Here is a 57,671-nt window from a genome sequence, read left to right on the forward strand (position 1 = left end):
TCCCCGTGCTCTGTAGTATATCTGCTTATCCGAGTACATTATATCATCAAACGGTAGGGTTGATGGTGCAACTTTCATTGTATTTTTGTGCCTTGAGCACAGCGAAAGGAATGAGACTTAACATGAACATACGGGATATGATCGAGGGCAAGAAAGAATGGCGAGCTCACGTAGCGCGTGTCAAGGCGCTGCCGCAGGATTACCAGATCGTTTATAAGGAAATTCAGAAATATCTTTATAAGGTCGGTCCGGTTGAACTGTCTGATGGGATTGGTATACTTGCGGGAATTGTTGATCTGTTCGAAGAAGGCGCCGCTTCGGGGAAAGGTGTGCTCGAAGTGACAGGCCAAGATGTCGCGGCTTTCTGCGACGATCTAATCAAGGATTCGAAAACGTATATGGACATTTATCAAGAATCTGTTAGGAGGAAAAAGGATGGAAACAGCGATTAACGTGCAAGGGTTGCGAAAAGCTTTTAAGAACACGGAAGTACTCAAGGGTGTCGATTTTGAAGTGAAGCGAGGGGAAATTTTTGCCCTGCTCGGCTCCAACGGCGCAGGCAAAACAACGACTGTCAGAATCCTTGCCACACTGCTCAAGCAAGATGGCGGAGCCGCAACCGTCAATGGCTTCGATGTTGCAACGCAATCCGATTATGTGCGGCAAGCGATCAGTCTGACTGGACAATTTGCCGCCGTGGATGAAATGCTGACTGGGCGGGAAAACTTAATTATGCTAGCCAAGCTGCGTCATCTTAAAAATCCGCGTCAAGTTGCAGACGACATGATTAAACGCTTCGGCCTGACAAAAGCCGCCGACCGCAGAGCATCTACGTATTCAGGCGGGATGCGACGCAGGCTCGACATCGCTTTAAGCCTGGTAGGAAATCCGAAGATCATTTTTCTCGACGAGCCAACTACCGGACTTGATCCCGAGGCTCGCATCGAGGTGTGGAAAATCGTCAAGGAGCTTGCTGAAGGTGGCACAACGATACTTCTGACCACACAGTACTTGGAGGAAGCCGAGCAGTTGGCCGATCGAATCGCCATTTTGCACGAGGGCAAAATTATCGCGTGCGGCACGCTTGCGGAACTGAAAAAGCTATTCCCATCTGCCAAGGTGGAGTACGTTGAAAAACAGCCGTCGTTAGAGGAAATCTTCCTCGCGATCATCAGTAAGAAGGAGGCGGTATAAATGGAAATGATGAAGAAGCACTTTTTTAGCGATATGGGCGTTATGCTTGGACGTTCGATGCGGCATATTACCCGCAGCATGGACACGATTATTACAGTTTGCATCACTCCGATTGCGATGATGCTGCTATTCGTCTACGTATTTGGCGGAGCAATCCAAAGCGGAACGGATAATTATGTGAATTACTTGCTGCCCGGCATATTGTTGATGGCAATCGCAAGCGGAATTTCTTACACGGCTTACCGTCTGTTTTTAGATAAGCAGCGAGGCATCATTGAGCGGTTCCACTCTATGCCGATTTCGCGTTCCGCTGTACTATGGGGACATGTGCTAACCTCGTTAGTATCCAATGCGATTACAGTTGTCGTCATTATACTGGTTGCCTTGCTTATGGGCTTCCGCTCCTCGGCAGGAGTATTGCCATGGCTTGCAGTAGCCGGCATTCTCATGCTGTTCACACTGGCCTTGACCTGGGTAGCGGCAATTGCCGGATTATCCGCCAAATCAGTGGAAGGTGCAAGCGCGTTTTCCTATCCGTTGATCTTTCTGCCGTTTATTAGTTCAGCATTTGTGCCAACCGAATCGATGCCGCGGGTCGTTCGCGCCTTTGCTGAAAATCAGCCCGTAACCTCGATTGTGGAATCTATCCGTGCGCTGCTGTCAGGCCAACCGGTAGGCCATGATCTATGGATCGCTCTTGCATGGTGCTTGGCAATACTGATTGTCGCATATCTTTTTGCAATGCGTGCATATAAACGAAAAGCTGCTTAATGTTAGCAGCCACATTATAACGATCATGGCAGCAGTGACAGCAAAGCATCATATAAGCGATCAGTCTATCTCTACCATCAAATTCTCCCCTCAGGGCAAACATCGTAAAAAGGACATCTGCTAAGGTGAACTTAAACGTTGTTGACCAGAGGGGATTTTTTATGCCAATCTACGCAGCTCGAATTAAAAGTGTAAAGAAATAGAGCTTGCTAAAGAAATAATGCGCGCGGCCAAGATCGAAATGACTGTAAGCGATATTTCGTGGTCATGTTGTGCAAAAATCGCGCAATGCATCCTTCCTGGTTTGTTTACAGTCCGCTTATCGAGGAGTAAGATTTATCAATGTAAGGCTCACAAATATATAATCCTTTATCGCTTAATTCTGCAAAGCAGAAACGGGGGAACCATCGGAATGGCGCGTCATTCCAGGGGTGAATCGCCTGATTGTCTCAATCGGCGTAAGGTTACTTTCAGACCTGAATCCGTCAGCTAACCTCGTAAGCGTATCGAAAGAGGAACTCATCGCGCCTATTTTAAAGAAGCCGCGGGAAGGTCCAGCTTTCCTGCGGCTTCTTTTTGCTGTCCGATGAAAAATTAACATGCTTTCAGTAGCAAGTATGCAATTATTTTCAATCCTGAATGGAGTGTAAACAACTATGGCGGCTTTTAAACGACTTCTCATTGGCAGACCGTTGAAGTCAACAGAATTAGGCGAGCAAAAACTGAATAAAAAGAAGGCACTCGCGATTCTCTCTTCTGATGCCCTATCATCTGTTGCATATGGCCCGGAACAAATCTTGCTTGTCTTAATCACAGTAAGTGCAGCAGCATTTTGGTACTCGATCCCTATTGGCATCGGCGTGTTAATTCTATTGTGCGCACTCATTCTTTCTTATCGGCAAATTATTTTCGCATATCCTCATGGCGGCGGGGCTTATGTCGTCTCCAAAAACAATCTTGGTGTATATCCCGGTCTTGTTGCAGGTGGTTCGCTGCTGGTCGATTACATTTTGACGGTAGCTGTCAGCGTATCGGCCGGTACGGATGCTATTACGTCCGCCTTTCCTGAGCTTCATGAATATACAGTGCCTATAGCGGTTGTATTCGTGCTTCTGCTTACGCTGTTAAATTTAAGAGGCGTAACCGAATCCGCCTCGATTCTGGCTTACCCGGTCTATTTGTTCGTACTGTCACTATTGATTTTGATCGGGGCCGGATTATATCGCATTATGAGTGGTGAAGTCGCTCCGGAGCTGCATACTCCGCTCGGCACACCTGTCGCCGGGATCAGCTTGTTTCTGCTGCTTAAGGCATTTGCATCAGGAAGCTCGGCGCTTACTGGAGTCGAGGCGATTTCAAATGCGATCCCGAACTTCAAGAGCCCTGCACCGAACAATGCTGCCAAAACCTTGTCAGCTATGGGCGTGTTGCTAGCTGTTTTGTTTTCTGGCATTGTCGTGCTCGCATACTTTTACGGCATCAAGCCGCTCGAAGAGGCTACCGTCGTTTCACAAATTGCTGAAGAAACGTTCGGGCGGAACTTTATGTACTTTTTCGTGCAAGGAACAACAGCACTTATTTTAATACTCGCTGCCAACACAGGATATTCGGCGTTCCCATTGCTTGCTGTTAACCTGGCAAACGATAAGTTCATTCCAAGAATGTTTACCGTTCGCGGTGATCGACTCGGCTATTCAAATGGCATCATTATACTGGGGCTGCTGTCAATTGTGCTTATCGTCGTTTTCCAAGGCAAGACGGAGCAGCTTATTCCGCTGTATGCTGTAGGAGTATTCATTCCGTTCACATTGTCACAGACAGGCATGATGTTGAAGTGGATCCGCGAGAAGCCTGCAGGCTGGGCAACCAAGCTGGCCATCAACACAACGGGAGCGGTTATTAGCTTCACAGTCACAATCATGTTTTTCATTACCAAATTTGCACAGGTGTGGTCAGTGCTCGTATTTCTGCCGCTTATCATCTATCTGTTCCATCGCATCAAAAAGCATTACGAGGCAGTTGGCGATCAATTGCGGCTTACAACTTGCGAACCAAGCGTGCCGATCGAAGGAAACGTCATTATCGTGCCAGTATCCGGCATCACCCATGTTGTGGAGCAGTCGCTGAATTATGCTCAGTCACTTGGGGCTAAACAAATTATCGCAGTATATATCCCGTTCGACCGCGAGGATGAAGCCAAGTTCGAAGAGAAATGGAGTAAATGGAAGCCGGACATTCGCCTTGTTACATTGCACTCCCCTTATCGAAGCATCATTCAGCCGCTCAGCAAGTTTATAGATATGGTGAAGCGCAAGGCAAACGAATCCAAATATCAGGTTACAGTCATCATCCCGCAGTTTATTCCAAAAAAGGGCTGGCACAACCTGCTTCATAACCAGAGCAGCCTTATGATTCGGGCGCACCTGCTTTACCGCAAAGATATCATTATTACAACTGTACCGTATCATTTGAAAAAATAAATTGATTCTATTAACAAAAAGGCTGTATCTCCATAAACGAGCAATGGAGATACAGCCCACACCTAGCAATCGCTTGCCAGATCATTTATTTGCAAATAAGCACGCATCATTCCCCGTTCATGCGAGGCAGCCTTGCAATCATCGCCATCTGTACATAGATCGCCCAGCTTACTGAGCAGCATCCAAATTGTGCTCCTCACTTGCCAGCTCACCTGCAGCGGCACGCGCGTCTTTCAGCTCAAATCGCACATTGTCGATATAGACGTGATGAGCCTCCCCCGCATCATCCGCTTGCTTGCCCAACAAAAATTTAAGCTGTGCCTGCTCATCGCTTGCCATTGTAAATTCGTAGCTGATCTGCTGCACCTCTTCTGTCAGCTTTGCTTGTTCGTTTAGCGAGCGGACATAGGCGCTGTTTTCCACGACTACATCGATCGTACGTGCAGTGCTGGCGCGAGCGGCAAAGGTAACGACATAGGTTTTGCCTTTTTGCAATGCTGCTGCATCCTGAAATAAAACAATATCCCACGGGTTGGCGCCTGCATGCTCAACCGAAGCATGCAAAGCTTTCGAATCTGCTGTGAAGCTCGCTTTCGAGTCTCCATCATACACGCCCTGCACATGTGTATGCCAGCCCTCCATGCCATAATCGAAGCTGCCGTTCACTGCAAGGAACGCCTTGCTGCGCGCATCCTTCACCTCTACTCGCACATTGTCGATCGACACGGTATGCTCGCCAATTTCAGCCGCCTGCTCCAGCTTGCCGAGCAGCAGCTTGAACGATAGTTGCGCGTCCTGATCCACTGGCAGCTCGTAGCTGAAGCTTTGCCACTCTGTCGTTAGCGCAACTCGCTCTGACACGAAGCGCTGATAGCTGGCGGTTTCCAGGACGATTTCCATTTCGCGCGCCTGCGAGGCTTTGGCATCAAGTGAAATGACGTAGGTTTGGTTTTTCTTAAGCGGCAAATCAGCTTGAGACAGCATTACATCCCAAGGGTTGTTGCCTGTGCTGGCGATCGTATATAACAATTCGCCATTTACATGCTCAATTCCGGTCTGCTGATCCCAGCCATCGTAGCGCCCTTGTACATGCTCGCTCCAGCCGTTCAAGCCATTGGAGAAATCTCCATTTTTCAGCGGAAATTGCAGCTCAAGCGGCAGCTCGCCCACACTGTTGTTCGTGGTACGAACAAGCTTGACATCATCCAAATAAATGCTGCCCTCCGCACCGCCGAGCCAAAACGCCAGCTGACCAGAATCTGCCGCAGCAGCATCAACCGTAAAGCTTACTGTATAGCCTTTCATCTGCTCGTTCAGCGTTACGCTTTGCGCTGATCCATACAGACTGCCATCACCGCCAAGCAGCGCCGCTTCTATTGTACGCGGCTGATCTGCTCTTGCCGCAAACGTCAGCTCATAGTCATTGCCGGCAACCAGACTGACGCCTTTTTGCAGCAGCGCCAGATCGCTAGCTTGCTTCCCGCCGTTAATAATGCTTGCATGCAGCTCGCGCTGCTGCGGATTTACCGACAGCTGAGCTATCGCATTGCCAGCTGTGTCCAGCTTCCAATACGTCAAGCGATGGATATATCCCAAATCAAAGCTTCCATTATAAATGTGGTTGCCATCCGCCAACGGCTCCTTGTCTGCCTCTTCATTGTACGGGTCCGGCGCCTCGATTTGCTCCAGCTTCACATTGCCAATCCATACTGCATGCTGATTGAGACCCATATTGAACTCAAGTCTTGCCTGCTTGTCGGTATCGGCGGTCATTTGGAAGATCATGTCGTAGCTTTGCACGGAATCGGTTAGCGGCACTTCATAGTTTTCCGAATAAACGGACCAGCCTCTGCTTTCCCCTCCGCCAATTTTTACAGTCATATTGCGGCTGGCCTGCGACTTGGCGTCAAAGCTCAGCTTATACCAGCGCCCCTTGCCAACCGTTACATGCTGAATCAACTGAAGCGAATGCACCTCACGCCCCATTTGCGCAATATCCGCCTTGGCAAAGCGTGTTCCATCTATCGTATCAATACTTAGCTTGCCCTCACCGCCAAACTGATCAAGATATACAAAGTTCCAGTAATCCTCATCGAATGGCTGTGCCGATTCTGTAATGGTCGTAATTGGCTGCTCATAGCCAGCATCATAGACATAGCTGCCGTTGATCGCCTGCTTATAAGGCTCGGCAATCGGCTCAACTTCAATGCTTGGCTCCTCTACCTGTCGGTACGGCCGTCCGACCAGATCATAGACGCGTACATAGTCGACCAGCATTTCTGCCGGCAGCTCGGATGCAGCCGGAGTTCGACCGCCATCATAATTGCCGCCAACAGCCAAATTCAAAATCATATAGAACGGCTTATCGAACGGTGCCGGAAATGCGTATTTAGCAGGCTGGCCATCGCCCCAGCTATCCCAATTATTAATCGTTTGGAACAGCTTGCCGTCTACATACCAGCGAATTTCGCCTGGCTCCCACTCAATGCCGTAGATATGGAAATCTGTAATGTCCTCGCCTTCAGGGAAATGATACGCTTTTGCCGCCGATTTATTGTTAGGCCAGCTTCTGCCATAGTGAAGCGCTCCGCCGATCTCATTCAGCAGGCGTCCTCTTGCTTCCATAATATCAATTTCGCCAGAGGCAGCCCATGTGCCATAATCGCTGTCCTGCGGCATCATCCAAAAAGCAGGCCATAAGCCTTCTCCTGCAGGCAGCTTAATTCTGGCTTCAAATTTACCATATGTTTGCGAGAAGGTCGGTTCGGTAAACAACCGTCCTGACGTGTATGGCTTGCCTTCATACTGCTCTTGCTTGGCGGTAATTTTCAGCAGTCCATCCTCTACTGCAATATTTTCAGCGCGATAATATTGCTGCTCATTGTTGCCCCAGCCATCAAGGCCATACTGAGCGCCTGTTCCCAACTGGTAGCCCCATTTATCAAGATCGACTCCGTTTTCATCCAAATTCGTCCCGCTGCCATCAAACTCATCGCTCCAAACAAGCTTCCATTCCTGTTGCGCTGGCGGACTTGTCGGCTGTGGCGGTGCAGTTGGAGCAGGTGTTGTACCCGAGCCACCACTGCTAGTGCCATCGCCGCCTCCCTGCTGGTCTGGCAGCTTAATGCCCGCTTCATTCACTAGCTGCTCAATTTTGCCCGTTGATTTCAGCTCGCTTCCTTCCGCACCACGCATGAATGCAAGCGTGCCGATTATTGATTCCTTGTCCAGCTCAATGCTGGCATCACTTTCAACGTTAAGCTGCTCAATATGCGATTGATCGCTTATCGCTACCCGCGCCTTGCCTGCAATCTTATTGACTGCGAGAGATTGCACACTCGCACGCTTAAGATCGATGCTTCCGCCGCCATTTATATGCAGCACTCCTGCGATTTCAGCATTGCTGAGCTGCAGCTCGCCTTCCCCCACGCCGGCTGTCACATACACATTGCCCGTTACCTTGACATGGTCGAGCGCGACGCCAGCCGTGTTGATCACGAGGTTGCCTTCAATCGTCAGTCCACGGTAAGTGCCTGCTTCTTGAATAATTTGACCGCTCAATCGATCAAGCAAAGTAACCGCCTCCGCTCTTGTTAACGCTTTCAAAGGTTTGATTGTGCCATCTGGAAATCCTGTTATCGCCCCCTGGTCGAGCAAGCTTTCCAGTGACTGTCGGGCGTAACCGCTAACGGTATGCCCATCCGAATATTGAGCCAGCAAGCCTGACTCCCGTTCGACTGCAGCGAGCTTATAGGCCGCTGCCAGCATTTTCGCAGCATCCTGGCGGTTGACCGAAGCATTAGGCTTGAAGCTGCCGTCCGGGTAGCCCTGCACTATGCCGGCCTTCAATACCGCAGCAACATCGTTGTAAAACCAATCACTGGCCTGCACATCTTGAAATGATACTGAACCTGTCTCTGCTGTACTGAACTGAAATACTGCATGCAATAACCGGGCGAATTGCGCGCGCGTGATCGGCTCATCCGGCCGCAGACTGCCATCCGGATAACCGCTAATCATCCCCTTAGCATGCCACTCGCTCATAATTGTGGCTCCCCAATGTTCGCGTTCTTTATCTGACTCAGCTCCGTATATCGTTGATGGCAGCAGTATCGTCAATATGAGCAGCCATATTATACTCTGTCGCTTCATTATTCCTAGCTCCCTTCCAAATCTGTAAGTAAGCGCTTTATTATTAGCGCATAGAAAACGACTTGCCTGATTCCTTAAAGCAAGTCGTTTTCTGCTGTAAGTGATAGTAAACGCTTAAATGATTAAACGCTCCGTACACGCTGCCAATGACTACTTGGCATTTTCATACCACTCATTAACTTCATTCGTAATTTGCTCGCCGCCAGATTTGAACCAGTTTTCGACCATCGTGTCGAAGCTGTCAAGTGGCTGCTGACCGTAAATGATTTTGCTGTACGTTTCATTAACAAGCTTATTAAGCAGCTCATTTTTATCCTGCATCGTCTCTGTCAAAGGTCCCATGTAGTAGTTTTTCATGCGAATATCCTTTTGCTCGACGACTACCTTCATCGCTTCAATGTTTTCCTTCGTACGAGAATTAAACTCTGTTTTCTCGTATGGCGTTACTGGCTCTTCTCCATTTGCCAGCTTCAGATGCGTTTCTCCATACAGGCTTGGAATACGCGCGCCTTCATACGTTAGCGTATAGTAAAGCGCTGGTGCGATTTGCCCCTTCAAGCCCGGGAACAGATCAGGATGAGCCGCTGCATCTGTCGTTACAGTGCCATCCGGCAATAGTGCATAGTCATAGCCTTCTGCAAAGCCGTTTTCAAATTCGCTGCCCGGCTGCGGATTGGCCAGATTATCAAAGAACCAGTTATAGTAGTGCAAAATCGCTTCCGGATTTTTGCTGTCCTTGTTGACGAAAATATAGCCGTTAACTGGAGGGTTGCCTCCCGCTGAGCCAATTTTGCCGTCTGGGCCAGCCGGAATTGGATATGCTTTATATTTTGCATCCGGCACATTCGCTAGCAGATCCGGGAATGGCCATGCCGGCAGCCAGTTGCGGCCGAAAATAATCCCCGCTTCGCCTTTCGTGAACAGCTCGGAGCCAGCGTTTTCATCATATAGCGCTGAGTCTTCGGAAATATAACCCTTTTCCATCCACTCCTTCAGTTTGGCTAGCGCAGTTTTCGCATTAGGATTAATCGAGCCATTTTCCAGCTTGCCATCTTCCGTCAGGTTCCATTGACCAGGCATCGTGCCATAAGCGCCGAACACAAAGCCGATATCAGTCATCCAAGTGTTGTAGCCATTTTTGAAGCCTGTTGCCAAGCCAATCGTATCCTTTTTGTTGTTGCCATCAGGATCCTGATTGACGAATGCATCCATTACCGCCTCAAGCTCCTCAATCGTTGTTGGTGCTTGCAGCTTCAATTTATCGAGCCAATCCTGGCGAATCCACATTACATGGTCGTCATTGTAGGCGTAGTCCAAAATTGGCAGCGCCATCTTTTGACCATCGCGTGTAATCGGCAGCCAGATCGCTGGATCAAGCGCCAAGCCTTCTTTATAAGTATCGTTCGCATATTTCTCAACCAATTCATCGACAGGCATAAACTGACCGGAATCAATCAGCATATTAACCGTTTCCAAATCGCCGCGATAGGTCACGACATCCGGCATTTTTTCACCGGAAGAAAGCATAAGACGCAGCTTTGTTTTGTAGGCATCATTTGTATTCGTCACAACCCAGTTATATTTGATGTCGATGCCAAGACGTTCCTTAATCAGACGAGTATGAACATTATCCTCGATGCTCTCGCCTTCCTTGAACACGGAGCCGTTCTCATTAATGCCCCATACCGTCGTAAGTGTAATCGGTTCCTGATACTTGCCGTCTACGAAGTTGGAGCTCTCTGCAGTGTTAGTGCTGCCTTCATTTTGCTTGTTGCCAGAGTTGCTTGTATTGCTGGAATTGCTGTTGCTTGTTGTACCGCCATTATTGCCGCCTGCGCAAGCAGCAAGTACTCCGGCCAGCGAAATAATGAGCAGTATGGAAAGCCATCTTTTCATATACATCCCCCTAAAAGCAAAATTTTGTTTCAATAGCAATAACTGCTATACTTTTATCTTACTGCGCCAACATTTTTGCGAAAGGCCACATTTTTTGGATTAATGCCACTTTCTTTGTTACTCCTTAACCGCTCCAAGAATAATCCCTTTAACGAAATAGCGCTGCAAAAACGGATAAACGAGCAAAATTGGCAGCGTCCCAATAAAAATTTGCGCTGATTTTACGGTGCGCTGCGAAATGTTTTTCAGCTCATTGATATCAGGGTTGATTTTGTTGAAGTCCTGCTGCACAATGACCGTTTGTAAAAATGTAGACAGCGGATATTTGCGATAGTCCGATATATACAGCAAGCCGTCGAACCAGGAATTCCAGTGCATCACCATCGTAAACAGCGAGATCGTGGCGATCGCCGGCATCGACACTGGCAAGTAAATGCTGATTAAGGTGCGGAAATGTCCAGCGCCATCAATAAGCGACGCTTCCTCCAGTTCCTTCGGCACAGCGCGGAAGAAGTTCATAAGCAGCACCATATTGAAAACATTGATCGCCACTGGCAAAACGAGCGCCCACATCGTATTCATCAAATGAAGCTCGCGAATGAGCATATAGCTCGGTACGATCCCGCCGCTGAACAGCATCGTAAACAGAAAATACCACATATAGATCGGGCGGCTTTTGAAATGGCCGCTATCCTTGGACAATGCATAGCCAGCCAGTGTAATCAGCAGCATGCCGATTATGGTTCCAAGCACTGTTCGCTGCAAGCCAACCAGCAGCGCATTGTGGAAGTTTGGATTATTCAATGTCTTCTCATACGCCTCGAAATTAAAGCCGATTGGCCACAGTCCAACCAGATTGGAATTCGCCGGCGCGCTTGCACTAAAGCTGACCGCCAGAATATGAATGAGCGGCAGCACGCAGGACAAGCAAATCAACGTCAGCAATGCGTAGTTGAATACGGTAAAGGTTTTATAGCCTTTTGTTTTATAGTACATGCGTTCTCATCCTTTTCTAGAAGATTCGGTAGCCGGCGAATTTGTATGCCATGCGATAGGAAATGACGATCAGCACCAAGCCAATCGCTGATTTGAACAAGCCAACCGCTGTACCGAAGCTGTACTGCCCGTTCAATATGGCGGTACGATAGACGAATGTATCGATGATGTCACCTTTATCATAAACAAGCGTATTGTACAGGTTGAAAATTTGATCGAAGCCGCCATTCAATATATTGCCGAGCGACAATGTGCCGACAACTACAGCAATCGGAATCATTGCCGGTACTGTAATATGCAGCGTCTGCTTCCAGCGATTCGCGCCATCGACCTCCGCCGCTTCATAAAGCGCTGGATTAACGCCAGCCAAGGAAGCGAGAAACACAATCGTATTAAAGCCGAAGTTTTGCCAAATATCGCTGACCACGACGGTAAAGCGGAACCAGTTGCCATCTGCCAGCCACGGGATCGACTGGATCCCAAGCGAGTTCAAGGTCGAGTTCACGATGCCCTTGCTGCTCAGCATATCAGTCAAAATCGCGCCCAGAATTACCCAAGATATAAAGTGCGGCAAATAAACGAGCGTTTGAATCGTACGTTTAAATGCCATTTTGCGAACCTCATTAAGCAGAATCGCAAACACGAACGGCACAATTAAGCCAAATACAATTTTCAAGCTGGAAATGACCAGCGTATTCCAGATAACCTCCTTGCTGTCCGGGTATTGAAACATAAATTCAAAATGCTTTAAGCCGACAAATTTGGAGCCAAAAATGCCATCATAGGGCTTAAAATCCTGAAACGCCATTACTAATCCGCCCATTGGCATGTAAGCAAAAATAAATGTTACAATTGCCGCAGGCAACAGCATCAAATGCAACGGCCATGTCCGACTTAGCTTCTCCTTTTCCCGTTTGCGCTTTTTTGCAGCGACCACGTTATCCTGCAGCTGCGCGCGCGCGACATTATCCACTGTATTGCCCCCTTCCGAAAATTAAGTTATAATTTGTCTCTCCCGTACATTTATTCTATCAGCATGATTTTCTGTGCTACAGACCACGATTTTTGGAAGCATACCAATTTTTTTGTCTCTATTCCACATTACAAATTTTGAGAGCGGGGATGAATGATGCGACTGCGTGAAAATACGTTCGCTAAAATTATTACCCTAATTATTTTGCTGCTCATTCCAATCATTTTGCTGTATACCCTGTCAATGCAAACGAGTATGCAGGTTATTAAGGAGGAGGTGCATTCCCTCCAGCAAAAGGATATCAATTTTCTCGCTGATGAATTTAACAAAAGCGTTACGACGCTTTCTTCGCTTGGCTTTTTGCTTAGCGAGGACATTCATATTCAGCAGCTGCAAACGCTCCATCTGATCGAAAGCGCTTACGAGCGCAATGACGAGCGGCTGCGCATTATGGAGCGGCTGCGCCTGCTTAATGTATCGCAGCGCTGGGATACGCAATACAGCATTTTAGCGCCTGCCAATCAGGAATTTGTATCGACCAACACCTATGTCACCTATGATTTGGAGTCCGTAAAGGAGCAGCTGGCGCCAAACTGGAAGTATCAGGAGATGGTGACGCAAAACATTGTGCAGCAGCGCTTTGTGCGTCATATCGTCAAGCCCAAAAGCAAGCTGGTCGATTTGGACAGAGCCGGCATTATTGTGGAGATTTCTTTTCCTGAGGAGCATATCATTAAAGATTTGGATACGTTTAAGGAAACCGGCAAGGGCGACCCGTTTCTTTATCATTTGCAAGGCGATACGATTCAAAATAAAACCGCCAATCAAGCGATGATTGATGAAATTCATGCGCTGGTGCAAAGCGGAGCGCTCAAGCCCAACGCAAGCAATGATCCGGTCAACATCGGCGGCAAGCGCTATCTCGTAACCTTTGCGCTTATTCCAACCTTGAATTGGTATTTGGTAGATTATGTGCCGATTGAAAATATGCTGCAGCCGATCGTGAAAACGCAGGTGCTGTTCTATGTCTCGGTTGTGCTGCTGCTCATTTTAGGCTTGCTTGCAGCGTACTTGCTTTATCGCAATGTGCAGCGCCCGATCAGCCTGCTCATTCGCAACGTCAAGCGTCTGCAGGAAGGCAATTACTCGACACGGATAACGGTTAATCCGAAAAATGAGTTCTCTTATCTGTTTGCCCGCTTTAACGACATGGCAGCAGAAACCGAGCGGCTGATCGAGAAGGTGTATGTCGAGGAGCTGCGCCGCCGCGAAGCGAATGTAAAGCAGCTGCAGTCGCAAATCAATCCGCATTTTCTATACAATTGCTTCGCTTTAATTCGCAGTCTGGCCAGACTCGACAAAAAGGAATCGGTGATGATGATGTCGATGCATCTCGCCAAATATTATCGTTATACAACAAGAGTGGAAAAGCTGACCGCTACGCTCAAGGAAGAACTGCAGCTGCTGGAAAGCTATCTGGAAATTCAAAAGTTTCATATTCAGCATATGAGCTATCGCGTTGACGTACCAGAGTCGATGCTGCGGCTGGAGCTGCCTAGACTGCTGCTACAGCCGATTGTTGAAAATGCTGTACTGCACGGCATTGAGCAATTTGACGGCGATGGGCTTATTACGATTAGAGGGGAAAGCGCGGCGGGCTGGCACAGCATTATCGTGGAGGATAACGGTGTGGGCATGACAGAAGAAGCGCTGCAGGCGTTGGAGCGCGAGCTGATGCATGCGCCGGATGACCATACCGGCTGCGCGCTTTGGAATATTAAGCAGCGGATGCTGCTGCAATACGGGCCGAGCGCCTCGCTCAGCTTTGAAATTCGCAAGCAGGGCGGACTCGCCGTTAAGCTGACCTGGCAGGCCCAGCCGTAATAGAAACCCAGCAATATTTACACAATTTATCGGGGAGGGTCCACTATGTACCAATTGCTTATTGTAGATGACCAGCCGGATCTGGTTGAGGATCTGGCGACAAATATTGACTGGAGCAGCATCGGCATTAGCTCGGTCTATCAGGCACATTCCGCTAACGAAGCGCTCGATACGATGAAAATGACGCAAATTGATATCGTCATTACCGATATACGGATGCCTGGCATTTCAGGCCTTGATTTGATTGAGGCGATTAAGGCATCGTGGAGCCATGTCAAATGCATTCTGCTGTCAGGCTACAACGATTTCGAATATGCGCAGCGTGCGCTGCAATATCAGGCGAGCGACTATTTGCTTAAGCCGGTCGAGGATAATGAGCTGCTGGAGGCGGTGCAAAAAGCGATTGGCGAGCTGGAGCAGCATTGGCTGGAGATCAGCTCCTGGCAGAAGGCGATTAGCTCGATTAAAGCGAATTTGCCAATATTGCGCTCGCATCTGCTAACGACCTTGCTGCACAAGCAGCTGCCGCAGGAGCAGCTGCAAAAGCGGCTTAGCATGGTGGAGCTGCTGATTCCGCTGGATAGCCCTTGCTATATGATGCTGCTGCGGATGGAGGATTATTTTTACGAGCAGAGCGAGCAGGACAGCTCCTTGCTGGAATATGCGATCTGCAATATTGCTGAGGAAATTTTCGATGACGGCTACCGACTATGGCATGTTAAAGACAGCTATGGCTACTATGCTTTTCTTATTTTGCCTGCTTTACAAGGAGAAAAAGGGTCATTTGCCGCTGACGACTCAGCAGTGAGCGCATTAAATGCCGAGGTGATTGAACAGAAAGCCGCTCATTTGCAGCACTATGTCAAGCTCTATCTGAAGGGAACGATCTCGCTGGTGCTTAGTCAGCAGCTAAGCTTCCCGCAGCAATTAACGTCGGTCTATGAGCAGCTGCTGCGCAGCTTCAGACAGCGGATTGGCAGCGAGCGAGACTTCCTCTTGACGATGCATGAGGAACGAGCAGCAGAAAGCGACGATGCCGATTGCTTAAGTGAGCTTTATGCGCCGCCATTGCTTAATCATTTGCTGGAAATCGGGCAATGGGACGCGGTTGAGGAGAAGCTTCATGCAATCTTTAACGAGCTCGAGCAAAAACGGGGCGATTCGCATGAGCATATATTGGAGGCATACTATGCGATTGTCAGCTCGCTTAGCTATGCGATTCATAAAAACAAGCTGCGGATGGCGGATTGCCTCGGCGACGAATTCAACCATATGCTTGAAGGACCGCGCTTCCATACAATTGCCCAGCTTCGCGTCTGGCTTGATGAGGTGATTCAGGCATACAAGCGCGTATTGTCCGAACGCTCGCAAGATTCGAGAACAGGCGTCATTCAGAAGGTACAGGAATATGCGGCGCAGCATTTGACGGAAGCATCACTGCAATCACTTGCCGATCACGTCTTCCTCAACGCCTCTTATCTGTCGAAAATTTACAAGCTGGAAACAGGGGAAGGCATTAGCGAATATTTATCGCGCTTGCGTATGGAAACCGCCGCCCATCTGCTACGTACAACGAATGAAAAAATTTATGAAATTTCAGTCAAGGTCGGCTACAACAAAACGAGCTACTTTATTAAAGTGTTCAAGGATCGCTATGGCGTCACGCCGCAGGAGTACCGCGACCAGTAATGGGAGCAGCCCGGTGCGCTCCTGCCAGATCAGCAGAAGCTGCAACGAAGCCCAAAGTAAAGACGTGTCTGCTCTATGTGAGCAGCACGCTGTACTTTGGGCTTCAGCATTCATTTACTTGCTTTTTTTTGTTAGAAAATAAACAACAGCTATGACTAAACATACAATCACAATCGTTCCTACCAGCCTAGCCAGGTCTATTCTATACATATAGTAACCTCTCTGCTCTCCAGCAGTTGATCTTGATATTGCGTAAATTGCTCCATTGTTTGAATTTCGCCTTTATTCAGTAAATACGTATAAAATTTTCCTAAGTATAGGGCATCCTCGTATTGCTTATACACCATATCGCTTTCCCAAAATTGTTCATTCGTTAAGCCCGTAATTTCAATCCATTTCTTCATAATCTTTTGAATGAGCTCTTTGTTATCGGCGGTATATTCGGGATTTTCCAGCACTTGTTGTTGGAATTTGATTTCCTGCTCTACTTCTTCCTTTGCAACAGCAATGCCTTCGTTTTTCGCTTCGCGAATCGTCAAATCCTTTTTCAACAGTTCATTTAACAGCTCTTCGTCAGAAGCTGAGAACTCCGTATTGGATAAAGCATGAAACATTTCAATGTTATACTTATAAAATAAAAACCGTTCATAGGTTACATTTATATCTTGTACGCTGGCAACCGTTTCATTGAAAGACAGGCTGGCTGTTTCTTTTTGAATGGCATCAAATGTGTCCTCGATAATATTATTTTCTTCTTTAGATGAACTGCTGAAATATATTGCTGCTGCAATCAAGAGCAGTACAACCAAAAACAAGCTGCTGATTGCTATCGTAAGCGTGCTTCTTCTAAACACAGTATTCCTCCTGCTTTTTATCGTGAATCGTAGTATTACGATAACGATAACATAAAAGCGGAGATAATCGTTCAATCACTAGTAAAATAACGGTCTAATATCTTAACTGTCAGCCCACATAAACAAGCCTGCCCCTTCATGGCGAGCTATGTGCAGCAATGAAGGGGCAGTATTTGTTGTATCCTTTTTACTTCAAGCGCAATACACGCATTGCATTCAATACGGCAAGCAGCGTTACACCGACATCGGAGAACACAGCCTCCCACATTGTCGCAATGCCAAAGGCACCTAGTGCCAAAAAGATTGCCTTAACGCCCAAAGCAAAAATAATATTTTGCCATACAATGCGGCGCGTGCTGCGTGCAATTGAGATCGCAGTAGCCAGCTTGGAGGGCTCATCTGTCATAATTACGATATCCGCAGCTTCTATCGCGGCGTCGGAGCCTAGTCCGCCCATCGCGATTCCGACATCAGCCTGTGCCAATACCGGCGTGTCATTGATGCCATCGCCAATAAAAGCGAGCTTTTCCTTCGGACCTTTGGCGGCAGCAAGGCGCTCGATATGCTCTACCTTATGCTGCGGCAGCAGCTCTGCGTGCACTTCATCCACGCCAAGCTGCTTGCCAACCGCCTCGCCGACTGCCTTCACATCTCCTGTCAGCATCACCGTTTTTTTAACGCCCAGCTGTTTTAAGGAAGCAATCGCAGCGGCAGCATCCTGCTTAACCTCATCTGCAATTACGAGATGTCCTGCATATTTGCCATCGACTGCGATATAGACAAGCGTGCCTGCGTGATCGGGAGCAGCATAAGGAATGGCTTCACGCTCCAGCAGTCTCGCATTGCCTACTAAAATCGAACGTCCTTGCCAGCGAATGCTGACGCCATGGCCCGATATTTCCTCATAATGCTCGAGCTGCTGATCTGAAATTGGCTGCCCGTAAGCAGCGATAATCGAGGCCGCGATCGGATGTGTGGAATGCTGTTCGGCATAAGCCGTATATTCAAGCAGCTGCTGCTCGGTATAACGGCCAGTCGAATGCACCTTCGTCACCTGAAAGCTGCCTTTGGTTAAGGTGCCTGTTTTATCAAATACCGCATATTTCACATCGTTCAACGCTTCAAGATAGTTGCTGCCTTTTATTAAAATTCCATTTTTTGAAGCTGCGCCGATGCCGCCGAAAAATCCGAGCGGAATCGATACAACAAGCGCGCATGGGCACGAAATAACCAGGAATATTAGGGCGCGATACAGCCAATCTGCAAACTGCTCAGCTGGAAACAGCAGCGGCGGCAGCACAGCTAAGGCAACTGCTACAATGACCACAACCGGCGTGTAGTAGCGCGCGAATTTGGTAATAAAGTTTTCCGTTGGCGCCTTCTTGCTGCTGGCATTCTGCACCATGTCGAGAATTTTAGAAACGGTTGATTCGCCGTAGCTTTTGGTAACCTCGACCGTAAGCAAGCCGCTCGTATTAATAAAGCCGCTCAGCACCTCGCTGCCAGCCGTTACCTCTCTTGGCATCGATTCGCCTGTTAGCGCGGATGTATCGACGTACGAGCTGCCCTCTACAATTTTCCCGTCAAGCGGTACTCTTTCGCCCGGCTTAACGACAATAACATTGCCAATCTGTACGTCCTCAGGCGATACTTTGCGAACATCATGCCCTACCTTCAAATTGGCATAGTCAGGACGGATGTCAAGTAAGGCGCTAATTGACTTGCGCGAGCGATTAACAGCAAGACCCTGCAGCATTTCGCCCACCTGATAGAACAGCATAACGCCTACCGCTTCAGGGTACTCTTTGATCGCAAAAGCTCCCAAGGTTGCGATCGTCATTAAGAAATATTCATCAAACCATTGTCCGCGAGCGATATTTCGCGCAGCTCGCCATACAATATCTCCACCTACGATGACATAGGCGGCTACAAGCACGAGCACAGAAAGCCACTGCGGCATTGGCGCTAATAGACCTGTAAGCAGGAGCGCAGCACCTGCAATAAGCCGATAAAGCAATACCCGGTTTAAACCGTGACTATGCTGATGACCATGCTGATTAGCACGCTTTTGTCTGCTTGCAGCATTGCGACTAGAAGCTGAATCATCCTCTGAATGAGCTCCATGCCGATGGGAATGATGTATGCCAGCTTCATGCTGATGCGTGTGCGAATGCTCATGCGCGCGAGCCGGCTCATTTGCTGCCAGGCGTGCAGCAGCTTTATCAACAATATCTATATGAGGCTCTAGCGCCTTAACCTTTTTATGAGCTTCTGCCAAAACCTCATCTTCATGTTCGGAGCCCGTTTCGATCGTTAGCGTCTTGGTAACAAAGTTAACAGAGCTCGAAGTTACGCCTTTAACCTTGCCAACGCCATTTTCAATTTTTAGCGCGCAATTGGCGCAATCCAAGCCTTCAAGCAGCCATTCATGTTTTACCGTTGTCGTAGACTTACTCATCGTCAGCCACTCCCTTCGTATCTCTATCATACATGAATATATGCTCATATGTAAATGTTTGATACTGAAATAGGCCAAGCTGCTACCGGGATACTAATTATGTTCATAATAGTATTTTTGTTGGTTGGCATATTTATGCAAAAGTATCACCAAGAAGCCAGTGATTACGGACAATCTGACTGACTTCTTAAATGAAAACAGAAAAACCGTTCCAACCCGACCGAAAGAAAGCACTCCAGTCGGGGTAAGAACGGTTTTATTTTGCAATTGCTATACTCGCTTCAGCAGAACGTCCTGCTCATAGGCTTTCACTTGCTTCAGCCAATCCTCGCGCACCGGCACGCCAGCCGTTGCACAATAGTAATCCCATACTGCGCCAAATGGATAGGATTTGAACTCCTCAGTAATTGCCAAACGAGATGTATAGTCCTTGTTCAGCTCAGCCTCGCGCAGCTGATCTACAGGCTCCAGCATAGCGCGCAGCAGCGCTTTAATAGTATTGCGCGTGCCAATGACCCAAGCAGCTACATGATTGATGCTGCCGTCAAAGAAATCGAGACCGATATGCGTTCTGTCCAGCAGCTTGCCGCGCACTAGCTCGCGCGCAATATCAAGCAGCTCGTCGTCCATAATGACAACATGGTCGCTGTCCCAACGTACCGGACGGCTCACATGCAGCAGCAGCTGGTCGATATACATCAATACAGAGGAAATTTTATTGGAAATGACCTCTGTTGGATGGAAATGCCCTGCATCAAGGCATAGTGCCTTGTTATTGGCGATCGCGTAGCCCATATAAAATTCATGCGAGCCAACAACGTAGCTTTCTGAACCAATGCCGAACAACTTGCTTTCTACCGCATCGATATTGTATTGCGGATCAATCGGCTGGGCAAAAATTTCATCAAGCGACTGCTTCAAGCGCTGGCGCGGCGCCAGGCGATCAACTGGAATATCCTTGTAGCCGTCGGGCACCCAGAAGTTGGTTACGCAGGTCTGACCGGTTTCCTTGCCGAAATATTCCGCGATTGTGCGTGACGCCTTGCAATGATCGATCCAAAACTTGCGAATCCCTTCATCAGGATGGCTTAACGTAAAGCCGTCGTCAGCCTTTGGATGCGAGAAGCAGGTTGGATTAAAATCAAGCCCGAGACCTTGCTCCTTCGCCCATTCAACCCAGCTCGCAAAATGCTTCGGCTCAAGCTGATCCAAATCAATCTGCTCATCCGTGTCGGCATAAATCGCATGCAAATTAACTTTATGCTTGCCGGGAATTAACGACAATGCCTGCTCCAAATCCTGACGCAGCTCATCAGCCGTTCTTGCCCGTCCAGGATAGCTGCCCGTTACAGCAATGCCGCCGCTGAGCGACTCATCCTTGAACAAAAAGCCTTGCACATCGTCTCCTTGCCAGCAATGAATTGAAACTTTAATATTAGCCAGCTGCTCAAGCGCCGCATCCACATCAATGCCGTGCTGCGCATACATTTCCTTTGCCAACTTATAGCTTTCTACTACGCGTTGATCCATCTGTCAGGCCTCCATTCTATTAACTATCTATTTTCTTGCACAGAGCAGTTTTAACGAAACTGGATATCGCTATTGGCGCTAATTCGCACATGTGTCAATTCTTACGAAACTATAGCGTCTTATTTCGTAACTTTCACCTGTCAACAGTCGATTTTCTATGATTAACGATATGAAGCTTCGTTAGAGTTCCATATGACACCAAATTGACCATTTAACGTTATTCAGTTTCGTTAGGGTTCCGTCAATAGTCACAGTACGGCTCAACGAATGTACATTCATCATGCTCTGCGATTAGCCTCATCTTATGCAAGTTGCTTTCCCTTCTATCCCAAGCTGCGCCAGCGCTGCAGCACTTGTTCCAGCCCATCCACCTGCTGCGGCTGGTAGCTAATAATCTCGAACGAATCAGCTATCAGCTTGCGAGCTTCTGCTATATCAGTCAGCTCGCCGGAAGCGATCATTTGTACAACGAGGTTGCCTATCGCGGTTGATTCTGAAGGTCCGGCTTTTACCTCTCTGCCGATCAGATCAGCGGTAAGCTGATTCAACAGCCCGTTGTTTGCCCCGCCGCCAACGATATGCAGCACCTCTGGCTTTGTACCAGTCAGCTCCTCCAGCTCGTTCATATAATCATAGTAGGTTAGAGCCAGGCTGTCATAAATCGTACGGGCGATTTCGCCAGCCGTTTGCGGTACAGATTGCCCGGTTTCGCGGCAATAGGCTTGTATTTCCTCGATCATATTGTCCGGATTCAAAAATCTGGCATCGTTGCAGCGAACAAACCGCTGGAACGGCTTCTCCCGCGCCGCCAGCTCCACCAGCTCGGCAAAGCTGTGCGCATTGCTCTGCAATCGGCGCGCTTCCTGGATCATCCACATGCCCATAATGTTTTTCAAGAAGCGATATGTTTGGTAGGCGCCTCGTTCATTTGTATAGTTCAGCGCCAGCGCTCGCTCATCATTAAGCGGCTTGCTCAGCTCCAAGCCAAGCAGCGACCAGGTTCCGCTGCTAATGTAAGCCCAAGGCTGCCCACCTGTTGCAGGCACACCTACGACCGCCGATGCTGTATCATGCGTTGGCACTACAATGCATTGACAATCCGGCAGCTCATAGCGCTGGTGCAGCTCAGGCAGCAAAGAGCCGAGCAGCGCGCCTGGCTCGGTCAATGGCGCAAACTGCTCGCGTTTAAGCTTCAATAAAGCAAGCAGCTCTTCATCGTAATCGCCTGTTGCCAGATTGATCATTTGGCTCGTTGAAGCATTTGTTGCTTCATTCATGCTTTTTCCCGTTAAGCGATAATATAAATAATCAGGTACAAACATAATTTGCTCCGCTTCGCCAAGCTGCTGCTTATCATGCACATAAAGCTGATAAAGCGTATTGAAGCTCAGCTCCTGTATGCCTGTTTTGGCGTAAACTGCGGCACGCGAAATATGCTGGTGCAGCGCGTCCGGAGCTCCATTCGTGCGCGCATCGCGATAAGCGTATACATCGTGCAGTCGTGCGCCATCACGGTCAAGCAGCACATAATCGACCGCCCAAGTATCAATGCCGAGCGTGCACTGCTCGATGCCTGCTTGCTTAGCTTTGCCAAGGCCAATTAAAATTTCCTCAAATAAGTGCTCAATATCCCAATAATCATGATTGCCCTTGCGCTCAAATCCGTTGGCAAAGCGATGCAGCTCCTGCAAGCGCAGCTTCCCCTGCTCAAGCGTGCCATGCACCAAACGACCGCTCGACGCGCCGATATCAACTGCGATATGATGAATCATTACGCCCTCTCCTTATATAAAATGTCTATATAATGTCGTCAATGATGATCGCATACACAATTCCCGGCCCATGCACACCAATCGTCAAATCATTTTCAATGTCGGCTGAGCGGCTGGGACCAGATACAAAATGAATGCCTGCAGGCAATTCAGCGCGGCCAAGCTCGTCAAATTGCTTCAGCACCTCGCCCAGCTTGGTGACAACCGAGCTGCGCGGAATAAGCGCAAACAACAGTGTCGGCAAAAGACTGACTGAACGCCCCTTTGTTTTGCTGGACAATAGGGTGATCGAGCCTGTATAGGCTACGGCATAGTCAGCCAACACCACGCCAATATCCGCTTCAGCCGCTCGTGCCTTCCAATCCTCGGTCTCATCGTTATTCCAGCAGCGCACCTGCACATGCGGCAGCGCCTGCTCCAGCCCCAAGCGCGCCAGCGGCTCCTCATCCTGCCGCAATATATGAAGCGCCTTCAATTCCGCTGCCTTTTCTGCAATTAAGACGCTGGCATCCTGCAGCGTCGCTGCATGCAGCACATAGCCGCCTGCAGCTTCAAAATTACGCTGGAACATATCGAGCTTCTCTGTTTCACTCAGCTCGTACTGCTGCCAAAAATCCGGCGCGCCGCTGAATGGACGCTGCGGCTTTTGCTTGACGCGCGGGCGCTTCAGCTTGGCCGCAATCATATCCAAAAACTGTTCCTGCTTGCTCAGCGCTTGCTCATCAAGCTGCTTCAGCCAATCCTGTTCACGTTCACTCATGCGATATTCCTCCGTCCTGCCTGCCCTTCAGCCATTGCTGCATGCGCTGCTCGACCTCAGCATTGGCCTTAACCTGCTGCCCAAGCTCCGCCTTCAGCTCGCCATACCGCTCGCGGAACAGCTTCTTGGCAATGCTTGGCGCGATGCGATGCGAATTCCAGCCCTTTAAAGGTCCGATCTTGGCTGGAATACCGCCATCCCTTACTACAAGCTTTTGCCCCAGCTTGCCGAGCTTCAAGGTGCTATGATATACCTTCGAGCTGGACATTACCCCGGCAAAGCCCTTCATGCCAGCGCTTTCCAGAGCATTGCCATGCCCTGCCTCGACCTTGCGTCTGCGCAAGGAAACGAGCATATCATGCAGCGGTATTTTCACAGGACAAGCCTCGTAGCAAGCGCCGCAAAGGCTGGAAGCGTTAGCAATGTCGTCCCATTCGGCAACATTCTTTTTCAGCGCCGGCGTCAACACTGCACCAATCGGTCCACTGTACGTGCCGCCATAGGCATGACCGCCAATATGGCGATAAACCGGACAAGCGTTCAAGCAAGCACCGCAGCGAATGCAATTGAGCAGCTCCTGAAACTCAGGATCACCCAGCTGCAAAGAACGACCATTATCGAGAATAATGATGTGCATTTCCTCAGGTCCGTCGCCATCGTCAGCACGCTTTGGCCCGGAGATGCCGGACATGTAAACCGTCAGCTTCTGCCCTGTTGCCGAGCGCGGCAGCAGCGTTGCCATCACCTCAAGATCAGCCCAGGACGGAATAATCCGCTCCATGCCCATAAATGTAATTTGCGTTTTCGGCACAGTCGATACCATGCGAGCATTGCCTTCATTTTCAAACAGCACAATCGAGCCGGTTTCGGCAATTGCAAAATTACAGCCGGTTACGCCAATATCAGCCTGCAAAAACTTCTCGCGCAGCTTTTTGCGCACATAGCCAGCCAGAACGGAAGTTTCAGGCGGCAGCTGCTCGCCTGCATCCTCCGACAGCAGCTCGGCGATTTGGTAGCGATTTTTATGAATGGCCGGAATAATAATATGCGATGGCGCTTCATTCGCCAGCTGAATAATGTACTCGCCAAGGTCCGTTTCGATCGCCTCTATGCCGAGCGACTGCAGCGCCTGATTCAGGTGAATTTCCTCAGTCACCATCGACTTAGACTTGACCGCGCTTTTCGCTTCCTTCGCCTGTGCAATGGCAAGCCCGATTTGAATCGCTTCTTGTGCTGTCGCTGCAAAATGAACATGGACTCCATTTTCTCTCGCGTTGGTTGCAAATTCACCCAAATAATAGTCCAGGTGAGCTATCGTATGCAGCCGAATTTGCCGTCCTCGCTCTCTCCACTCATCCCAGTTTCCATGCTCTTCTGCCGCCTTCAGCTTGCCGCTGCGCAATCTCTCTGTCGTAAAGCGCACCGCCTGCCGCAAGAAATCGTTGTTCAGCGCCAGCTGCGCGCGTTCCTTCACTGTACCTTTAAGCGCCGTTTGCTGCGTGCTCATTGCTATTGCTCACCCCCTCATACAACAGCTCTACCAGGTGCATTACCCGCACAGGCTGATTGCGATAGCGCAAATTGCCGGCAATGTTCATCAGACAGCCCATATCAAGTCCAACCAGCACCTCTGCCTCGGTCTCGATCAAATGATCGACCTTTTCGCTTACCATCGCGCCCGAGATGTCGGCCATTTTAATCGCAAATGTACCACCAAAGCCACAGCAATCCTCAGCGAATGGCAGCGGCACAAACTCCAGTCCGCGCACATTGCGCAGCAGCTCCATCGGCTCGCTTTTCACGCCCAGCAGCCGGCTGCCGTGACAGGACGGATGGTAGGTAACCTTATGCGGAAAATGGGCGCCAAGATCTTTAATGCCAAGCACGCCCACCAAAAATTGTGAAAATTCGAACATCTTCCCCTGCAGCTTCCTTGCCTGCTCCTGCCACTGCGGCTCATCCTTGAACATCTCTACATAATGATGCACCATATGCGCGCATGAGCCCGACGGCGTAATGACAAAATCGCTGTCGGCAAAAGCGGAAATAATTGTTTTTGCCGCGGCTTTTGCTTCCTCCCAATAACCGCTGTTGTAGGCTGGTTGGCCACAGCAGGTTTGCACGTTAGGAAACTCCAGTACAATTCCATAGTTTGCGAAAAGCCGCATCATTGTTTCTCCAACTCTAGGATAGATCGCATCGCTTAGACATGTAATAAACAATGATACCTTCATAAGCTACACCAGCTTTCACCTTAAATTCATCAGATATACGAAGCAAAGGCGAAGCAGCTCCCTCCAGCAGCTTCACCAATTGCTTCATCCTCGCCTCGTCTGTTCTCCTCACTCGCGATCATTGCTGCTATCCACTTATGCCAAGGTAACGGCGATTCCAGCCGCTGCAAGTGCTGTCTGCATTTCTTCATCCAGCTCCCTGTCGCTAATAATCGTATCCACCATGGACAGGTCCGCAACTTGAGTAAATGACTTCACGCCAAATTTGCTTGAATCCGCCAGCAGTATAATCTGGTCGGCAGCTTCAATCATTTGCTGCTTCAGCCGCGCCTGCAGCTCGCCCGACTCGCTGATGCCCCGTTCAAGATGAACGCCCTTGCACGAAAAAAACAGCTTGTTTACATGAAAGGACTCTAATGTTTTTTCAGCAATCGGACCAACGAACGACAAGGAGCGCGGCGACAGACGTCCACCTAGCGAAATAACCTCGATTTTTTCCTTCGCGCTCAGCTCTGTCGCAACCTTTACTGCATTGGTTAAAATCGTTATCGGAATATCAGGCATAATTTTAGCCATATACCAAGCCGAGGTGCTTGCATCCAGCAAAATCCGATCATGAGGCTGAATCAGCTTTACCGCTTCCTCTGCAATACGCTTTTTTTCCTGGGAACGGGTAACTTCCCTTTCAAAATAAGGAATTTCCAGTTGTGACTCCTTTACGCTCACGGCTCCGCCATGGGAACGCTTGAGACGTCCAGCCTGCTCCAGCTTATCAAGGTCTCTGCGAATCGTTTCCTCCGTAACCGAGCACAGCTCGCTTAATTCCGAAACGCGTATACTCCCTCGCTCATTCACAAGCTGAACTATTTTTTCGTAACGCTCTGCAACCAGCATTCGCTATCCTCTTTTCACTACTTGATTTAAAACGTTCTAGTCCAAATTATAGCACGTGTTTAACAAGGAGCGCAGCGTAGAGCAAAGCTACGAGAGCGCCTAATATGTTTCAGCAGGAAACATAACTCGGAAGCATCTGTCTTCGGCAAACAGCCCCATTCGATCAGCAAAGCAATGACCGACGCTTCGGCTTATCTCGTAAACGCTGCAGGCACGCCGCCGTCAATCGTCAGCATGCAGCCTGTTGTTTTACTAGCCTTTGAGGAAGCAAAAAATGCAATTCCTTCGGCAATATCCTTAGGGAAAATATTAACGAGCAGCGTTGTCCGCTTGCGGTAATATTCCTCCAGTTGATCCGGCTCAATGCCGTAAGCCGCCGCACGCTCATTGCGCCAGTTGGAATTCCAGATTGCCGAGCCCTGCAAAATCGCATCAGGCAGTACCGTATTTACACGAATGCCGAATTCGCCGCCCTCGGCTGCAATACAACGGGCTAGATGCGCTTCAAGCGCCTTGGCTGAGCTGTAGGCTGACGCATTTTTGCCTGCGTATACCGAGTTTTTCGAGCCAACAAACACCATGCTGCCGCCAAGCGCCTGCTGCTTCATCAGCTTGAATGCTTCTCTCGCCACTAGAAAATAGCCTGTGCCAAGTACATTAATATTCAAATTCCATTCCTTAAGCGAGGTTTCGTCAAATGGGCTGGACGTTGCCAAGCCTGCATTGTTGACAATGATGTCAACGCCACCGTAGGTTAGAGCCGCCGTTTCATAGGCTGCCTGTACCTGCTCCTCCTGCGTAACATCCATTTTCACAGCAATAGCGCGCAGCTCACCGTACTTCTCATTAAGCTCGTCAGCAACCTTTTGCGCACCTTCAAGATTCAAGTCAGCAAGCACAACATGCGCACCTTCAGAGACTAAGCGCTTCGCTGTTTCACTGCCGATGCCGCCTGCGCCGCCAGTAATAAAGGCAATTTGTCTGGAAAATTCAGCTTCTGGCGGAGACAGCGTTAATTTGTACAGCTCAAGCGGCCAATACTCGACGTTGAATGACTCATTCTCGCTCAAGGAAACGAAGCTGCCAAGTGTCGTTGCGCCGCGCATAACCGCAATCGCACGGTGGTAGAGCGCTCCGCTCACTTTGGACATCGTCCAGTTTTTGCCTGTGTTGATCATGCCGACGCCTGGAATAAGGATAACGCGCGGCGCAGCTTCAAACATAACCTCGCCATTCGCTTGATTCCGCTCAAAATAAGCCTTGTAGCCTTCTTTATACGCCTGCAAGCCTTCCTGCAGCCTCTGCTTCAAGCCTTCCAGATCCTGCTCGTTCGGCTCCCACTCGATAAATAGCGGTGTTACCTTTGTATGCACCAAATGGTCAGGGCATGCAGCGCCGATTTGCGAAAGCGTGCTTGCCTGCTCGCTTCCAACAAATTGCAGCACATCCTCCTCATCGTCAAATGTGACGATCATTTTCTTCTCATCGCTCACAAGTCCGCGCACAAGCGGCATAATTTGCGCTGCCATTTGCTTGCGGGCATCAGCAGCCAGTGGAGCATGCTTTTGTCCGCCAAACAGCGTTGCTTCGTTCACTTTCGCTTCAATATATTGCTCAGCTTCATTAATGATTTTAATCGTCTGGCTGTAGCAAGCCTCAGACGTATCTCCCCATGTTACCAATCCGTGCTTCTCCATCAATACCAGCTCGGCATTGGGGTTGGCGCGCACGCCTTCCGCGATCATTTTCGATAAAGTAAAGCCCGGTCTTACATAAGGCACCCATACGAAGCGGTCGCCGAAAATTTCCTTGGCGATTTGCTGACCGTTGTCCGCACAGCAAATGCTAATAATCGCATCCGGATGCGTATGGTCAACATGCGGAAAAGGCAAAAATGCATGCAGCAGCGTTTCAATCGAAGCACGCGGATGCTTGCTGTCCACCATGCAATGCGCCAAATACGCGACCATATCCTCGTCGCTCATTGCCTCACGCTCAAATAGCGGCGCAATGTCATCAAGCTTTAAGCCTGTAAAATGCTGCGCCTTCATCGTAGCAAGATCAGAGCCGCTGCCCTTTACGTACATCACATCAATCTCTTGCCCGCGAAAATCTATTATTTTTGTTTTAGTAGAGGTGTTTCCGCCGCCCCAGTTGCAAACGCGGCGATCCGATCCGATCAAATTAGAGCGATATACGAGCGATTCCAGTCCATCCTTTTGCTGCGGTGCTTGAGCTGCATCCCATAAAAGCTGTACCAAATTTATTTCCTCCTCAAATTATCTTTGTTTTTATTTGTTTATGTTTGTTTTATTATGATTGTAGTTTATCATGTCTGTTTGTTTTTGTATACAATATTTTTCAAACAAATTCGGGCATAAAAAATAGGAGCGTCTGCTAGCGGCAGCTCCTATATCTGCTTATTCTGCCAAGCTGTAATCCTCGCTTGTCAGCTTGAATATGTCCTTGATGCCTGATGTTAAATGCACCTTTTTATCCTTTGTCACAAATATTGCTTCGACATGATCGAGCGCTTCCGCAAATGCAAGGCCTTCCTGCAAGCCTTGTACAAATACGGCGGTCGACAGCGCATCCGCTTGGATCGACTTATCAGTTATAATTGTCACACTTGCCAGCTCATTGCTGACTGGAAACCCTGTAGCCGGGTCCATAATATGATGATAGATTTGCTCCTGATCGATAAAATATCTTTCATATATTCCCGAGGTTACAACCGTTTTATTGCGCACTGCAATAGTTCCTAAATGCGCTCCCCGCTTCTCCTCCGGACTTTGTATGCCAATCGTCCAGACCGCATGCTCCGGCTTGTTGCCCAAGGCAACAACATTGCCGCCAAGATCGATAATCGCGCTTGAGAAGCCTTGCTTTTGCAAGTATTCGGCGACAACGTCACCTGCATAGCCTTTGGCGATTGCTCCCAAATCAAGCGTCATGCCCGCTTCTGCAAGCTTCACCGAAGTACGGTCTTCATCAAGCTCCAGCATGTTGTAAGCGACAAGCTGCCGCGCTTGCTCAATGGCTGCGCGATCGGGCACCCTGCTGCCGCCATTGCCAATTGCCCACAAATCCGTTAGCGGGCCAATCGTCGGATCGAATTTGCCACCGGAGCGCTCCGCATATTGCTTCGCCTGCTTAATAACGTGGAACGTTTCCTGCGATACCTGTACAGCAGCTTGACCGGCAGCTTGATTGATGCTTGCCACCTCACTGCCTTCCTCAAAGCGATTCATCGTCTCATTTATGCGCTCCAGCAGCTTTTTTATTTGTGCAAAATGAGCCTCGCTCATTCGTTCATCGTATACCCTTACGCTGACAACGGTATCGAATATAAAGAAGCTTTCGCTAATCGGAAGAGTTGAACTTGCGCTTGAACTGTCGCTCGAACCGATGCCCTTACCGCTGCAGGCTGAAATAATCACTAAACCTATTATTAAAATGGCTGCTCCAATTCGTTTATCGTGCATGCGATCCCCTCCATCCGCGCTTCTGGATTGAGCTTATCAAACTTTTGCAATCTATCCTGTGACAATTATCATTCTCGCTCAATATTGGAGGTGATAAGCTTAAACTATGTCGACAGCTAGCTAAAAAGACAGGAGTGAGAGCTATGAAACGAGGCGATATTGCGATTGCGGCCCTTATATTAATTGCACTCGCATGGTTTGCATTTTCTGCACTAAAAGATAGCCATAGCTTTGAGCAAGCGGCGTTTGCCTCGATATATGTGAATGGGGAGCACTATGATGAAGTAGCGCTTACTGAAGAGGAGCATGAAATCGAAATTCGCTCAGAGCGTGGCTATAACCGTCTGAAGGTTTCCAATTACGGCATTGAAATGCTGGAGGCCGACTGTCCCGATCAGCTTTGCATTGGCTTCGGACATATTCATGCTACAAATGAAAAGATTGTGTGCCTGCCTAATCGTATATTTATAGAGGTTCATGGTGCTGACGACTCGGAAGGGGTCGATGCTATTGTCTCCTGATCAAGTTCAATTGCGCAGGCTTATTATCATTTCCATCCTTGCTTCACTCGCGGTCGTGCTGGGCATTGTAGAAGCGCTCATCCCGTTTACAGTGACGATACCAGGCGCCAAGCTGGGACTGGGCAATATCGTTGTATTGACTGCCCTGGTGTGCTTCGGTGGTCGGGATGCGCTTCTGCTCATCTGCATTAAAACGCTGCTGACATCGTTTATTTTAGGCAGCTTTTCCACCTTCCTGTTTAGTGTGCTGGGAGCGCTGAGCAGCTTTTTGCTTATGTATGTAATGGTGCGCTTCTGCTCCAAGCTGTTCAGCTTCATGATGATCAGTGTTGCAGGCGGCATCGCGCATAATTTAGGTCAACTGCTGGCAGCCTCGATCGTGCTTGGCACCTCGAAAATATTTTACTACTTGCCATTTCTGCTGCTGGCAGGCGTAGCAACCGGCTTATTTGTCGGCGCAGCCTCCAACCATCTCATTCAATCGCTGAACAGATTGCAATTGTTTGCTGTGCGTAATCCGCAAGGCTGAATAAGGCTGTGCATATAAAGCGAAAGGAGCTGCAGCATGCCCTACTTTCCTAATAGCGATAACAAGACAGCTGCCATACAACTAAATAACATCAGCTTGACGCGCGGCAAGCAAGCTGTGCTTAAGCAGCTTACGCTTGAAATTCCGGCTGGACAGTGGGTTGCGCTTGCCGGCTGCAACGGCTCTGGCAAATCCAGTCTGGCCCGCTTAATAAACGGCTTGCTGCAAGCAGAGCAGGGTGAAATTGTCATTCACGGCAAACGGCTTCATTCCGAGCATTTTTTCGATATCCGTTCGCAGATCGGTTATCTTTTCGCTTCGCCTGATGATCAGTTTTTCGGATTGACCGTTCGCGACGACATCGCCTTTGGCTTGGAAAATCTTGCTCTGGCACGCGAGCTGATCGAGCAGCGAATCGAGCATTATGCACAATTGCTTGGTCTCATCCCATTGCTGGACCGCCACCCTGCCACCTTGTCGGGCGGTCAAAAGCAGCGTGCTGCCCTGGCTGCAGTATTAGCTATGGAGCCTTCTATTCTTATACTGGATGAAGCAACCTCAATGCTCGACAGCTCCTTTCGCGACGATTTTCTTACACTATTAACGCAATTGAACAGAGAACAACAATTGACGATTATTACAATTTCGCATGACATCAAGGAGCTTGCCGCTGCCGACCGTCTTATTATGCTGCATGATGGCACTGTGCTTGCTGACGGCAAGCCTGACGTCTTGCTTAAGCGACAGCATTTGCTTAACACATGCCGCCTTGAAGCCCCTTATGCCCTTCAGCTTTGCAGGGAGCTAAAGCTGCACGGTATCGATATCGGCGAGTCTTTAGATGAGCAGGAGGTGCTAAGTAAGCTATGGGCATTACTTTCGAGCAAGTCTCTTACAGCTACAAGGAGCTCGCGCTAAAGCATCAGCTTGCGCTCGACCATATTAATTTATCCGTAAAAAGCAGCCAGTTCATTACAATAGTAGGCGCTCCCGGCTCAGGCAAATCGACGCTGCTGCAGCATTTAAATGGATTGCTTAGAGCCGATCATGGCACCATTCATCTGCTGGATATGGTTGTGTCCCCTTCTCCCGCCAAATTGCCGAAGCAGCTGAGCCAACGAGTCGGCCTTGTTTTTCAATATGCTGAGCAGCAGCTTTTCAAGCAGACCGTCTGGGAAGATTTGCTGTATGGCCCGCTCAACTTTGAAGTGAGCAAGGCTGAGGCAGAGTCTGCAGCGCTGGCTGCTGCCGAATTTATGGGGCTTGATGAAGCTGTTCTTGCCAAAAGTCCCTATGAGCTGAGCTCAGGACAAATTCGCAAGGCTGCCATTGCAGCAGTATTGGCAGCAAAGCCTGAAATCATCGTGCTTGATGAGCCGACTGCTTCCCTCGATGCTGCAAGCAGAGGCGAGCTGATGGGGCTGCTCCATCGCCAATGCAGTGAGCAGCAGCGTACCGTTATTGTCGTTACGCATGCTTTAGAGGACGTGCTGCCGTATACCAATCAGATCATTGCTTTGCATAAAGGCAGCGTTCTGTTTTCAGGAGCACCACACGAGCTGATGCTGCGCATAGATGTGCTTGAAGCCGCCGGGCTGCAAATGCCTGCAGCCTATCACTTCTATTTTTCTCTTGAGCAGCAGTTGGGCCTGGACTTGAGCAAGCTTCAATATTACCCAAGTGCGCCGCAGTTAGCAGCAGCCATTAAGGCTGCGCTTGACGGTTTGAACTAACCTGTACAGAAAGGAGCTTAACGATGAAGCACAAATTGATGCTGGGCCGCTATATCGAGGGGTATTCCTTGCTGCATCGGCTAGATCCGCGCTCCAAGCTGGCAGGCATGTTCTTGTTTATAGCAGCCGTGTTTCTGATAGACTCCTATATTACGCTTTCGATTGGATTTGCTTTTACCATTATGATCATGATATTGAGCAAAATTCCGCTAACCTATTATGCAAGAGCTGTAAAACCGCTTTTGCTGCTTATTGCTTTTATTACGTTATTCCATATTTTCTTTCACAGTGAAGGGGCTCGTTTGCTGAAGGCTGGCGTGCTTACCGTCTATTCTGGCGGTTTGGAGAAAGGTATTGTAGCCGCTGGTCGTATGACACTGTTCATTTCCTTCGCGGCAGTGCTGAGCTTTACGACTCAGCCAGACCGAATTGCCGGCGCGCTGAGCAGCTTTCTGCGCCCGCTGCAAAAGCTCGGGCTGCCTGTTGATCGGCTAGCGCTGATGCTTTCACTTTCGCTTCGTTTTGTCCCAACTATTTTTGAGGAGGCGGAAAGAATTTGGAAGGCTCAAGTTTCTCGCGGATTTTCTTTGGCTGGTCAGCCATTTAAGGAGAAAGCGCGGCGCATTATTGCGCTGCTTGTCCCTGTTACAGTCAGCGCCTTTCGTCGAGCAGAAAGCTTGGCTGACGCGATGGAGGCACGCAGCTACCGCCTAGGAGCGCCGCGCACGCAATATCGTCAAATGAGCTGGCAGCAAATTGATACGTTGTTTTTACTTTCCTTTGCTCTACCACTCTACTTCATCTCATTACTCAATTGAAAGGATGGTCAACATGAACCGTATGAAATTGAATGGAAGGTTATGGAGCGGATTTTGGCAGCTTGCCGATCCTAAAATTTGGATTGCTTCGACGATCCCTATGCTGATCGCTACGGCGCTCGCTTACAACAAGGATAGGGCGGTGGATTGGGGCTGGGTGCTGCTTGCGCTGATTGGCATTTATTTGATTGAAATTGGCAAAAACGCTGTCAATGAGTTCGTTGATTATTGGACTGGCGTCGATCAATATGTTACAGCTGACAAACGAAATCCGTTTAGTGGGGGCAAAAAGACGATTATCGATGGCAAGCTGTCCATGCTGGAAACAGCAATCATTGCGCTAATTACGCTGGCAATGGCATTTTTCATTGGCTTGTACATCGCTCTCGTTCGCGAGTCGAATGTATTCTGGATCGGCATGCTTGGCGGATTTCTTGCCGTATTTTACAGCCTTCCTCCCTTTAAATTCAATTACAATGGACTAGGGGAAGCCGCTGTCGGCCTTACATTTGGTCCGCTTATGATGATGGGCATGTATGTCATGCTTACTGGCGAGCTTGACGCCAACGCTGCCTTTATTGGCTTGCCATTAGCCTTTCTCATTATCGCCGTGCTATGGATTAACCAGTACCCCGATTACGAGGCCGATATGAAGGGCGGCAAACGAAACTGGCTTGTGCGGATTGGCAAAACTAGAGGCTTGAAGGTATATGCAGCGCTTTACGCAGCAGCTTACATTAGCATCGCAGCAGTTGCGCTTGCCAGCGGCAACTACTTTTGGCTGCTTGGTCTTATCACTATCCCAATAGCTGTGCAAGCTGTACGCATCGCTTCCCATAACCTGGACAACCTGCCGCAATTTCTGCAAGCCAATGCGCGCACAATTATGATTTACCAGTTGACAGGTGTAGCGATGATTGCAGCAGCACTGCTAGCCTAGCTTGTAGAGGTAGTTCAAAAAGCTCGACTTTGATGACGATGAGGTGCTTTGAAGCTTATTCGACGGCGAATCTTGAACGCTAGCGAAAATTCCGGTGCTCACGTAGTTTTGGTCTACGCTGCGCTCCTCATTTTCTAACTAGCGTCCAAGCTTCTTGGTCCTGAAAGCCGAGCTTTTGAACCTCTATTGGAAGAGGTAGTTCAAAAAACCCGACTTTGATGACGATGTGGCGCTTCGTAGAGGATTCGACGGCGAATCTTGAACGCTAGCGAAAATTCCGGTGCTCACGTAGTTTTGTCTACGCTGCGCTCCTCATTTTCTAACTAGCGTCCAAGCTTCTTGGTCCTGAAAGCCGAGCTTTTGAACCTCTATTGGAAGGGGGAAAGGCGCCACTGTCATACACGCCCTATATAAACAGCGACAGTCCAAGGTTTTATTCTCCCTTAAACTGTCGCTGTTTTAATTTCAGAAGCAGTCTTTGGAAAGTTACGGGGAGTGCGCAGGAGTAGATGAGTCATGTTACGTTTCAATTTGTAACGAAACTGGAGATCGCTATTTGAAGCAATTCGTTCAAATTAAAACTCTAACGAAACTGTAACGTCTTATTTGGAGATTTTCTGTAGAAAATAAGCAAATTCCAAGCATTAGCGATATAGAGTTTCATTAGCGCTGCCAATGGTGCCATCCGACCAATTAACGTTATCCAGCTTCATTAGAATTACCTACACATACCCATATTCGATGTCGATTAAGCTACAACGCACTACGTCGTCATCAACTTCGGAGCTTTTGAGCTTCCTTATTTCAAAAAATAGGCTACAAGCACCTGCAAATCCCTCTCCCCAGGATGACCTGCAAAATACTCGATAATCCGCTTCGCCTTTAACGTGTACTGCTCAGCAAATTGTCGGCTGCGATCAAGTGCATCGCTGTGGCGAATCGCTGCCAATGCTTCGTCAAATTGCTCCTCGCTGGCGCCGCTATGAAGCTGAAGCAGCAGCGGCTTGATCCGCTCATCTTCAAGCGCGTAAATGACGGGCAGTGTTATGTTGCCTCTGCGCAAATCTGCGGCCGATGGCTTGCCCAATTGCTCGCTGCTGCTCGTAAAGTCGAGCAGATCATCCTGTATTTGAAAGGCGATGCCCAGTGCTTCTCCGAATTGATACAATTGGTCCGCCACTGCCTCATCAGCACCAGCCGCTTTAGCGCCCGCCGACATGCATGCGCCCATTAACAATGCTGTTTTTCGCTTTGTTTTCTCTAAATATTGCTCGAGTGTAAGATTGAAATTAAAGCGGTGCTGCAGCTGATCATATTCCCCTTCGCAAAGCTCGGTAATCAGCGCAGCCAGCTCGGTTCCCGTGTAAAAATCCTCTTCGATCGACTCGCCCTCTGTAGACCACTCCAGCGCTCTTGCCAGCATATAGTTGCCGATATGGACGGCGGTGTTAATGTCCGTTGCGGCATGCAGCGCTTGCTTGCCGCGGCGCAAGGGCGAATCATCTATAATGTCATCATGTACAAGCGATGCCATATGCAAATATTCAAGCACGCCCGCTGCCTTCCACGCAAGGTGAGCTCGCTCAGGCGTACCAAATCTTCCGCCTACAAGCGCCATGATCGGACGCAGCCTTTTGCCTCCCGCCAAAATCAAACGCTCTACACTGGAATAAAGCAAAGAAGGCCGCTGCAGCTCATGGTCAGATTGAAGGATATGCAGCAGCAGCTTATTAATTTCAGACATAGACAAATGGAGCTGTTCATGCAATGGCTTGTTCATGCTCACCGCTCCCTACGCGCTATATTGATCTAAATAATCTTTTACTTCCCGCTTCAGCTCAGCCGCGACTCCTTTAACGTCGCTGCCATCTATCGCTTTAAGCTGCGCCCTTTTATAAATCGGACTCAGCTTGACTAACAGCTTTTGCTCCTTGCGGCTTACAGCTAAACGATATATCATGCCGATTAAATAATCTCCATCCAGTATGGAACGGGCCAGACGCTCATTGTCGCCAAGCTGCAGCTTGCGATGCTTGCGTATGCCGACCGAAATAAGCATGCAGCATGATAAAATCGTTATTTTGCGAGAGCGTGCCATACGATAGGAGCCGATTAACTCAGCCAGCTCGTACAAAGCGCGATCTTTCACATCCAGCTCGATATGAAGTTGCATATGAATCAGCTCGTTCACCACATTGAGTGCATCCTGCAACAGATTGTTATTCATGACAACAGCTCCCCTCAGCCAATTTATGCAAAGAAAGCGTAATGTCCATCGTCGCATTACGCTTTCAGTTCCGTTATCCGTTAATCTGTATAGAGATACCAACGCCTAACGAGCGGCAACCGCCTCCAAAATTTCTTAAGTCGCGGATACACATAATAATCAAGCCCCAGCGTGCTGCCAGATCCGCCAATCAAGGCAATGCTTGCAGCCAGGTACCATAGCATTTCGCTCGGCGCCATGCCGGATACCCAAACCATTACGCCCATGCACAACGATACAATTGCAGCTGGTGCAGTGAACAAGCCAACGATGAGCAGCAAGCCGACTAGCAGCTCTGCTGCGACCATGCCTGTTTGGAAAATATACGCTAATGTGGTATAACCGCCATCCGAGCTATAAAACATCAGGTCCATCGACCAGTCAACAATGCTTTTCATAAAGTCCGGAACTGGCAATGCAGTCAGTGCTTCTGACGAGTAGCTGCTGGCTGCTGATACAGCATCGGCTGTATCGGCTACTGAAGCGCCTGAGGTGCCGTCTACTGCTTTGGCTGGTATTAAAAACATCGCTCCGGGATCATCTAAAATTTTCCCCATTTTATCAAAGCCTTGCTTGAACCACATCCAGCCTGCAAATATTCGAAGCGGCACAAGCCAGAAGTTTGGTGAGCGCTTGGCGAAGTGACCGCCTACAAAGCTGCGATTGTTTTTCACATTTAAGAACTCGTGCAATATATAATGGTAAACCTTATTAAAACCGCACACCTGGAACAAATAAAGCATATTAATAAGATGCTTTATCCCCATAGCCGGAAATCCGCTCAACGAATACATTTTTTTCGGGGTGCCAACACTGGCAACGCCATATTTGCTGCCAATACAAACCATCGTGCCATGAAAGGTGGGCTTATACGATTTTTTCGGCAAACTCGTAAATTCAGCTGCTATGTTGTGAGCTATAATCGGTGCGGCAAGCTCAGCGTTTTCCACCATTTGCGGTACTGGACGCTCGCTGCCTTCAGGAATATAGAAAATGTTGTCTCCGACCACGTACACATTTGTATGCTCGGGCACCTGCAGCTTATCATTGGTAACGATGCGTTGACGCCCTTGCTTTTCAACATCAAGCTCCCCGACAAGATCGGAGCCTTCAACGCCGGCAGTCCATATTACTGTTCGCGAAGAAATAAAGCTGTCTCCCACCATAACGCCATTTTCGGCAACCTCGGTAATTTTTGCACCGGTTATGATGTTGACGCCGAGCTTATGCAATCGTCTTTCTGCTTTCTCAATCAGCTTTTTCGGCAAAATAGGCAAAATTGTATCGACCATATCGGCGACATGCAACGAAACCTCTGCCGGATCAACATAAAACTGCTTGCAAAGCTCCTGCGTATACTCAGCCAATTCACCGATCATTTCGACGCCTGTAAAACCGCCGCCTACTACAACAAATGTAAGCATTTCTTGACGAACTTGCGGATCTGGCTGCTTTACAGCCTCACGAAACATGTGGAGTGCATGCTCCTTCAGCTTGACTGCATCCTCATAGGACCAAAGTGAAAAAGCATGCTCTTGCGCGCCTTTAATTCCGAAGAAGGTCGGCTTGCTGCCCGTGCCAATAACTAAATAATCGTAATTGTAGCTTTGACTCAGTCCTGTCAGCTTTTGCGCTTCAAAATCGATAAGCTCAATATGATCAAGCACAACTTCAACATTGCGAAATCCAGAAAAAATCTTTTTCAAATCAATTCGAATGGAATCCTCCTCGACTCGATTCGCGGCTACCTCATGAAGCTCTGTTAATAACGTATGATACGGCTTTCGATCAATTAACGTGATGCGAACATCTTTATTTTTGCGAAGCTTGTTAGCCAGCTTTTTGGCTGTCAGCACTCCGCCATAACCGCCGCCCAAAACGATAATTTGCTTCATATCCGTCTCTCCTTATGTCGCATTTTGTTTTTAGGCCTTTTATTTGGCGCCGGCGAGCGCTTTGGCCGCCAGCTCGACAAATCCATTGACATGGATAGATACGCCGGAAATTGCATCGGTGCTGCCGTCATCACCTAGTGCAATGGCTGCCGGATCCTGCTTCTCGATCAAAAACTGCTCGGCTTTATAGGCTTGCTCATGCCATTCGGCTACGGCGTTTCCTTTTTCCTTCATGCCATATTCACCTGATTTGGAGCGAGTCACCTTGTCGGTGCCTCTGTCCTTATGCACGCCATTCCAGCTTGCTGCTACGATGTTGCCGTTCATTACTGTGAGGCTTACAGTTTCCTTCCAGCCGGAATTTTCGTCAAAGCTGTCTGCTTCTGCATAATAGCTGCCATCCTTATAAATTCCGCGTTCGACTGGTCCTGCTTTCAGGGCAGCATCAGCCAATTGGGCAAATCCGCTCGCAGTAATGGAAACACCAGACACCGCATCGGTTTTGCCGTCATCGTTAACAATAACAGCTGCTGGATCCTGCTTCTCAATTAAAAACTGTTCGAGCTTTTCTGCTTGCTCATGCCATTCAGCTGCAGCATTTCCTTTCTCCTTCATGCCGTATCCGCCTGCTTTGGATAAAGCTTTTTTATCAAGTCCGCCATTTTTATTAAGCGCATTCCAGTTTACTGCGACAATCTTACCCGCTTCAACCTGCAAAGCCACTACCTCTTGCCAGTCTGAATCTCCTTCAGCAGCGCCCTCAGCATAGTAAGAGCCATCGGCATAACCGTCAGCGGATTGTGGCGCGGTCGAATTTACAGGCTTCTCTGATTCTGTTGGCTTCGCCTCCCCACCGCAGCCAGCAGCTACAACCGCTACTAGCAATAGTGACAACAACAACCTTCCTATTCTTTTCATAACAATCTTCCTCCCCATGTCTCTCATCGTGTTTTTGTGAATCAATTCACATAATTGATTATTTGTATTGTACGTATGGAAGGGCTTTAAAGTATGTGATTATTATCACAAAGTTTTTCATATTCGTTTGATATATTTACTGCAAGAAAAAGCGACTATCATTCAACAATAAAGGAGAGAACCGTATGATGAATCATCAATCCGATCACATTAAGCTAAAAACTTTAGTTATTGTCGCACATCCAGCTCTGCACACCAGCTCTCGTGCCAATCAAAAGCTGGCGCAGACAGCGGCAAGGAACGCAACAACTGTACATGATTTATATGCTGCGTACAGCGGCACCACGCTAAATGCAGCGCATGAGCAGCAACTGCTGCTTGAACATGACCGAATTATATTGCAATTTCCAATCTGGTGGTACAGCTGTCCGAGTCTGCTTAAGCAATGGCTGGACGACGTTCTGACGTATGGCTGGGCATATGGCGAAGGAGGCAATAAGCTGCACGGCAAGGAATGGGGACTGGCTGTAACCGCCGGCGGCTCCAATGAAACCTATAGTCCACAGGGCTACAATCTTTATTCGCTTGAGCAGCTGCTGCGTCCATTTGAGGTAACAGCCAGCATTATAGGCGTGCGCTTTCTGCCGATATTTATCGTATTTAATGCGATGCAGCTAAATGAGCAGGAGCTTGATATTAAAGCTGAGAAATACGCTGCTTATTTAACCTCGATTCACTAGGACGTATCTGAAAACACGCTTAGTGTCCTCGGAGCTCTTAGATACGCCCTGACAAAAGCTGAAGTTTTCTCATCTAGTTCTTAAGCAAATGTTAAGCATTTATTCAGCCGCTATACAGCGATCTGACAGTAGCAATTAAACACAGCTCTCTACAATTGGACTCATGCAAACAATTGAAGGAGAGCTGTTATCGATGAAAACAAAGCTTGGACTGGGACTGTTATCTATATTCTTAATTATCACTATTGTTGCAATTATACTAGTCATCAATGACAAGTCTGAGGACAAGAGCAATAATCAGCCGGAATCAATGGACGTTGGCCAATATACGAAGGTAGAAAAAGAAGAGTATGATGTGATTGTTGCCGGAACCGACCCGGAAGGCGTGATGGCTGCCATCTCGGCAGCCCGTAACGGCATGAAGGTGCTGCTGATTGATGGGCGCGACCGCGACCGATTGGGCGGCTTGTTTACCTTGGGAGGTTTAAATACGCTTGATCTTAATAATTCGCCGTCACAACCGTCGTTTTCCAATAAACTGAAATTTCTCAATGAAGGATTGTTCCGCGAATGGTTCGATCAGCTCGAAGGCACTTCTTTCGATACGCAAACAGCGGCGAATGTGTTCTTCAAGATGGTGAAGGACGAACCAAATATTGATCTGATGATGAACGTTTCCGAGATGCAACCAGTGGTTGAAGCTAACGACTCGATGTTAAAGGTGAGCGGTCTTGACGTTGTCGGCCAGGACAACAGTAAAACTCGCATTCGGGCCAAGATCGTGATCGACGCTACGCAGGACGCCGATATTGCTGCAGCAGCTGGAGCGCCATATATGACAGGTCGTGAGGATTTGGGCGATAAAGAAGCAAAAACGGCTGTAACACTCGTTATTAAAATTAAAGGCATTACCGATGAAGTTTGGAACGCCTTCGGCAAGCGCAAGGGCAGCGGTCAGTTCGGGACAACCATTTGGGGGTTTCCCGAAGCAGCCGAATATGTTGCTTCTGACCCGGATCGGGTGCGCGTAAGATCACTCAACATCGGCCGACAGGCTGATGGCACAGCACTAATTAATGCGATGATGGTGTTCGGTGTTGACCCGCTTGATCCGAATTCGCGTAAAGAAGGCTATGAGATTGGCAAACAAGAAGCACCGCGCTTTATTGACTATATGAAACAAACTGTTAAAGAATTCGAAGCAGTGGAATATGCAGGTGTAGCAGAAGAACTGTACGTTCGGGAAAGCCGCCATATTGTAGGCGAATATGTTCTTTCGATCCGTGATCTGATGGAAAATCGCGATCATTATGATGCTATTGCTTATGGCTCCTACCAGGTCGATCTGCACAGTACGGGCAGCAAGGATGCCGGATACGTTCTGATGAAGCCGATGCAGTACGGCGTGCCGTTCCGCTCGCTTGTTCCATTGAAGGTTGATGATTTGCTTGTTGTGGGCCGTTCCGCAAGCTTTCAATCGATGGCCCATGGCAGTGCACGGGTTGTGCCACTCGGAATGGCGACAGGCCAAGCGGCGGGAGCTGCGGCGGCGATGTCGATCCAGGACGGAGTCACTGTACGAGAAATGTCGAAATCACAGGAGTATATGGACAAACTGCGCAGCCTGCTAACAGAGCAAGGCGTTGATCTGAAAATGAACAAGCTTTCGACTCCTTACTATCTGAAGCATAAAGCGACGCGCGGGTTGCTGACAGCTATAGGCTTGCTAATTACGACAGGTGGTTATAATAATGAGGGCTTCAAGCTGGACGAGCCATCGAACCCTATGCGCTTTGCCGGTCATATTCCTAAATTAAGAAAGGCTGTGCCTGACAAATTTACCGGAAACGCTGCTGCGAGCATGCAGGACCTTACTGAAGAGGAGATGAAGAGCATTCCGCTATCTATGGAACGCGCCATTCATATTTTGTCTGCTTCGATGGGATTGGATCAGCACAAAGGAACAGTGGAGCATTTTGTTGATCAAAAATGGCTTGCCGGTGAAACATTGGCTGCCATCGATGATTGGACATCCCTGACGAACGGAGAAGTGTATTTGATTATTGATGATGTGCTGAGAAATTATGCAAACTATTCGGAGTACGGATCAAGTGCTCCCTCTACCTCAGGAACCGATACAAGGCAGGTGATGAGCAATGATATTTAAAGCACGCATCAATGCCTGGCGAGCGGGGTTACAGCGAATTTTAGAGGGGAGTCCGCGGCGAAAATACAGTATAATAACAGGCTTGACGCTGCTGCTGCCGCTTGGCTTAATGCTGTGGACGGAGTCGCTGCAGCGCGGCTCTCTGACCAACGCGTTTGGATGGATGCTGAAGAACGCCACCATCTCGATGTTCAATTATGGTATTTATTTGAGTGTTTTTGTTTTGATCTATGCGCTTGTCGGTCGATTTGTGTTTGCTGCTGGCCTATCGGCTTTGCTATTGGCACTGGCTGCCTTGACCAGCTATTTCAAGTCCTCGCTCATTGGAGAGCCGTTCTTCCCTTGGGATTTGATGCTGAGAAAAGAGGGGCTTAATATTTTCTCTTACATCTCCAGCTTCTCGACGGCCTTCAAGCTGCTGGTCATATTACTGTGTATCGCCTGCATATTTCTGCTGCGCATCGTTGTGCCAAAGCTTTCGCTGCCGCTGCTGGCGCGGCTTGGGCTTGGCCTGTTGTCCATATATGTGCTGTACGCGGCAAGCGTGCAGTCACCATGGGCTGGCAAGCTGGCCAAGGAGCTTGGTTATAAGGAAACCGTCTGGAATCAGAACAAAAACTACACCGATAACGGGCTGGCAGCTGCTTTCGTCATGAATGTAAAGCATACAATTATTGAACGGCCCGAGGGCTACAGCAAGGAGGAGCTTGCCCGAATTGCGGAAAGTATAGTCGCCATTCAACAGGCTAGCGCTCAGTCGGCTAACGATGGGCAGGACAATTCTGCAGCTGGTAGCGAGGCCGCAGTTAAGCCGAATGTTATTTTCATTATGAATGAAGCCTTCTGGGACCCGACGCTGCTGCCGAATGTGTCCTTCAGTGAGGACCCGATTCCGACTGTACGAGGTTTGCAGCAGCAGTTTACGTCAGGGTATCTGCTGTCGCCGCAGTTCGGCGGCGGGACAAGCAATGTCGAGTTTGAGGTGCTGACCGGTCTGTCGATGAGTTTGCTGCCGCAAGGGGCAGTGCCTTATCAGCAGCATGTTGGCGATTCACTGCCGACACTGGCCTCCTATTTTGAAGATCAAGGCTATTACAGCATGGGGATTCATCCGTACGACGGCTGGTTTTGGAGTCGCAATCGGGTGTACAAATCGTTTGGCTTTGAGCGCTTCAAGAGCAAGACAGGCTTTGATAATCCTCAGTTCAAAGGCGCTTATATTTCAGATGAGGAAGTGACAAAGAGCATTATCGAGGAGGTTTCAGCTTCCGACAGACCGATGTTTATTTATGCTGTTACGATGCAAAATCACGGACCGTACAGCAAACCGCGCTATCAAGAGCATGAGGTGCAGGTTTCGGGGGAACTGACAGAGGATGCGGCTCAGATTTTGCAAACCTATACTCAAGGTGTGCGCGATGCCGATAAAGCGCTGGGAGATTTAATTGCGCATTTTGAGCAATCAGGCGAACCGACTGTAATTATTTTCTACGGCGACCATTTGCCGATGCTGGGCGAGGAATACTCAGTCTATCTGCAAGGGGGGCTTATTTCCAGCTCTAGCGCATGGGACTGGTCGCTTGAGGAATGGCAGCGGATGCGAAGCATTCCATTCGTCACCTGGTCAAACATTCCAATGGAAAAACAATCGTATCCCGCATTGAGCTACGCCTTCCTCGGGTCCGTCATCCTGGATGAGCTGCATATGGACAAGCCCGCACAATTTGCGCTTGGCTCCAAGCTGGCAAAGCAGCTTCCCGCCATGACAGGACCGCTCTATGTTGATGCGCAGAGCCAGTTGTATGCCAAAGTGCCTGAGCACTCCAAGTCATTGGTGGATGATTACCGCAAGCTGCAGTATGATTTGATGTTCGGCAAGCGATACTTGGCTGATTATGTAGACGGCGCATTTATTCACAAGACACCGCAAGAAGGCTATACGCTGGAATAATCGCTATAGCCTTGCAATAGATGAAGGAGTGGCAAGTAAGCCAGCGAGTATGCTGGCTACCGTCCACTCCTCTATTCATTTTAAAGGGGCCGGAGATTACGTGCTGGCTAACCTTTTACCGCACCTGCTGTCATGCCCGCCACAATTCGTTTATTGAAGAAAATAAATAATATAAGCGGTGGAATCGTAATCAGCAATATGTTGGAGAACAACAGATTGTATTGCGAGACAAATTGGCTCGTAAAATTATAAAGCGTCAGCTGCACCGTAACGTTTTTGACGCCCGGCAGAAAATAAAGCGGGTTCGTAAAATCGTTGAAGATCGTCACTGCCTGCACAACGATAACCGTAGCCGTAACAGGCTGCAGCAATGGCATTATAATTTTGAAAAACAGCTTAAAGCCGCTATAGCCGTCCATAATGGCCGCTTCATCAATTTCCTTCGGAATCGAGGCGACAAACCCGCGATACAGCATTGCGCAAAATGGAAAGCCGAGCGCCACTTCAACCAGTATTAAGCCTGGCAGCGTTTTAAATAACTGAAGCCCATCCAGCACCCATATCGTCGGTACAATCGCGGGTGGTATAATAAGCCCCATTAGCACCAGCAGGCTCAGCCACGGCGTAAATCGATCTGTTCGACGCTGCATCACAAATGCCGCCATCGCAGAAACGATCACCAGCAGCGCGATTGAAGCCAGCGTAAGCACCGTACTATTATAGAAGGCGCGTACCAGCATATAGTCTCTGTATACAAATACCTCCTTAATATTTTCCCACAGCAAGTTTACTTGCGGCAGCGCCAAATCCATTAACGATGCTTCTCGCGGTGATTTCATGGCAGTAATGATGACAAAATAAAGCGGTATCCAGAAGATGACGATACTGGCTATCAATGCGATAAATTCCATTGCAAATCGCTGCACACGCTTGCTCATAGATCCACCTCATTTTTCGTCAAGTAACGCGATAACGGATATACGAGCAGCGTTACAAAAATAAACAGGATGACATTGCCTGCTGTTGCCAGCCCATAAAATCCGCCTTGATACTGCTTATAAATGATTGAAGCGATGACATCTGTGGCAAAGCCCGGTCCGCCCTTCGTCATTGCCCAGATCAAATCAAAGGAACGCAAGCCGCCAATAAACGAAAGAATGATAACCGAGTTTGTCGCTGGGCGGCTGAGCGGAACGATAATGCTCCAAAATTTATTCCAGCTATTGCCGCCATCAATTTGCAACGCTTCATAATACTCCTGCGGGATCGATAAAATACCGGCAATATAAATGACCGTAGCAAAGCCAACACCCTTCCACACATCAACGAAAGCAACAGAAAGCAGCGCCAGCTTGCGATCTCCCAGCCAATCGGGCCCATCAATACCAAGCATTTGCAGCCCCATATTAATAATGCCTTCCGTTGGATGCATCATAACCGTGAACGTAATGCCGACTGCAATCGTACTGACCAAGGTCGGGAAAAACACAACCGAACGCAAATAGCCGGTCAGCCTCAAGCCTAACGTAAGAAATACGCCTAGCAATAAACCCAGCACTACCTTCAAGCCACTGGTCACAACAGCATAAATTGCCGTATTCTTAAAGCCAATCAGCAACGAAGGCTCGCTAAAAAACATTTGAAAATTTTTTAGACCAATAAATTCATAAGTCGATAAATTCCATCTCGTTAAGCTAAAGAAAAAAGACATCAAAGTAGGAACGATGAAAATAACAATATAAACAATCGCCGCAGGCAGTAAAAACTTGTAAGAATAAATCCTTCTAAACACCTTAGTCATAAACTCACCCCGTCAGCGCTCCGGAGCAAAGCATCCTCCAGTCGCTTTTTAAATCGTAATGTTCTTATTATATTTTAAGGTTGCATTACGATGTTAAAGGCGACCCACTGCGTTTTTCGGATGCTTTGCTCCTCCGCTGTAGCTTTTTTTTTGAGAGCAGCTCCAAGAAGATGGCACGATACTAGAAAGCGAGGAGCGCAGCGTAGACAAAAACTACGTGAGCACCGCAGCTTTCGGTAGCGTGACATATTCGCCGTCGATTTCACTACAGCGCCCAGCATCGTCATCAAAGTCGTATTTTTGAACCTCCTCTTCCAATGGAAGTTCAAAAATTCGGCTTTCAGGACCAAGAAGATGGCACGATACTAGAAAGCGAGGAGCGCAGCGTAGGCGATAACTACGTGAGCACCGCAGCTTTCGGTAGCGTGACATATTCGCCGTCGAATACGCTACAAAGAAACCGCATCGTCATCAAAGTCGTATTTTTGAACCTCTTCTTCCTTTACCAGCCTTCTAGTCCTAATTGCTGTGCCTGCTTCTCCACATCCCTATCATAGAGCTCCGCACCCTCTAGTGCTGTCTTTTGACCAGAGCCGACCTCGACCGTAATTTGCTCAAGGCTAGGTCCCTTAACTGGGGAAACAAATTCCAATGCTGCTGCGTTGTTGCCATTTTCAAAATATGGAAGGATATCCTTTACTACCTGTGGCACGGAATCCGGCATATCTGCGCCAACAATCAAATATGGTCCGATCGGAGCAGCCACCTCAGACATAGCTTTTACTCCGTCTACAGATGCGATAAATTCCAAAAATAATTTCGCTTCTTCAATACGTGGAGAGTTTTTGTAAATATACGCTCCGCCCGGCATCCACACGGTCAAGCCATGCGTATCCGCCGACTCGCCAGGCTGTGCAAAAAATCCGATATCTTCAATCGCTTCCGGCATGTTTTGCTGCATGGCTGAGATCGCAAAGCTCAGCATCGGGTAGTGCGCGCCTTCACCCTCTGCCAGCTTGCGCAAGCCAGCATCATAGGTTGTGGCCAGGTAATCTTTATTCATTAAGCCAACCGTTTCCTCGAGCTTTTCAAAGCTGCGCAATGCCGCCGGATTGCTGGCGTATTTTGCTTTATTATGCGTGTAATCGTCAGCAAAGCTTGGATCTGCAAGCTGTACGTTATAGTAATCGGCTAGCACCAGCAGCTGGGACGTCCACGTATCCTTGTAGCTGCCGATAATCGGCGCTACATCTGTACCCTCCAGCGCCTTCAGATTACTCATCAGCTCTTCCCATGTTTTTGGAACCTGAAGATTGTGCTGCTCATAAACCTTTTTGTTGTAAAGCCAGCCACCCGCCATAGACGAGCCGGTTGGTACACCAAAAACTTTGCCATTTTGCGTTACCGTTGATTTGAACGAATCCATAACATTGCTCATAAACGGTTCATTCGTAAGATCCAAAAGATTTGTGTCCGGATTAAGCGCTTGCAATAATGAACCGGAATTGTAGAAAAATACATCGGTCATATCGCCGGTCGCCAGACGTGTCTTCACAATGTTGTCTCCCTCACTGCCGCCTGGCCGAATATCGGTTTCAACGGTAATGTAGTCATATTTTTTCTGAAATTCCTCGACCAGCTTTTCAGCTGTTGCAATGGAATCCGGATTGTTATCAACGAGCAAGCTCAGTGTCACTTTATCTCTCGGATTGCCAGTATTCCCGTTGTTCGTCGTTGAGCTGTTGGAATCCGAGTTTGACACTCCATTGTTAGATGAACCGCTGCAGGCTGCAAGCACACTAGCGATCAGTGCAATTGCAAGCAGCATTAAGGCTGCCTTTTTCATGCTTGTTCCCCCTTATTTGTTTTGGTTACAGCTTCATTATAAACGGGAGTTGTCAGGAGCATATATCTGCAAAATTTATAGATCGGTGTACACTTTTTTAAGGGGATATTGAACACGTACTTTAATGTAGACCAGTAAACTGCTGCTCTTTATATTTGCCCGGAGATTGTCCAGTATACTGCTTGAATACGGATGAGAAATGGCGGTAGGTTAAGAAGCCTACCTGCTCGCATACATCGCTTACGTTTTTCCCTTCGCTCAGCAGCTTTTTCGCATAATCGATTTTGCATTTCGTGCGATACTTGACAAAATTTTCACCCGTCACTTCTTTAAATAGCATGCTGAAGTATGCCGGATGCAGACCAACCTGGCCAGCAACTTCCTGCAGCGTTAAATCCTTATCGCAATTTTGCGCGATATAGTCAAGTGCTCGAGCAATGCTGCCTGGTATCGGCTCAGTCGGTTCCTCCTGATCGGAGGAAAGCTCATCAATTTGCTGCTTATACCAGTCCAGCAGCTGCGTAATGCTCAAGCTATGAACCATATTGCCAAAGCCGTGAAACGAAGCGCCGCCTAGTAAAGCAGAACGGGCTGAAGCTATACTGCTTTTGGAGAGTGCGAGCAAAATAAACAAAATCTCATTTTCAATAAATGAATAGTTCAGCCTCGTTTGCTCACAAAACGCAATAAAGCCTTTATTCAAATGTTTAAATTGTGCTGCATTTCCTTCGACAATCGCTTTTAACAGCTGTGAGCGCAGCGAAATCAGCTCATTCATTTCAAGCTTTGTACTCTCGCTATTGTTGATGCTGCTTATTTCTTGAATAGACATAATGCGCTCTCGCTGCAGCCGACTGCTTGTTTCATAAGCTAGCATCGCTTCTTCCAAACTGCTTCTTAAGCCTGCCCATTCTGTATAAGTTGCGCCAATTCCAATATATTGATCGGTTATATTGCTGATCGCCAGCCATTCTATTAAACGTTCTGCCTGCTTATCTTTGGAAATCAGCACATTAATGGCATAGCTGTGATGCGTAAAAGAATATAGCAGCACATCCTGAAAAAGCTCCTGCTTGAACGGTGTATCACTGACGCAAATTGTAAACTCTGCATAGCTCGTCACCGGCATCCCCTGCTCGATCTCGATCGACTCATCCCACTCCTGTTGCATGAGCAGAAACTCCTTCAGACGCATGACGATAAACTCTTGATGATTCGCTGCGAGCTGCTGGTTTAGCAGGCTGAGCTGCTGTTGCTGCAACAGCGCTGCTTTAACTTTTTGCAGCGCCTTTTCTATCGCTGCTTCGGTTATCGGCTTTTCCAAGTAGTCAATTACTCCAATCTGAATCGCCTGCTTTACATAATGATAATCGTTAAAACCGCTAAAAATGACGCAAGCGGTACTCGGCAGCTCCTCCTTAATGATTTCGATTAATTGCAAGCCATCAAGTCCAGGCATCCGAATATCAGACAATACAATATCCGGCTTATGCTCACGCACCAGGGAAAGAGCCTGCACGCCATCCTGCGCCGTACCGATCAGCTCCATTCCAAGGCTTTGCCAGTCAACCAACACCTTCAACGCTTCGACTACAATGTATTCATCATCGCACAGCACTACCTTCATTCTTCTGCACGCTCCTCTGCTGGAAATGGAATAATATATAATTCAATCGTTGTGCCCACGCCAACCTCGCTTGCAATGACAAACCTTGAGGAGTTGCCATAGTACAGCTTCAATCTTTCTTTTACATTGTTGACACCGTAGCCGCGCTCTGTCGCTTGTATATTGCTCATGCCAACCCCGTTGTCTTTAATTTTAAAATATAGCTCATGTCCGATCATTTTCCCCTCCAGCCAAATATGACCCGTGCCAAGCTTTGGCTCCAGGCCATGATAAATCGCATTTTCTACAAGCGGCTGCAGCACCAGCTTTAAGATATGAATGCTCATAATTTGCGGATCAACCTCAACATGATAGCTGAACCGATTGTTATAGCGTATATTTTGAATATTCATGTAATGCTCAATATGCTGAAGCTCCCGGAAAATCGGGATTGTCTCCTTGCCTTTATTAAGACTCAGCTTAAAGCTTTCAGATAAAGACAACGCCATTTGGGCTACCTCATCTGTCTTTTTCATGCGCGCCATTAAATAAATGGCATCGAGCGTATTGTATAAAAAATGCGGCTTGATTTGCTCCTGCAGTGCTCTGAGCTCTGCTTCCCTTTCCTTCAATTTCGACCTGACCAGCTTGTCAGACAAGTTTTGATTTTCCTTGACAATGGAGGAAAAGGTTTTGCCAAGTGAGCCGATCTCATCATCCTGAAACAAAGTATCACCTGTAATCGGGATTCCTTGCTTCCAGTCCATCATCATCTTTTTAAGCCGCAGCAACGGCCTTGTTATCGATCCGGATACAATAAACGAAACAATTAGCGCCAGCAACGCGATAGCCGTCGCAAGCAACGCGGTCGCACTGCCAATCCGCTGCGAATCACGCAGCAGCTCCTCTCGCTTAATAATGTGCATAAAGCTCCAGCCTGTCACCCGATTAAAATGCTCGCTCATTAAATAGCCCTGCTTTGTCAATGAGCTTTTAAGCGCTTCCAAGCTTTGCAGATCGATTTCCGGCAAAGCGTCGTCATGATCAACATATATAATTTGTGGCGGCTCGGCATTGAAATCTACAGCCATGTAGTGACCATTTTCCTTGTCCGAGTTAAAGACTGGCTGGAACATCGATTTGGAGACATTAATAATGAGCATTCCGATGACGTTGCCGTCTATCGTGCTGGAATCGCGATATAATCTGACGCTGGAAAAGGAATTTTCATTATCTCCAAGCACATTTTGACTAAAATAAACGACGCCTCCTTGAGCTTGCTGCACCTTTTGATACCAATCGCTCGCTTCAATTCTCTCTTTCTTCAGCTCTCCCTCATAGATTCCTGCATCATCCGTTTTGCCAAAGCAATATGCCGTATACTGAAGATCGAGTACGCATAAAGAATTGATAAAGCGAATGTCTACCGAGTTTTCATGGATAATTTGAGATAATAGGTTAATAAGTCTGTTTCGATAATCGACGGGTTGTTCAGAGGTGTTGCCAGCTTCTTCGGTAATTTCGTACAGCACATCTCTAACTGAATGGTTATATACGATGTAGCGATGCAAGCTTAAAATGTTGCGAAACAGCAAGTCGGCGACCTCATTAGAAGTGGCAAGCTGCGTTTCATTCGTTTGCGTATTGTAGGTAACGAGGCGATCCTTGGCGATGCCGTAAGAAAAATATCCTAATATTAAGAGAGGAGGCAAGGAAACAAGCACTAACGTAACAAAAAATTTTGTTCTTGTTTTTCGAGGAATTAGTAAATGCAACAGCTTCTTCAATTGCTTTCTGGTACGCATTAAATCCCCCCTTATTTTATTTTGAGGCTTAACTGCTAATTATCGTCTATTATAGCAACAAACCTTAAAATCGAGTCAACTTAAAAAATAGTCAGCTTAAAAGCGCCTATTAAGCAAACACTCAATGTTTTAACAAGCGCCAAAACGATGTATTATTGTAGGGGATACTACTTAACGCTTAGCCTTTTAGAGCGTACTACCTTTTTATATATAAGGAGATAAATGCGATGCATGCAATTGAAAAGCGAATCGTTGAGCTTAGGCAGTATGAGCCGCAGCTCGTTAAGCCTGACGGCTTTGAAGCATATTGGGAGCAAATAAGACAAGAAGCGCTGGCGGAGAGCTTTGATGCAATTCGCAAGCCAGCTGCTACACTTATGCAGGGGGTCGCAAGCTATGAGGTTGTGTATGAGGGCTTTGCCGGCACAAGCATTCATGCGACGCTGTCCATCCCTGCAAACCGGGCAGACGAACAGCATTATCCATGCTTGATCTCGCTGCCAGGCTACACCAGCGAACGAAGCAACAGCTATCAGCATGCCCATTGGCTGCTAATGGGCGTAGCGGTCATGTCGATTGATGTACGCGGACAAGGACGCGAGACGGGCAATTCGCTTGGCAGCAGTCACGGGATGACGCGAGGGTGGATTACAGAAGGGCTGCTGGAGCTGGAGCGCTGCTACTATAAAGCAGTCGCTGTTGATATGCTGCGTGGGCTTCACTGGCTCAAAGCGCAGCCGGAAATTGACGCTGCGCGAATTGGAGTTATCGGCGCCAGTCAAGGCGGAGGGCTAGCTTCGCTGCTTGCTGCGCAAGACCGTGACATTGCTCTGCTGGTAGCCGACATCCCCAATATGTGCCATATCGACTACGGAGTGATGCACTCGACTGGATCATTAACCGAGGTCGCAGAGTTTTGCAGAAGAAGCCCTGAGCTGCTCGATCAGGTGCTTGGCAATTTAAGCTACTTTGACCTGCTGCATATGGCAGAGCGCATCAAAATGCCTGTGCTGATGAGCGTTGGCTTGAAGGATACTGTATGCACGCCTGAGCAAATTTTCCCGTTTTTCAAGCAGATCGCCTCACCGCAAAAGCAGCTGGAAATTTACCCGTTCTCCGGTCATGTGGTGGAGCGTGCGCAGGAGCAAAAGGCGATTTCCTTCGTGCATCAGCATCTAGGGCAAGCAAGCCGCTAATGCCTTGCGGCCGCAAAAAAATGGCCTTCAGCTGCAAGGCCATTTTTTTATCCATTATTACTTACTGGAGATTACTTGATTAAGGAACTTGTCCGCGTCACTATTAAACTTCCAGGCAACACCGAATTTATCAACCAGCATTCCAAAGCACGATGACCACGGTGTATTGGACAAAGGCATAACAACATGACCGCCGTCGGACAATTGCTCGAAGTATTGCTCCAGCAATTGCTTATCATCATTCACTAGGCTGATAAGCACATGATTTCCTTTCACTAGCTCCCCTGTTACTGCCTTCATGGAAGGCAGTACGTCCGACATCATCATTTTTCCACCTGCAAATTCAATGGAACACTCCATAATCATATTTAATTCATTTTCCGGCAATGGGTAGTTTGGGTCTTGCGGGAAATCCTTAAATTTAACTTTTTTAACTTCTTTCGCATTTAAAGCCTTCGTGTAAAAATCAATCGCTTGCTCTGCAACACCATCAAAATTTAAATATACAATAGCTGGCATAAAGTACAACCTCCTTCTTGGTATATATGTAGTATAATGAATAAGAGGTGACAGCTGTATGTCATCGTTTATAAATAAAGTATAAAAGAAGGAGAATCTATGGAGAAGGTTGAGAGATTAATATCCATCATTATGATATTGCTGAAAAAGGATGTTGTTTCAACCACAGAATTTGCGCAACTATTTAATGTGTCCAAAAGAACGATACTTCGCGATATGGAAACATTGAGTTTATCAAACATTCCGATCTATGCAGTCACAGGCGTTCATGGCGGCTACGGTATTATGGATGAATACAAATTTGACAAGCGGCTATTAAGCAGCTCCGACCTGGAAAATATATTGACTGCGCTTAGCGGCCTGGAGCAAATTCTAATTGATGAGGAGGTTGAAGTGACAATAAGAAAAATAGAAGCAATGGTCAGCCCATTGTCTCCAAAGGGCTCCATTCAACTGTCATTTTATGATTGGGAAGGCCGGTCTGAAATTCGTCCAGCCTTGAAGATGTGTCAGGAAGCAATATTGGCGAGACGGCTCATTTCATTTGACTATATTGATAAAAACGGCAACAAAACGAATAGACTGATTGAGCCCTATCAGCTTCATTTTAGCGAAACGAGCTGGTACTTGAAAGGTTTCTGTTTGCATCGTATGAAATATAGAACATTTAAATTATCCAGGATCGAGCATCTACAAATCGATGAAAAAACCTTTAACCCTAGAGAGCAATCGTTAGAGCAAGAACGTGAAGCACAGTATCAACCGGAGCTAGTTGCAGTAAAAGCATTGATTTCACCTGCAATAAAGGATCAGTTCATAGAAAGATACGGACGCAAGAGCATAGAAAGCTATAGCTCTGAACAATTGTTAGCCACGATTTATATTCCCCAGAACAGTATTGGCTTTCAATTTTTAGCAAGCTTCGGTACAAATCTGCGGGTCATAGAGCCAGCTTCATACGTTGAAGAGTTTCGAGGTTATTTAATTGAAATGGTCGAGAAATATTCGTAAATGTGGAACCTTCCGTAACATACACGGAAGGTTATTTCAAATGAACAAATGTCACTTAGTTGATCAGTTCCCCTATGAAATTCAGTTGCCTAACTTGATCAAGCATCATAACACTATTTAGTTCAGATATCTTATATTGTTGATAAAACGTTTTCTAAGGCTATAAAAGAGTATTTAACTGCTCACTTATGATGAAATATTGATATTATAAGATTAAATTCAAAATATGGATGTATATGTGATAAATTAAAAAAGATCATTTGGTGATGTACTTAACTAAAGTAAAGAAAGGAGAAAACTCAATAGAATCATCAATTCAGATTGTTTGAACAATACATTATCATTAGAAAAGGAGTATTTTATTTTGAAAAAAATATTTATCGGGTTATTACTTACACTGTCTGTGTTGTTTAGCACTTCATCTACTACATATGCTTCAGATTATATTTTTGAAATAAACTCCAATAATGCTGCAAGAATGCAAGAAGAAAGAATTCAAGAAATATATGAAGAAAGAGCACGTGTACAAAGTGAAATGAATGAAGGTTACGAAGAAAAATTAGAAGAATTACAGAAAGATTTGGAGTCATTAGGAGTTGAATTCTTAACAGATTCTGAAGTTAAATCAAAATTAAGAGCCACTGGTCAAATAACTCCTTTTGTAGAAACACCTAAAAGCAATAATATAACTTGGTCTAGTTATAGGAATCCTAATTGGGTCTTAAACGGTGTTAAATATGAAGTCCAGCATTTGACAGCCGAGTCAAACTCAAAACCTTCGACTCTTACCGATAGCCAAACAATTTCGTTACAATCCTCCAGTTCTTGGAAAGTCGGGTTACAGAATTTTGTTCTTACTGCAGCAAAAGAAGGAGTATCGACAATAAATACTGGTGTTGGTATAGCTTTAACTGTATATGATGCAGTTAAGAGTTTTATTAGTGATTCTAATTTTACTAAATCAACAACTGTGAGTAATGTTAAAGCAAGTTACACTACTTCTTTTTATGAAACTATTGATTTCATGTATGTAAAAAAAGTAGGGCAGCAAGATAAAGATCAAGTTTTATCTTTTGTAACAAATTCAATGACAGGTAAAACGTCTTGGGTTGTTCCTAAATTCTCATACAATAAATATAATGGGGCAACAGAGAGCGTTGAGCATGTAACGGGAACTCGTTCCTTTGACTATAAAGCAACTGGACATCGAAACGGTTCATTTGCTGTTCATGCTTACGTTGATCCAATGTTTGGCTCTCATTCTATGGTCACTAGGGTACAAATAACCGGCATTGAAGACCAAACAGTGCAAACAATTATACCTAGGCAGTACAAAGTACCAGGGTATGTAAAGTAGTAAAAATAGATTATGGAGGTTACAATATGTGTGTTGTAACCTCATATTGTTCTTTAAGGAGAGAGTAAAATGAAAATGAAAATAATAACTACTATAGCCCTTATTATAGTCATCACTGCAATATTTTTATTTAATTACTCTTTTCCTAAGGAGATTAATATTGTAAAAACGGCTATTGCATTTGTTGAATATGATGAACATCCACCGATTCTAACAAAGGTTCATGTGGCAGGAACTATGTATCGACCAGTTTTTAAGCAACATCGATTTGAGGGTAAAATAACCATTGATAGACATGATTTCACTCTGACAGAACAGAACATAGCTCTCCCGATACTGAATCGCGAAAATGGAGTAAATTACAGTCAGTTAGTATACTTCCGTGACACAAAACCATTTGATCCAGTTGCTATCGCTTCGATTTATTATGATGATAACTTTGAACAGTTTACAATAGTCACAAGAGAGGAATGGATTGAAAAAACACCACAGTCCCTATACTATATTGTGAGCGGACAATCATATAGTGAAGCTTTTGAATCTCAAAAAGTACTAAGCGATAGACTAGGTGATGATAGTTTTGTAGCTCCTCAAAATAGCCTGAAGTAGTGAAGGTTATCAAGATACGTCCTATTATGACAAAGCAATACCCCTCACAATTAGAATCTGTGAGGGGTATTGCTTTGTCATAAGGTAGTTATTAAATGCTCGTCCCAAATATCTTATAAATATGCAAGTTTTTTGGAATAACAGGTTTATGATTACAAAAAAACCTTTACAATAGATAAAGAGAAGTACCCTTAATCCATTGATACGTGTCATTCAAAGGGAATATGATGCCCTGTTCATTCATTTTGCAAATGGATTTCTTTTGGTTTATTCATTCCTAATGATATGGATCAATTTTGTAGGGGTAAATCCAGCACTGAGGAGGTGTGTGACTATGTGGAGACGAAAATTAATAATATACTCTGCCTTCTTTATTGGATCATTAATATTTTTGGCTATAGACCATCGAGGTGTGTCTACCGGTGATTATTTGTTTAGAGCGTTGGGGTTATCTCCCTGGAGTGACGGACGCAATAATCAAGGTTTGCATTACTCTGTAGTTATCGGGATTGTGCTGTTACTCATTAGTGGACAGCTGCTTATTCATCATCTCCGCACCAAATATGATCGAGTGGGCTTGAAGGTTGTTGTTTTTAGCGTCATCTTCTTTCTTTTGTTTCCAGTAGCGTCTCGCTGGCTGTTCGTCGTTGGCAATTTGAATAGCTCAGGATTATCTGCTTTGGATTATTCAAGCAAAGATTACAATTGCAGCTTTCGCTACAATGAGGATGAAGCACTTTATGTTTGCACGATTAAGCTTTTTAATTATGGAAAGCAACAAGAGACGGTCGAAATTAAGCCGTATTTTGATGATCCTCATAGCGCGAGAATCGCAGAGGCTTCACCAAAAATCGAGTATAAAACGATCGTTATACCGCCACGATCTGACTCAACCTATACACTTTTTTTCGACGGCCTGCTTGACCATGAAGCAAAAGGTGGCGGCTTTACAAGTTTAGGAGGAGTCGTTTTAAAGCAAGATGACATCGAGAAAGTATTCATTTGGAAGTAGCTCCGCGCTTATTTGTCGTAAAGCCGAGTTAAGCCGCCATCAGCAGCTATATCTGCATACACAGCCTGCTGATGGCGGCTTAATTCACATTCGCTCACTTTCGTAAATTATGTTTCCGTCATCGTACCGCCGTTTACATGAAGCACTTGCCCTGACACGTAAGAGGAATCGTCAGAGGCTAAGTAAATGTAGGTTGGAGCGAGCTCAAATGGCTGGCCAGCTCGCTTCATCGGCGTATCCAAGCCAAACGTTTTGACATAATCTGCCGAATAGCTGGAGACGATAAGCGGGGTCCATATCGGACCTGGAGCTACCGCATTGACGCGGATGCCCTGCTCAGCAAGCTGTAACGACAAGGAACGAGTGAACGACACAATAGCCCCTTTGGTCGAGGAATAATCAACAAGCA

General features: G+C 47.4%; 45 protein-coding genes and 1 riboswitch (1 of these 46 running past the window's edge). Of the genes, 20 read left to right on the plus strand and 25 right to left on the minus strand.

Annotated features, from left to right (window positions below):
* Nucleotides 1–122: 122 nt before the first annotated feature.
* The 4 genes from KJS52_RS18940 to kimA all read left to right on the plus strand — a co-directional run bounded on the left by KJS52_RS18940 (nucleotide 123) and on the right by kimA (nucleotide 4,445).
* Nucleotides 123–452: a DUF1048 domain-containing protein gene (locus KJS52_RS18940; RefSeq protein ID WP_213518871.1), complete on the plus strand. Its 330-nt coding sequence runs from the start codon at nucleotides 123–125 to the stop codon at nucleotides 450–452.
* Nucleotides 436–1,194: an ABC transporter ATP-binding protein gene (locus tag KJS52_RS18945; protein WP_213518311.1), complete on the plus strand. Its 759-nt coding sequence runs from the start codon at nucleotides 436–438 to the stop codon at nucleotides 1,192–1,194. The genes KJS52_RS18940 and KJS52_RS18945 overlap by 17 nt, the downstream gene beginning before the upstream one ends.
* The gene (locus KJS52_RS18950) at nucleotides 1,195–1,965 is read left to right on the plus strand and encodes an ABC transporter permease (RefSeq protein WP_213518313.1); all 771 of its coding nucleotides are present in this window, start codon (nucleotides 1,195–1,197) and stop codon (nucleotides 1,963–1,965) included.
* Between the two features lie 363 nt (nucleotides 1,966–2,328).
* A riboswitch (cyclic di-AMP (ydaO/yuaA leader) is annotated at nucleotides 2,329–2,485 on the plus strand.
* Between the two features lie 136 nt (nucleotides 2,486–2,621).
* A complete protein-coding gene (kimA, locus tag KJS52_RS18955) occupies nucleotides 2,622–4,445 on the plus strand; it encodes a potassium transporter KimA (protein ID WP_213518315.1) in 1,824 nt (607 codons plus the stop codon).
* Nucleotides 4,446–4,613: 168 nt separating this feature from the next.
* Here the strand turns inward: kimA and KJS52_RS18960 are convergent, their stop codons facing one another.
* The 4 genes from KJS52_RS18960 to KJS52_RS18975 all read right to left on the minus strand — a co-directional run bounded on the left by KJS52_RS18960 (nucleotide 4,614) and on the right by KJS52_RS18975 (nucleotide 12,360).
* The gene (locus KJS52_RS18960; RefSeq protein ID WP_213518317.1) at nucleotides 4,614–8,597 is read right to left on the minus strand and encodes a carbohydrate binding domain-containing protein; all 3,984 of its coding nucleotides are present in this window, start codon (nucleotides 8,595–8,597) and stop codon (nucleotides 4,614–4,616) included.
* Between the two features lie 150 nt (nucleotides 8,598–8,747).
* Nucleotides 8,748–10,493 (minus strand): extracellular solute-binding protein, encoded by a 1,746-nt coding sequence (locus KJS52_RS18965; RefSeq protein WP_213518319.1) that lies wholly within the window; start codon nucleotides 10,491–10,493, stop codon nucleotides 8,748–8,750.
* 117 nt (nucleotides 10,494–10,610) lie between these two features.
* The gene (locus KJS52_RS18970; protein ID WP_213518335.1) at nucleotides 10,611–11,489 is read right to left on the minus strand and encodes a carbohydrate ABC transporter permease; all 879 of its coding nucleotides are present in this window, start codon (nucleotides 11,487–11,489) and stop codon (nucleotides 10,611–10,613) included.
* 16 nt (nucleotides 11,490–11,505) lie between these two features.
* The gene (locus tag KJS52_RS18975; RefSeq protein ID WP_213518873.1) at nucleotides 11,506–12,360 is read right to left on the minus strand and encodes an ABC transporter permease; all 855 of its coding nucleotides are present in this window, start codon (nucleotides 12,358–12,360) and stop codon (nucleotides 11,506–11,508) included.
* A gap of 258 nt (nucleotides 12,361–12,618) precedes the next feature.
* On the opposite strand from KJS52_RS18975, the gene KJS52_RS18980 reads away from it, so the two are divergent.
* Together KJS52_RS18980 and KJS52_RS18985 are read left to right on the plus strand one after the other, a co-directional pair.
* Nucleotides 12,619–14,346, plus strand: coding sequence for a sensor histidine kinase (locus KJS52_RS18980; RefSeq protein ID WP_213518337.1), 1,728 nt, complete (start codon nucleotides 12,619–12,621; stop codon nucleotides 14,344–14,346).
* 45 nt (nucleotides 14,347–14,391) lie between these two features.
* A complete protein-coding gene (locus KJS52_RS18985; protein ID WP_213518339.1) occupies nucleotides 14,392–16,035 on the plus strand; it encodes a response regulator in 1,644 nt (547 codons plus the stop codon).
* Nucleotides 16,036–16,232: 197 nt separating this feature from the next.
* Here the strand turns inward: KJS52_RS18985 and KJS52_RS18990 are convergent, their stop codons facing one another.
* From KJS52_RS18990 to KJS52_RS19035, 10 genes are all read right to left on the minus strand, one after another.
* Nucleotides 16,233–16,889 carry a hypothetical protein gene (locus tag KJS52_RS18990; RefSeq protein WP_213518340.1) on the minus strand — a complete coding sequence of 219 codons (657 nt, stop codon included), beginning with the start codon at nucleotides 16,887–16,889 and terminating at the stop codon, nucleotides 16,233–16,235.
* A 187-nt stretch (nucleotides 16,890–17,076) separates the two neighbouring features.
* A complete protein-coding gene (locus KJS52_RS18995; protein WP_213518342.1) occupies nucleotides 17,077–19,347 on the minus strand; it encodes a heavy metal translocating P-type ATPase in 2,271 nt (756 codons plus the stop codon).
* A 270-nt stretch (nucleotides 19,348–19,617) separates the two neighbouring features.
* Nucleotides 19,618–20,877: an L-rhamnose isomerase gene (rhaA, locus tag KJS52_RS19000; RefSeq protein WP_213518344.1), complete on the minus strand. Its 1,260-nt coding sequence runs from the start codon at nucleotides 20,875–20,877 to the stop codon at nucleotides 19,618–19,620.
* Nucleotides 20,878–21,200: 323 nt separating this feature from the next.
* Nucleotides 21,201–22,649 (minus strand): rhamnulokinase, encoded by a 1,449-nt coding sequence (rhaB, locus tag KJS52_RS19005; RefSeq protein ID WP_213518347.1) that lies wholly within the window; start codon nucleotides 22,647–22,649, stop codon nucleotides 21,201–21,203.
* Between the two features lie 25 nt (nucleotides 22,650–22,674).
* Nucleotides 22,675–23,409, minus strand: a complete 735-nt coding sequence (locus KJS52_RS19010) for a LutC/YkgG family protein (protein ID WP_213518349.1) — start codon at nucleotides 23,407–23,409, stop codon at nucleotides 22,675–22,677.
* Nucleotides 23,402–24,916 carry a LutB/LldF family L-lactate oxidation iron-sulfur protein gene (locus KJS52_RS19015; RefSeq protein WP_213518351.1) on the minus strand — a complete coding sequence of 505 codons (1,515 nt, stop codon included), beginning with the start codon at nucleotides 24,914–24,916 and terminating at the stop codon, nucleotides 23,402–23,404. The genes KJS52_RS19010 and KJS52_RS19015 overlap by 8 nt, the downstream gene beginning before the upstream one ends.
* Nucleotides 24,891–25,643: a (Fe-S)-binding protein gene (locus tag KJS52_RS19020; RefSeq protein ID WP_213518353.1), complete on the minus strand. Its 753-nt coding sequence runs from the start codon at nucleotides 25,641–25,643 to the stop codon at nucleotides 24,891–24,893. Before KJS52_RS19020 ends, KJS52_RS19015 begins: the two co-directional genes overlap by 26 nt.
* A gap of 135 nt (nucleotides 25,644–25,778) precedes the next feature.
* Complete coding sequence (locus tag KJS52_RS19025; protein WP_213518355.1) at nucleotides 25,779–26,537, minus strand: DeoR/GlpR family DNA-binding transcription regulator; 759 nt, start codon at nucleotides 26,535–26,537, stop codon at nucleotides 25,779–25,781.
* Between the two features lie 191 nt (nucleotides 26,538–26,728).
* Nucleotides 26,729–28,798, minus strand: a complete 2,070-nt coding sequence (locus KJS52_RS19030) for a bifunctional aldolase/short-chain dehydrogenase (protein ID WP_213518357.1) — start codon at nucleotides 28,796–28,798, stop codon at nucleotides 26,729–26,731.
* 159 nt (nucleotides 28,799–28,957) lie between these two features.
* On the minus strand, nucleotides 28,958–30,022 hold the full coding sequence (locus KJS52_RS19035; RefSeq protein ID WP_213518359.1) for an FAD:protein FMN transferase: 1,065 nt from the start codon (nucleotides 30,020–30,022) through the stop codon (nucleotides 28,958–28,960).
* 143 nt (nucleotides 30,023–30,165) lie between these two features.
* Between KJS52_RS19035 and KJS52_RS19040 the strand changes: the two genes are divergently transcribed.
* From KJS52_RS19040 to KJS52_RS19065, 6 genes are read left to right on the plus strand one after another with little or no spacing between them, the layout of a single operon-like run.
* Nucleotides 30,166–30,543 carry a NusG domain II-containing protein gene (locus tag KJS52_RS19040; protein WP_213518361.1) on the plus strand — a complete coding sequence of 126 codons (378 nt, stop codon included), beginning with the start codon at nucleotides 30,166–30,168 and terminating at the stop codon, nucleotides 30,541–30,543.
* Nucleotides 30,527–31,072 carry a Gx transporter family protein gene (locus KJS52_RS19045; protein WP_213518363.1) on the plus strand — a complete coding sequence of 182 codons (546 nt, stop codon included), beginning with the start codon at nucleotides 30,527–30,529 and terminating at the stop codon, nucleotides 31,070–31,072. Before KJS52_RS19040 ends, KJS52_RS19045 begins: the two co-directional genes overlap by 17 nt.
* Nucleotides 31,073–31,108: 36 nt before the next feature.
* Complete coding sequence (locus KJS52_RS19050; protein ID WP_213518369.1) at nucleotides 31,109–31,990, plus strand: ATP-binding cassette domain-containing protein; 882 nt, start codon at nucleotides 31,109–31,111, stop codon at nucleotides 31,988–31,990.
* The gene (locus KJS52_RS19055) at nucleotides 31,939–32,805 is read left to right on the plus strand and encodes an ATP-binding cassette domain-containing protein (RefSeq protein ID WP_213518371.1); all 867 of its coding nucleotides are present in this window, start codon (nucleotides 31,939–31,941) and stop codon (nucleotides 32,803–32,805) included. The genes KJS52_RS19050 and KJS52_RS19055 overlap by 52 nt, the downstream gene beginning before the upstream one ends.
* A 23-nt stretch (nucleotides 32,806–32,828) precedes the next feature.
* Nucleotides 32,829–33,623, plus strand: coding sequence for an energy-coupling factor transporter transmembrane component T family protein (locus KJS52_RS19060; protein WP_213518373.1), 795 nt, complete (start codon nucleotides 32,829–32,831; stop codon nucleotides 33,621–33,623).
* 13 nt (nucleotides 33,624–33,636) lie between these two features.
* The gene (locus KJS52_RS19065) at nucleotides 33,637–34,563 is read left to right on the plus strand and encodes a prenyltransferase (RefSeq protein WP_246563752.1); all 927 of its coding nucleotides are present in this window, start codon (nucleotides 33,637–33,639) and stop codon (nucleotides 34,561–34,563) included.
* 799 nt (nucleotides 34,564–35,362) lie between these two features.
* On the opposite strand, the gene KJS52_RS19070 is transcribed toward KJS52_RS19065, so the two are convergent.
* From KJS52_RS19070 to KJS52_RS19085, 4 genes are all read right to left on the minus strand, one after another.
* Nucleotides 35,363–36,343, minus strand: a complete 981-nt coding sequence (locus tag KJS52_RS19070) for a polyprenyl synthetase family protein (protein WP_213518375.1) — start codon at nucleotides 36,341–36,343, stop codon at nucleotides 35,363–35,365.
* Nucleotides 36,344–36,355: 12 nt separating this feature from the next.
* Nucleotides 36,356–36,790: a hypothetical protein gene (locus KJS52_RS19075; RefSeq protein ID WP_213518377.1), complete on the minus strand. Its 435-nt coding sequence runs from the start codon at nucleotides 36,788–36,790 to the stop codon at nucleotides 36,356–36,358.
* Nucleotides 36,791–36,870: 80 nt separating this feature from the next.
* A complete protein-coding gene (locus tag KJS52_RS19080; protein WP_213518380.1) occupies nucleotides 36,871–38,724 on the minus strand; it encodes an NAD(P)/FAD-dependent oxidoreductase in 1,854 nt (617 codons plus the stop codon).
* Between the two features lie 39 nt (nucleotides 38,725–38,763).
* Nucleotides 38,764–39,642, minus strand: a complete 879-nt coding sequence (locus KJS52_RS19085) for an FMN-binding protein (RefSeq protein WP_213518382.1) — start codon at nucleotides 39,640–39,642, stop codon at nucleotides 38,764–38,766.
* A gap of 185 nt (nucleotides 39,643–39,827) precedes the next feature.
* On the opposite strand from KJS52_RS19085, the gene KJS52_RS19090 reads away from it, so the two are divergent.
* From KJS52_RS19090 to KJS52_RS19100, 3 genes are all read left to right on the plus strand, one after another.
* Nucleotides 39,828–40,382 carry an NAD(P)H-dependent oxidoreductase gene (locus KJS52_RS19090; protein WP_246563754.1) on the plus strand — a complete coding sequence of 185 codons (555 nt, stop codon included), beginning with the start codon at nucleotides 39,828–39,830 and terminating at the stop codon, nucleotides 40,380–40,382.
* Nucleotides 40,383–40,575: 193 nt separating this feature from the next.
* Nucleotides 40,576–42,549, plus strand: coding sequence for an FAD-dependent oxidoreductase (locus KJS52_RS19095; protein ID WP_213518384.1), 1,974 nt, complete (start codon nucleotides 40,576–40,578; stop codon nucleotides 42,547–42,549).
* Nucleotides 42,539–44,500 (plus strand): LTA synthase family protein, encoded by a 1,962-nt coding sequence (locus KJS52_RS19100; protein WP_213518386.1) that lies wholly within the window; start codon nucleotides 42,539–42,541, stop codon nucleotides 44,498–44,500. Before KJS52_RS19095 ends, KJS52_RS19100 begins: the two co-directional genes overlap by 11 nt.
* A 107-nt stretch (nucleotides 44,501–44,607) precedes the next feature.
* On the opposite strand, the gene KJS52_RS19105 is transcribed toward KJS52_RS19100, so the two are convergent.
* The 5 genes from KJS52_RS19105 to KJS52_RS19125 form a co-directional block, all read right to left on the minus strand.
* A complete protein-coding gene (locus KJS52_RS19105; RefSeq protein WP_213518388.1) occupies nucleotides 44,608–45,438 on the minus strand; it encodes a carbohydrate ABC transporter permease in 831 nt (276 codons plus the stop codon).
* Nucleotides 45,435–46,301, minus strand: a complete 867-nt coding sequence (locus tag KJS52_RS19110; protein ID WP_213518390.1) for a carbohydrate ABC transporter permease — start codon at nucleotides 46,299–46,301, stop codon at nucleotides 45,435–45,437. The genes KJS52_RS19105 and KJS52_RS19110 overlap by 4 nt, the downstream gene beginning before the upstream one ends.
* A 502-nt stretch (nucleotides 46,302–46,803) precedes the next feature.
* The gene (locus KJS52_RS19115; RefSeq protein WP_213518392.1) at nucleotides 46,804–48,147 is read right to left on the minus strand and encodes an ABC transporter substrate-binding protein; all 1,344 of its coding nucleotides are present in this window, start codon (nucleotides 48,145–48,147) and stop codon (nucleotides 46,804–46,806) included.
* A gap of 121 nt (nucleotides 48,148–48,268) precedes the next feature.
* Nucleotides 48,269–49,774, minus strand: a complete 1,506-nt coding sequence (locus KJS52_RS19120) for a response regulator transcription factor (RefSeq protein ID WP_213518394.1) — start codon at nucleotides 49,772–49,774, stop codon at nucleotides 48,269–48,271.
* Nucleotides 49,771–51,558, minus strand: coding sequence for a cache domain-containing sensor histidine kinase (locus KJS52_RS19125; protein WP_213518396.1), 1,788 nt, complete (start codon nucleotides 51,556–51,558; stop codon nucleotides 49,771–49,773). Before KJS52_RS19125 ends, KJS52_RS19120 begins: the two co-directional genes overlap by 4 nt.
* 227 nt (nucleotides 51,559–51,785) lie before the next feature.
* On the opposite strand from KJS52_RS19125, the gene KJS52_RS19130 reads away from it, so the two are divergent.
* On the plus strand, nucleotides 51,786–52,754 hold the full coding sequence (locus tag KJS52_RS19130) for an acetylxylan esterase (protein ID WP_213518398.1): 969 nt from the start codon (nucleotides 51,786–51,788) through the stop codon (nucleotides 52,752–52,754).
* 57 nt (nucleotides 52,755–52,811) lie between these two features.
* On the opposite strand, the gene KJS52_RS19135 is transcribed toward KJS52_RS19130, so the two are convergent.
* Complete coding sequence (locus KJS52_RS19135) at nucleotides 52,812–53,273, minus strand: VOC family protein (RefSeq protein ID WP_213518400.1); 462 nt, start codon at nucleotides 53,271–53,273, stop codon at nucleotides 52,812–52,814.
* A 99-nt stretch (nucleotides 53,274–53,372) separates the two neighbouring features.
* On the opposite strand from KJS52_RS19135, the gene KJS52_RS19140 reads away from it, so the two are divergent.
* From KJS52_RS19140 to KJS52_RS19155, 4 genes are all read left to right on the plus strand, one after another.
* Nucleotides 53,373–54,284 (plus strand): helix-turn-helix transcriptional regulator, encoded by a 912-nt coding sequence (locus KJS52_RS19140; RefSeq protein ID WP_213518401.1) that lies wholly within the window; start codon nucleotides 53,373–53,375, stop codon nucleotides 54,282–54,284.
* A gap of 325 nt (nucleotides 54,285–54,609) precedes the next feature.
* Complete coding sequence (locus KJS52_RS19145) at nucleotides 54,610–55,641, plus strand: hypothetical protein (RefSeq protein WP_213518403.1); 1,032 nt, start codon at nucleotides 54,610–54,612, stop codon at nucleotides 55,639–55,641.
* Nucleotides 55,642–55,710: 69 nt separating this feature from the next.
* Nucleotides 55,711–56,250 (plus strand): hypothetical protein, encoded by a 540-nt coding sequence (locus KJS52_RS19150; RefSeq protein ID WP_213518405.1) that lies wholly within the window; start codon nucleotides 55,711–55,713, stop codon nucleotides 56,248–56,250.
* Between the two features lie 334 nt (nucleotides 56,251–56,584).
* Nucleotides 56,585–57,262 (plus strand): hypothetical protein, encoded by a 678-nt coding sequence (locus KJS52_RS19155; RefSeq protein ID WP_213518407.1) that lies wholly within the window; start codon nucleotides 56,585–56,587, stop codon nucleotides 57,260–57,262.
* A 107-nt stretch (nucleotides 57,263–57,369) separates the two neighbouring features.
* On the opposite strand, the gene KJS52_RS19160 is transcribed toward KJS52_RS19155, so the two are convergent.
* A protein-coding gene (locus KJS52_RS19160; RefSeq protein WP_213518409.1) for an SDR family oxidoreductase crosses the window boundary here: on the minus strand, nucleotides 57,370–57,671 show its end. It continues 601 nt past the right edge of the window; only the last 302 of its 903 coding nucleotides appear in the window; its start codon lies off the right edge, out of view; its stop codon occupies nucleotides 57,370–57,372.

The organism is Paenibacillus montaniterrae (genome assembly GCF_018403185.1).
Classification (GTDB): domain Bacteria; phylum Bacillota; class Bacilli; order Paenibacillales; family Paenibacillaceae; genus Pristimantibacillus; species Pristimantibacillus montaniterrae.

Excerpts from the sequence above, each read along its gene's own strand:
- KJS52_RS19110 (WP_213518390.1), bottom strand. The coding sequence starts at position 46,301 with ATGACTAAGGTGTTTAGAAGGATTTATTCTTACAAGTTTTTACTGCCT.
- kimA (WP_213518315.1), top strand. The coding sequence starts at position 2,622 with ATGGCGGCTTTTAAACGACTTCTCATTGGCAGACCGTTGAAGTCAACA.
- KJS52_RS19070 (WP_213518375.1), bottom strand. The coding sequence starts at position 36,343 with ATGAACAAGCCATTGCATGAACAGCTCCATTTGTCTATGTCTGAAATT.
- KJS52_RS19090 (WP_246563754.1), top strand. The coding sequence starts at position 39,828 with ATGATGAATCATCAATCCGATCACATTAAGCTAAAAACTTTAGTTATT.
- KJS52_RS19065 (WP_246563752.1), top strand. The coding sequence starts at position 33,637 with ATGAACCGTATGAAATTGAATGGAAGGTTATGGAGCGGATTTTGGCAG.
- rhaB (WP_213518347.1), bottom strand. The coding sequence starts at position 22,649 with ATGATTCATCATATCGCAGTTGATATCGGCGCGTCGAGCGGTCGTTTG.
- KJS52_RS18985 (WP_213518339.1), top strand. The coding sequence starts at position 14,392 with ATGTACCAATTGCTTATTGTAGATGACCAGCCGGATCTGGTTGAGGAT.
- KJS52_RS19075 (WP_213518377.1), bottom strand. The coding sequence starts at position 36,790 with ATGAATAACAATCTGTTGCAGGATGCACTCAATGTGGTGAACGAGCTG.
- KJS52_RS19035 (WP_213518359.1), bottom strand. The coding sequence starts at position 30,022 with ATGCACGATAAACGAATTGGAGCAGCCATTTTAATAATAGGTTTAGTG.
- KJS52_RS19025 (WP_213518355.1), bottom strand. The coding sequence starts at position 26,537 with ATGCTGGTTGCAGAGCGTTACGAAAAAATAGTTCAGCTTGTGAATGAG.
- KJS52_RS19085 (WP_213518382.1), bottom strand. The coding sequence starts at position 39,642 with ATGAAAAGAATAGGAAGGTTGTTGTTGTCACTATTGCTAGTAGCGGTT.
- KJS52_RS19080 (WP_213518380.1), bottom strand. The coding sequence starts at position 38,724 with ATGAAGCAAATTATCGTTTTGGGCGGCGGTTATGGCGGAGTGCTGACA.
- KJS52_RS18970 (WP_213518335.1), bottom strand. The coding sequence starts at position 11,489 with ATGTACTATAAAACAAAAGGCTATAAAACCTTTACCGTATTCAACTAC.
- KJS52_RS19115 (WP_213518392.1), bottom strand. The coding sequence starts at position 48,147 with ATGAAAAAGGCAGCCTTAATGCTGCTTGCAATTGCACTGATCGCTAGT.
- KJS52_RS19055 (WP_213518371.1), top strand. The coding sequence starts at position 31,939 with ATGGGCATTACTTTCGAGCAAGTCTCTTACAGCTACAAGGAGCTCGCG.
- KJS52_RS19095 (WP_213518384.1), top strand. The coding sequence starts at position 40,576 with ATGAAAACAAAGCTTGGACTGGGACTGTTATCTATATTCTTAATTATC.
- KJS52_RS19155 (WP_213518407.1), top strand. The coding sequence starts at position 56,585 with ATGTGGAGACGAAAATTAATAATATACTCTGCCTTCTTTATTGGATCA.
- KJS52_RS19125 (WP_213518396.1), bottom strand. The coding sequence starts at position 51,558 with ATGCGTACCAGAAAGCAATTGAAGAAGCTGTTGCATTTACTAATTCCT.
- KJS52_RS19050 (WP_213518369.1), top strand. The coding sequence starts at position 31,109 with ATGCCCTACTTTCCTAATAGCGATAACAAGACAGCTGCCATACAACTA.
- KJS52_RS19120 (WP_213518394.1), bottom strand. The coding sequence starts at position 49,774 with ATGAAGGTAGTGCTGTGCGATGATGAATACATTGTAGTCGAAGCGTTG.
- KJS52_RS19135 (WP_213518400.1), bottom strand. The coding sequence starts at position 53,273 with ATGCCAGCTATTGTATATTTAAATTTTGATGGTGTTGCAGAGCAAGCG.
- KJS52_RS19105 (WP_213518388.1), bottom strand. The coding sequence starts at position 45,438 with ATGAGCAAGCGTGTGCAGCGATTTGCAATGGAATTTATCGCATTGATA.
- KJS52_RS18945 (WP_213518311.1), top strand. The coding sequence starts at position 436 with ATGGAAACAGCGATTAACGTGCAAGGGTTGCGAAAAGCTTTTAAGAAC.
- rhaA (WP_213518344.1), bottom strand. The coding sequence starts at position 20,877 with ATGGATCAACGCGTAGTAGAAAGCTATAAGTTGGCAAAGGAAATGTAT.
- KJS52_RS19060 (WP_213518373.1), top strand. The coding sequence starts at position 32,829 with ATGAAGCACAAATTGATGCTGGGCCGCTATATCGAGGGGTATTCCTTG.
- KJS52_RS18950 (WP_213518313.1), top strand. The coding sequence starts at position 1,195 with ATGGAAATGATGAAGAAGCACTTTTTTAGCGATATGGGCGTTATGCTT.
- KJS52_RS19015 (WP_213518351.1), bottom strand. The coding sequence starts at position 24,916 with ATGAGCACGCAGCAAACGGCGCTTAAAGGTACAGTGAAGGAACGCGCG.
- KJS52_RS19140 (WP_213518401.1), top strand. The coding sequence starts at position 53,373 with ATGGAGAAGGTTGAGAGATTAATATCCATCATTATGATATTGCTGAAA.
- KJS52_RS18965 (WP_213518319.1), bottom strand. The coding sequence starts at position 10,493 with ATGAAAAGATGGCTTTCCATACTGCTCATTATTTCGCTGGCCGGAGTA.
- KJS52_RS18960 (WP_213518317.1), bottom strand. The coding sequence starts at position 8,597 with ATGAAGCGACAGAGTATAATATGGCTGCTCATATTGACGATACTGCTG.
- KJS52_RS18980 (WP_213518337.1), top strand. The coding sequence starts at position 12,619 with ATGCGACTGCGTGAAAATACGTTCGCTAAAATTATTACCCTAATTATT.
- KJS52_RS19020 (WP_213518353.1), bottom strand. The coding sequence starts at position 25,643 with ATGAAGGTATCATTGTTTATTACATGTCTAAGCGATGCGATCTATCCT.
- KJS52_RS19010 (WP_213518349.1), bottom strand. The coding sequence starts at position 23,409 with ATGAGTGAACGTGAACAGGATTGGCTGAAGCAGCTTGATGAGCAAGCG.
- KJS52_RS19150 (WP_213518405.1), top strand. The coding sequence starts at position 55,711 with ATGAAAATGAAAATAATAACTACTATAGCCCTTATTATAGTCATCACT.
- KJS52_RS18940 (WP_213518871.1), top strand. The coding sequence starts at position 123 with ATGAACATACGGGATATGATCGAGGGCAAGAAAGAATGGCGAGCTCAC.
- KJS52_RS18995 (WP_213518342.1), bottom strand. The coding sequence starts at position 19,347 with ATGAGTAAGTCTACGACAACGGTAAAACATGAATGGCTGCTTGAAGGC.
- KJS52_RS18975 (WP_213518873.1), bottom strand. The coding sequence starts at position 12,360 with ATGCTGTTGCCTGCGGCAATTGTAACATTTATTTTTGCTTACATGCCA.
- KJS52_RS19100 (WP_213518386.1), top strand. The coding sequence starts at position 42,539 with ATGATATTTAAAGCACGCATCAATGCCTGGCGAGCGGGGTTACAGCGA.
- KJS52_RS19040 (WP_213518361.1), top strand. The coding sequence starts at position 30,166 with ATGAAACGAGGCGATATTGCGATTGCGGCCCTTATATTAATTGCACTC.
- KJS52_RS19045 (WP_213518363.1), top strand. The coding sequence starts at position 30,527 with ATGCTATTGTCTCCTGATCAAGTTCAATTGCGCAGGCTTATTATCATT.
- KJS52_RS19130 (WP_213518398.1), top strand. The coding sequence starts at position 51,786 with ATGCATGCAATTGAAAAGCGAATCGTTGAGCTTAGGCAGTATGAGCCG.